The organism is Coriobacteriia bacterium (assembly GCA_018368455.1).
Classification (GTDB): domain Bacteria; phylum Actinomycetota; class Coriobacteriia; order Coriobacteriales; family UMGS124; genus JAGZEG01.
On the sequence record JAGZEG010000009.1, the window covers coordinates 57,672 to 115,342 of the forward strand.

A 57,671-nucleotide genomic window follows, 5' to 3' on the forward strand; every position below is an offset into this window, starting at 1 on the left:
ACCTCGCGTGCGGAGAAGCGGCCGCGCGGAGCTTGCGGGGATGCCATGCGGCGAGGCTTGACTTACCGTGGTGTGGCACTCGCCCCGTCATCCCTTGTCGGCTATGCTGTTCGCAAGCAGGGGAGCAAGGGGATGGCCATGCGCAGACGAACGGTGAGCCATGTGGCTCGACAGGTTGGCATTTCGAGCAGCGGCGTGCGTTTCCTCGAACGCGAGGGGCTCGTCTGCCCCGAGCACGACGACGAGACGGGGTACCGCTTCTTTGGCGATGACGACCTCTATACGCTCTACCAGTACCAGTGCTACCGGCAGCTTGGCATGGACCTGCCCCAGGTGCGCGAGATGCTGCGCGCCGAGCCGGCCGATGCCGTCAGCTTGATGGAGACTCACCTGCAGAACCTGCGCGACGAGCTCGCCCGCATCGAAAAGCTGACCGCCCGGGCCATCGGGCGCACGGCACAGGCGGTCGAGGGGCGCTTCGAGCTGGGGACCTGCCCTCGCCTGCGTGTCCTGGAGCCGTACGACGATCCCTCTGACCTGCCTAAGCGTGTCATGGATCGCTGGGTCGATACCGTGCCCCTCTCGTTTTTCGGCATCTGGTTCCGTCGGGAGGGACAGGGCTTCGTTGCCCGGCGCGTGCGCATGAGCGACCAGCCCTGCCCCAACGCCCCCGTCGAGCGCGACGCTGACATCTACGCGTACATCCATGACATCCCCGAGGGTCCGTCCTGCCTGTGCGCGACGTTCTCATATCCCAACGGGACGGACGACCTTGCCCTGCTCGATAGGCCGTTCGCCTGGCTTTCGGAGCGGGGTCTGGCGTGTGCGGGCGACGTCTACGGCCACTTTCTCTACCTGCAACGCCTGCCCGAGGGCGGCGCGCGCTACTTCGTGCGCCTGTGGCTTCCAGTGGCTCCCGCTGAAGCGTAGCCGGTACTTGCTTGCATACTGCAGGCGCCGTCAGCGGCCTTTTTTACCTGCAAGTTCACTGATCCTCCATGGCTTTGCGGCTGCGTGGCTTGACCTTGTAGCCGCTGCAAACCCCATCGTACGTCCTCGACAGATGGCCCATGCATGACTCCGCTGGAGGCGGCGCGGGCCTTGGGATGTACGGTGATAAGGGGATTTCATCATGGCATGCGAAACGACGCGTCGTCAGTTTGTCTCCCAGGCTGCAGGTGCTTGCACTGCTGCAGTCGCGCTCGCGGGGGTTGGCGCCTCTCGGGCCTTTGCTGCGGAAGCGGCCAAGGCGGAGGACGTGGCGTGGGATGAGCAGGCGGACTTCGTGGTGCTCGGCATTGGCGCTTCCGGCCTGGGCGCCATCAAGCGGGCGCTCATCGACAACGATGGTCTGACGGTCATCGCTCTGGAGAAGTGCGACGAGGCCCATGCTGGCGGTGCATTCTCCTGTGCGCACGGCCTGTTCGGTGGCGTCGACTTCTGCGACGCCTATCCCGTCCTCTCCCACGGTCAGTTCAGTGAGGAGCTGCGTGACCGCATGAAGGCCGACACGGTGACCTCGGCGCAGTGGATCATCGACAACGGCCTTGAACTCGCCGAGTCTGCCGGTACGTATCGCTGGGCGAACGGCAGCTACGACATCTGGAAGACGGCGTACGACGCGGTGAAGGATCTCGATGGTCTGACGCTGCACTTCGAGGTGACGACGACCCAGCTCGTGCAGGACGGAGCCGGCCGCGTTACGGGCGTCATCGCCGAGGTCGAAGGCGAGCGGAAGGCCATCGGTGCGACGCGCGGCGTGCTGCTTTGCACGGGTAACTACGCTGGCGATGCCGAGCTGTTCCGGGGCATTCACGAGTACGCCCTTCCGTACGCCCCGGCTTGCCCGGCGAGCGAGGTGGGTGACGGCATTTTCCTGGCTTCCCAGGCGGGCGCCGTCACGTTCGAGAACGTTTCGCGCGCTTTTGAGTGGTTCTGCTGGGCCATGGCAAAGCCGAGCGAGGAGCTGGGCGAGGGCATGGTGCTCAACGACCCCATGTCTAACGGTGACACGGCCCTGTGGTCGCGCATCTTTGTCAACGCCGCGGGCAAGCGATTCATGGACGAGTCGGTGAACTTCATGCACGACCACTCGTTCCTGCCGTTCCAACCGTGGGAGCGCACGTCGGCTCCGTCGTATCTCCACTACACGAACCTGCCGATGTGGACGGTCTACGACGCGAAGATCCCGAGTACGCATCGCCTGTGGATTCAGGACGAGGGCAATCTCAACTGGAGCTACGCCAAGACGCGCGACGTCTACCAGTGGTCGGAGGACAACGAGGCCGAGGTCGAGCGCGGCTGGGTGTACAAGGCCGACACACTCGAGGAGCTTGCCGAGCAGATGGTGGCGCACCACATCGACGACGGCGCCGAGTTCGCGGTTGACAGGGACGCGTTTATCGAGACGGTGCGCGCGTACAACGAGATGTGTGCCGCTGGCGAGGACGCGGACTTCGGCAAGGGCGGCGACTATCTCGTGCCGCTCGACACGCCTCCCTACTATGCGGTCGAGACGGTGCCTTTGGTGGGCTACACGATCTCGGGCCTGACGACGACGGAGGAAGGCGCGGTTCTCAACGGCGCCCACGAGCCGATTCCCGGCCTATACGCGGCGGGCGACATCACAGCGCACGGCTCGCAGACGAACCCGCTCGGATGCTGCCCCGCGTTCATCATGGGGATGTACCTGGTTGACGGCCTGCTCTAGGGCGGGGTCGCGCGATGGGCACCCCGCTCGTCATTGCCATCAACGGGAGTCCTCGGAGACGGGGGAACACGGCCCAGGTGTTGGATGCCGTGTTGGAGGGAGCGGCTGGTCAGGGGGCCCGTACGGAGCTGGCGCATCTCGCTGGGCTGAGGTTTACGGGGTGCGCCAGCTGCTTCGCGTGCAAGCTGCGCGATGGTCGGAGCTTGGGGCGATGCGCCTTGCGCGACGACGCCACCGGGCTGATCGAGCGCGTGCTAAACGCTGACGCCGTTGTGTTCGGCTCGCCGATCTACTTTCAGGGAATCACGGGCGCGATGCGATCGTTCTTGGAAAGGCTGCTTTTCCCGCTCTACTCGTATCGCCGCGATGTGAGGAGCATGCTCGAGCGATACCTCCCGGCAGCGTTCGTCTACACGATGAACGTCGATCGGTCGAGCATGCAGCGGCAGGACTATCGCTCCTCCCTGCAACCGATGGAGCACGTTCTTGCGGACGTGCTCGGCTCCTGTCGGGCACTGCACGTCTGCGACACACTGCAGTTCGACCACTACGAGCGCTATGAGAGCGGCATGTTCGACGGCGAGCACAAGCGCAAGGTGCGTGAGGAGCAGTTTCCCCGCGATTTGGCGCGCGCTGCCGAGCTGGGCTGCGAGCTTGTTCGCAGCGCGGCGCTTCGCGGCCAGGAACCGAGCTCGTGAACGGGTGGAGGCGCCTTCGGGGACCGCATTGCGGCTCTCGGGGGCGCCTCCGTCGTAAAAGCCGCAGGTGGTGACCGTGCGGGCGGATATCGCCGGCCTCCCCGGGGAGTGTGCGCGATACACAGGTCCGATTCCTGGCCGTGGGTGGCCTCCTCGCGTGCAGAGAATCGGCCGTGCTGCGGCTGCCGGAGCGCGGCGCTGGCAAGAATCGCGGCAAGTGTGGCATCTCGGAAGGGGCGCTGACAAGAATCGCCGCTAGTGCGGCGGGCGCGCGGCTCGGTGGTACCTGGCGTGCATCAAACCCGCAGGTACGGCTTCTTCGCAACGAGGGGCGCTCGCAAAAAGGGGGCGCGAGAGGGCGAAATGCCCCTCTTGCGCCCCCTCTCGTACCGCACCAGCGCGCATTCTTGTCAGGCGCCTCGCGGTTTTGCCGCACTGGACGGCATTCTTGCCGCAAGGCGACTCGCGGCGCTCGATGGCGCGATCTTTACGCCAGGTACATCTCTTGGAGCTGGGCGATCTCGTCCTCCGTGAGGCCGATCTGGTTCACGAGGTAGTCGTGCATCGAGCCGTACGTGGCGTCGATGTGGTCGAGCGCCTTCTCCATGTAGGCGCGGTTGACGCCGGCCAGGTCGCGGACGGCCTGAATGTCGTCGTCGGAGTAGCCCTGCGCCTGGGCGACCTGCACCATGGCGTCGATGCTCTGCTCGTTGAACGCGTTCGTGAGGTCGAAGTCCTCGAGCGCCGTCTCGCGGTCGACGCCCAGCGCCGACAGCACGAGCACGGCGCCGAGGCCGGCGCGGTCCTTGCCGGCCGTGCAGTGCCACAGCACGGCCTTGCCGTCCTTGTTGTTGAGCAGCACGTCGAAGAACTGGCGGTAGCCCTGCTGGGAGTGGGCGCTGTCCGCGATGTCGACGTACATGTCCGAGAGGTCCATCGTCTTCGCGTAGCCTACGAGCTGCTGCACCGTCGCGGCGAGGACGGCCTGCGGGTCGGCCTGCGCGGAGTCGCTCGTCGCGCTGCCCGCCGCTGCCGCGCTGCCTCCGACGACGGCCGCGCTCTTCTGGTCGCCGCTCGCGCCCTTGTCGGCCTGCGTGCTGGACTCGGTATCGCTGGCGCTGCTCGCCGCCCCGCTCGCCATGCCGCCGAGCGCGGAGTCCTCGTCGATGATGGAGCACCAGACATTCTCGATGCCGTCGATCTCGGGGTCGGGCGCCTGGGCGCGCTCTGCCGTCGTGCGGAAGTCCACGACGTAGCCCAGGTTGTACTCGCTCACGAGCTTGTCGAGGTCTGCCTGCGTGGCGTCGGCGAGCTTGGCCGTGCGCAGGAGCAGCCCGTCCTTGACGACCTTGCCGTCGGCGCCCACGTAACCGCCGAGTTGGCGGGCGTTGCCGAGCTTCTCCATGCCGAGCGTCTGGCTCTCGATGGTGGGCGCGGCGCCGGCGTCGGAGGCCTGCGACGTGGCGGCAGCCGTCTCGGTCGCGGCGGAGGCTGCGGGCTCGGCGGCCAGCGCGACGCCGCCGAGGCTGGCGGCGAAGGCGACGGAGGCGATGGCGGCAGAGATGCGGTACTTGAGCATGGGGGGCGTCCTTTCGACAGGGGGAGTGCGCAACGTTGTGGTGCGCGGCCCACCCTATCGCTCCCGTGCAAGGAAACGCCCACTTTCGCGTCGCGTCTCTGTAAGCCGTGCGTAACAAAATGGGAGACGGCCCCAACAAATGAGCGCTCTAAGCGTGGGTGCTGCCAGGACAAACAGGCTCCCGCACGCGCAAAAAGGCGGTCGCCCGGCCTTCTCCGGACGGCCGCCTGCTGGCCTGTTCTTGCTTGAGTGCCGCTAGCGAGGGTTCAAATCCCCGCGCCCTCCTTACTTCGCGGAGGCGAGCGCCGCGTCGACGGCCGCGAAGATGGCCTTGCTCGTCACGGTCGCGCCGGACACCGCGTCGACGCCGGCCGTGCCGTTGGCCTCGACGATGGCCGCGGGCAGCTGCTCGATGGCCTTCGAGCCAATGCCGGCCGTCTCGGCGTTCTCGCCGACGACGACTTCGGTGATCTTCCCGCCGGCAACGGTCACGGTCACGGGCACGTCGCCGCCGATGCCCTTACCGGCGCCCTCGTACGTGCCATCGGCCACGGCGCCTGCGTCAGCGGCGGGAGCGTCGCCCTCGGCGGAGGCCGCGGGCGCCTCGAAGGCCATGTCGCCCATCGTCACGTTCTCGATGTCGTAGCCGGCGACCTCGGCGATGTGGCGCACGGCGTGGCGGGCGAACGTCACGGTGCGGCCGCAGGCGTTGGCGACGACGAGCTCGGGGTAGTTGTTGGCGTACAGGCTGCCCGAGCAGTCGCCGGCGGCGTACAGACCGTCGATGACCTTGTCCTCCATGTCGATGACCTGCATGTCCTCGTTGATGCGCAGGCCGTCGACCGTCGTCAGGAAGCTGGCGCCGTACCACGCGCCGAAGAACGGGGCCGTGCGGATGGCGGACAGGCGATAGGCCTCCTTGCCGAAGTCCTCGTCCTCCTGGGCGTCGTAGAAGCCGTTGTAGCGCTCGACCTCGTCAAGGAAGTTGTCGCGCGCCTCGCCCTCGAAACCCAGCTTGTCGGCGAGCTCCTCGATGGTGTCGGCCATGAACATCGTGCCGTCCTCGAGCTTGTCGGCGAAGAACTCCTCGAGCGTGCCCTCGTGGCCAGCGAGCTGCTGCTGGATCTGGCGCGAGCAGCCGATCGTGTTGAAGCGGACGATGTCCTCCTTGGCGTTGGCGTCGAACACCTGGCAGAACACGCCGCCGGGCTGCTCGGCGATCGCGTTGAGGTCGAAGTCGTACGGCATGGACTCGTTGCCGTAGCGGCGGCCGTCGCGGGCGACCTTCATGAAGGGCTGCGATCCGATGTTGTACTGCTTGCCGACGCCGGCGAACGTGCCGGCCTCCTTGTCGACATAGCCGGCGTTCTCACCGGGCTTGACGAGGCCGCGGTTGAACAGCATGGGGGCGGGGTCCTCGTCCATCTGCGCGCCGACCCACATGGCCGCCTTGATGCCGTCGCCGGTGTCGTTCGTGTTGAAGTAGGCCAGAGACACGACACGGTCGATGATGGGGGAGAGCTCCTGGCACATCTGCGGGTTGGCCGGGTAGCCGCCCGTCGTCAGCAGCACGCCGGCCGACGCGTTGATGCGCACGTAGCCGTCGGCCGTCTCGAAGATGCCGCCGGTGACGCGGCCGCCCTCCTCGCGCTCGAGCTTAACGAGGGTCGTCTCATAGCTCACGCCGAAACCCAGGCTGTTGATGTAGCGCTCGAACAGCGCGTTGCGGTCGGGGCGCTTGCCATCCTCGCCCGCGTAGAAGTGCTCGGTACGCGGGATGTAGTACATCGTGCCGCCCGTCGGGTCCTGGTTGTTGACGTCGAGCTGGCACGTGACGTTGAGCGGGGCGTACAGTTCGTCGAGCCAGTCGATCATGGCGGCGGACTCGTTGATCCAGACCTTCCAGACGCGCTGGTCGCACTTGCCCGAGGCGTAGCGGGTGAGCTCGTTGAGGACCTGGCCCTTGCTGTCCTCGAGGCCCTGCTCCGTGAGGTAGTGCGAGTTCACGGCGCCGAGCCAGCCACGCGTGCCTGCCACCATGGCGCTCTTCTCGGCGATGATGAAGTCCATGCCCAGCTCTGCGGCCGTGGCGGCGGCGGGCATGCCGCCGTTGCCGGCGCCGACGATGAGCAGCTCGCACTCGCGTGTCTCGACGATGTCGGACTCGGCGATCTCGGGGGCCTCGCCCAGCCAGGACGACGTGTCCTCGACGGGGGCCTTCGCCTCGGCGACGCTGGGGGCGGCGGCGAGCGTGGCGGTGGAGGCGACGCCGGCGAGGGCGGCCGTGGCGGCGGTGCCAGCGACGAACGAGCGGCGGGTGAGTTCCATGGGTAGAGCCTTCCTTTCGTGTGATGATGTGCAGGTGAGTGAGTTCGTGTGCGAGAGGGGGCGCGGCGCCTGCCTCTCGCTGCGTGCCAGGCATCAGTGTGCCCATGTGCGGCCTCCTGCGCCTCGACCTGGCAGGACGAATCAATCTACCTGCGGTTTTGTCTGGCTGTCATCGGGGCTCACCCTGTCCTCATCCTCTCGGGTCGATTTGCGCGACCTGCGGTTTTCATCGGTCGACCCCTGGTAAACTACGACGCATCGGGATGTGCGTACGGCGAGAGGGGGCGAAGGATATGGGCGAGGGCGGGCACCGTGAGACGCGCAGGTGTGTTCGCGACGACCTGGGCGCCCCTGCTGCGACGGCTTCGTCTGCCGGCGTCGCAAGCCCACTGCCTGGCGGGGAGCGCGCGATGCTTTCCTCGACCCTGCGCGCCCCTCTATGGTGGCTCTCCGTCGTGGTGCTCGGCCTGTACCAGATGGGCATCATGCTGTTGAACACGGCCATCTACCCGCAGTTCGTCACCACCTTCTCCCTGGCGAAAGACTTCGGCTCCGTCTTTGCTGCCGCGCTCGCGCTCGCGCTATACGTGGTCGCGACACGCCGGCCGGCCCTGTTTGCCCCGCGGCGCGCCCTCGTCGTCGCGGGCGTTGCCCTCGTCGCCGGCGTCCCGCTCGTGGGCATCGCCCTGCAGTTCGACAGCCCGGGCTTGCTCGTGGGCGCCGTGTGCGTGCGCGGCATCGGCTCCACGTGGGCGGGAACGCTTGCCTGTCTGCTGCTCGTCCGTCTCGCACAGGGGCACGGGCTGCGTTCGACGCTGACGGCCCTGTGCTCCGGCTGGGCGCTGAGCTACGCGCTGGAGCTCGCGGCGTCGCTGCTGCCGCTCGGGGCCCAGTGGCTGCTGTTCTGGGCGTCGGCCCTCGTCGTGCTGGCGCTGCTCTACCGGCCGACGGCCCCGCTCGTTGAGCGCACGATCGCGGCGCCTCCCATCGTCGAGCTGCAGGTGACGAACCCCCGCTCGTTCCTCTCGCTGTCCAGTGCGCTGTTCGTGACGCTCGTGCTGCTCAAGATGTCGTTCGGCTTTGCCATGACGTTTTCGAGCGTTGACGACACGCCGCAGGGCACGATCCTGGCATGCGTGCCAGCGCTGCTCGTGGCGGTGGTGCTGGCGTGCGGGCACGTCGTGCGGCTCGACGCGTTCTACAAGGCGACGATGCTGTGCGTGCTGGCGGGGTTCCTGCTCGTCAACCCGCTCGTCGCCAGCGTCGCGGAGCTGCCGGCGCTCGCGAACGTCGTGCTGCGCGCCGGTGGCGATCTCACGCGCATGCTCGTGTTCCTGCTCGTGGCGGCCCTCGGCACGCGCAACCCCGTCGGCGCCCTGCCGGTGGCACTGTTCGTGGGCGGCGCCAACGCGCTGGGAAGCGTCGCGGGCGCGCAGCTTGGCATCGCGGCCAACGCGGTGCTGGCGAGCGATCCGGGTATGTTCGCGCTGCTGCTCGCCGTCGTCGTGTTCGCCTTCGTCGCCTACAACGTGCTCGCGCCCGCCGTGTTCGACCTCGATGAGACGGTGCGCACGGTCGAGGAGGTCGTCGTGGAGCCGCAGGCGGCCTCGTCGGTGGACGTCCTCGCGCAGGCGAGCGCGCGCGTGGCAGCCGACCGGGGGCTCACGCCGCGCGAGGCGGAGGCGCTCGAACTGCTGGCGCATGGGCGCAGCACGCAGGCCATCATGGAGCGCATGGTCGTGTCGCGCAGCACGGCGAAGACGCACGTGCGCAACGTGTACGCCAAGCTCGAAATACACTCGCAGCAGGAGCTCATCGACATCGTTGAGGCGGAGGCCGAGCGTTAGGGCCCGACGTGTCGACTCCCTGTGAATATGGCTATGCCTTGCGCGTAAAGCTTGCCTGTGCCTCGCCCGCATGGTATCGTTCATCAGGTTTCGCGCGTGTCGTCGTGACACGCAGACTCCAAGTGGGATGCACGTCATCCCCACCTTGTGGCACCGCATGCGGTAGCTGCCTGGTAGAAACATGATACTTGCGGATGAGGGTCGTAAGGTCTCACCATCCGAGCGTCATCTTCTCCCGGGCCGCCATCACGAGCGGCCCGGGAGTTTTTTTATCCTGCCGCCCCAAGCGGCATCGAATGGGAGGTGTTACGCATAGCTAAGTCTGATGAGCCCCGCATCAACGAGGCGATTCGCAGCCAGACGTGCCGCCTGATCGGCGTTGATGGCAGCCAGCTCGGCATCTTTGCCATCCGCGACGCCCAGCGCGTCGCCGACGACCAGGGCCTCGACCTCGTCGAGATCGCTCCGAACGCCGAGCCGCCCGTCTGCCGTGTCATGAACTACGGCAAATTCAAGTACGAGCAGGAGCAGAAGGCCAAGGCCGCCCGCAAGAACCAGGTTCGGGTCGACATCAAAGAGATGAAGTTCCGACCGAAGATCGACACGGGTGACTACGAGACGAAGAAGAAGCACGTCCTGCGCTTCCTCGCCTCCGGTGCCAAGGTCAAGATCACGATCATGTTCCGCGGTCGTGAGATGGCCCACCCCGAGATCGGCTTGAACATGCTTGAGAAGCTGGCCGAGGACCTCAAGGACGTCTGCACGGTCGAGGCCCAGCCCAAGCTCGAGGGTCGCAACATGCACATGCTCGTTGCCCCCCTTCGCACGACCGGCAAGCCGGGCAAGGCAGCGTCCGTCGAGGCCGATGAGGCCGCCGAGGACGACGCCGAGTAACGCTCGAGCTCGCCACGCACGACTTCGCCCAGGAGACAGGGGTCGTCGCACGTCGACGGCCTAGGACAAAGGAGTAGCAGCAATGCCCAAGATGAAGACGAACAAGACGGTTGCCAAGCGCTTCCGCAAGACGGCCACCGGCAAGCTCATGCACGCCCGCCGCAACAAGCGTCACATCCTCACGAAGAAGACGACGAAGCGTAAGCGTCAGCTGCGCAACGAGGCTGCCCTGGCCAGCGCGACGCAGCGTCACTACGTCAACCACGTCATGCAGGGCTAAGGGTCAGCCGACACCTTTCACCTGCGGTATTCCAAGCATTTCGTCTTTCAAGGAGTGATTGATCATGGCTCGTGTCAAGCGTGCAGTTATGGCCAAGAAGAAGCGTCGTCGCATTCTCAAGCTTGCGAAGGGCTACTACGGTGCTAAGTCGCGCTGCTACCGTGCGGCTAAGGAGCAGGTCCAGCACTCGCTCATGTACGCCTATCGCGATCGTCGCAACAAGAAGCGTGAGATCCGCAAGCTCTGGATCACCCGCATCAACGCCGCGTGCCGCATGAACGCGATGAACTACTCCAACTTCATGCACGGCCTCAAGCTGGCCGGCATCGAGCTGGACCGCAAGGTTCTCTCGCAGATGGCCATCGAGGACCCGCAGTCCTTCGCCGACCTGTGCGAGGCCTCCAAGAAGGCTCTCGCCGCTGCGTAAGCCTTTCGGCGCATACAGCGTGCTTGCTCACAAGGCCCTGCGTCCCTCGGGATGCGGGGCCTTGCTTGTTTTGGGGGCCGAGAACGTTGGCAGCGCGCTCTTTCCCGGTGGTTTACCGGGTCGTGATCCAACTCGCTATCCCTGCTCGTAGCGGCGGGCAAGCGTGGGCTTGAGGTCGCGGCGCGCAGCGAACACCTGGGCCTTTCCCTCGTAACGCATCTCAAGGTATCCAAGCTTCGTCAGGGCGAGCAGGTCCTGGCGCGCCGTGGAGTATGCCAGCTCGTAGGTGGCGCGATGTTCCTCGATGCGCAGCGCGGTGTCAGGCGCGAGGATGCAGCGGCGCAGCACGTCGGACTGTCGCTTGTTGAACGAGCGGTCATCGGCAAGGCGGGCGAGCAGGGCGTCATCGGCCGCCTTGAGCTCGAATACGTATGCTTCCAGCTTGTCGAGCTCCTGGACGAGCAAGTAGAGGCAGGACTCCCAGTACATGGTCCAGTCGCGGTCGAATGCCGTACAGACACCTGCTTGATGATAGGGGACGACCCTGTCCGACGTGTAGCTGCCGCTCTTCCACGCTAGCGTCGTACTCGACGAGGGAATGTAGGCGAACACGGGGTATCCCTCTCGTTTCATGTACAGGCGTGTGAGCAGGCTGCCAAGGATATAGGTGCATGTGGGAAAAGCGGGATTCTTCCAGACCTTGCATGTGAGTTTTTGCCCCATAACGATGGGGTGCTCTGCCGGGTCTTTGATGGATCCAGATGCCATGGCACAGATCTCCGCCAGGGCCTGCTCACGCGTCATGGGATCTTCGGGCCACTCCTGGCCCCAGGCAATGCCCGAGGTCAGTCCCGAAAAGTCAACACCGTCGACGAGCTGCGCGTACATCCGCTCGATGAGGTCAGGCGTAATCTCTGGGGCGTCGTGGTCAACGATGGACGTGAGCAACGCGTGCGTGTTGGCGACGAGGCGTTCGATGGGTGTCGAGGGTGCTCGGTCGCCCGTCGTGATGGCCCTTGCCGTCTCGTAGTCTGTCGTCAGGCCGTCACAGGACAGAGCGGCGACGGCCTCCTCGATGAGGGAGCGGACGATGAAGCGTCGCCCGTGCCGCTCGCTCAGAGCGACGTCGAGGCGGGATCCGACCTGGGTTCGGCTTGAGAGGTCGGCGAGCATGGACTGGATGGACGCCGTGGGCGTGAACCACTGGCAGACCTGCCGTCCCTGCCATGCGCACGTGTCGTAGTAGTGGACGCCTTGCCGCCGGCGGATGGAGGCCAGCAGAGCCCACGTGTCGTCAGGCGAGCAGCCGGCCGGCATGGGAAGTGCGGCAAACGACGCGCGCGTCATGCCGCGGCGCGAGAGCTGGTAGAGAAGGGCCCCGAAGCGCGGGTCGGCGAACACGTCAGAGAGCGTGTGAGCACATGGCGCGTAGGAGGCCTCGTCGGGGCCGAAGTCGTGCAACGCCCAGTCAACGGGAGGGGTGAATGCGGGGCGCTGTCCGGACCGTGTGGGGGTGCCTGCCCACGCATCGCGTCTGCCGAGTCCCCTGATCTGATCCACGGGTGCTCCTCCCATGCCAATGTATCGAAAATCGATAGGACGTGCGCTGGCGCTGGCCCGGTGCCGGGGCGGACTCGTCGGCCCGTGGCGCGAGCGACGCTGTGCTGAATGCCTTGCTCCGACGCAGCTATGCCCTCTACCTGCCATTATCCTCGCTTTGTTTCGCGCTGTCGACACTGTGCCAGCTGTTGACGGAGCGCTTTCAATCTTCTTGTCGATCATCTATCGAAAGCCGCGATGGACAGGTCATCGTCCTGCGGGCACCATTGGTGGGCGAAAGAGGCCCCGGGTTGCGTGGGGGATGTGTTCCGGGCCTCACTTACATCAGTGGGTTGTGAAGGGGGAACGACATGCAGCATCAGGGGACATTCGTCAGCAGGCGCGGCCTTCTCGCTGGAGCCACAGCGCTGGCGGCTGCTGCGGCGGCAGGCCATCGCGAGGTTCGCGTTGCCCACGCCGACGAGTCGGGCGCCGTGACGTATGCGGCTGTCGAGCCGAGCATGAAGGGCGACATCACGGTCTTTACGACGATCTCGAACGGTGCCATCGCCGCTGTCGACGTCCTCGATGATGTGGACACGGACGGCATTCGTCAGGCTGCCGTGGCGGGGATGGGCCCGCGCATCGTCGACCAGCAAAACGTCGGCGTCGATGCGGTGGCCGGCGCGACGATCACGAGCATGGCGATCGCCGCCGGCGTGCGTGACGCGTTGGGGGCGGCGGGACTTGAGGTCGCGTCTTTCGAGAAGGGTAGCGACGCTGTTGCCGCGGGCGATAAGGAGACTCTGCCCGACGAGGAGGTCGATGTTGTCATCGTCGGAGCCGGCATGGCTGGTCTGAGCGCGGCTATCGAGGCCGCACGCAGCGGAGCACGCGTGCTCGTGCTCGAGAAGCTCTCCTACATCGGCGGCAGCACGCGCGTGTGCGGTGGCGGCCTGTGGGCCATGGGCTCCTCGGTGAACGAGCGCATCGGGGCCGACTGCTCCGCCGAGGACTACATAGCTTTCATGCAGGACTGGAGCGCGCCGAGCGAGCTCAACGTCGACCTGATGCAGGCCATCCACGATGCAAGCGGCACGACGTTCGACTACCTGTATGACTGGGGCCTGCCGGTCACGGCGTCGGGCTGGTCGTTGGGCAATCCCGAGGCCAAGCTCACCTGCTTCTGGAGCACGGCCGGCGTCGGGAGGGCCTGGGAGACCGGCGAGAGCGGTATCGCCGACTTCATGGCGACGCGCGCCGAGCAGGATGGCGCGCAGATCCGCCTGAACAGTGCGGCCACGGGCCTGATCGTGGAGGGAGACTCTGTGGCGGGTGTCGAGGTCGAGGACCTCACGAGCACCTATGCCGTGCGTGCCAAGAGCGTCATCCTCACCTCGGGCGGCTTCACGCGCAACGCCGAGCTCATCGAGAAGTACGCGCCCGAGTATACCGATGCGTTTGCGTTCACGGGTGCCGGCAGTACGGGCGACGGCCTCGTCATGGGAGAGGCGGCTGGCGCGCAGGTTGTCGGTACCGGCATGATGGGCCTGTTTGGCCTGAACCCCAACCTGGGCTACTACGGGAGCTTCGGCAACTTCGTGTGGCAGGCGCAGGTCACCGTTAACGCCGAGGGCGAGACGTTCGGCATGGAGGGCGCGTTCTACGGCAAGACGCTCAAGATGCTGCTCGAGCAGACGGGCGCCTGCGGCTATGGCATCTGCGACTCCACGAATCCCGTGCTTGACCGCCTGGACCAGGCTGCTGAGGCCGGCTGTGTGGGCCGCTACGAGACGCTGGATGAGCTGGCCGCTGGCGAGGGTATCGACGCGCAGGCCCTGGCAGTCACGTGCAAGGAGGCAGGCATCGAGAAGGCGCCGTTCTACTGCGTCGTGAAGCGCCCGCTGTTCATCGGCTCCATCCCGGGCCTCAAGGTGAGCGGGACGTGCGAGGTGCTCGACGGGAACGACGAGCCTATCGCCGGGCTCTACGCTGCCGGCGAGCTCGTGTTTGGCAACGTGTTCAACAACGCTTACCCGTGCTCTGGTACGGGCGTCGGGACGAGCTGCTACACTGGCGTCATCGCGGCGCGCGCCGCTCTCGGCCGGTAGGGGACGGGTCGGAGGCATACGGGCGACGCCCCGCAGAAGAAGCAAGGATCCAGAAAGGGGAGTTTCATGAGTGACACCGCAATGAATCGTGCCCAGTTCCTGAGGATCGCCGGCGCAGCTGCCGGCGGTATGGCGCTGGCAGGGTTTGCCGGCACCGCGCTCGCCAGCGAGGCGCCTGTCGCGGACATCGCGTGGGACGACGAGGCCGATGTCGTGGTGTGCGGCTGTGGCACGACGGGCGCCCCGGCGGCCATCGAGGCCTGCGAGGCCGGCGCCGACGTGCTCGTCATCGAGAAAAAGGACTGGATCGGCGGCTGCATGCGTCGCTGCGGCGGCGGCTTCATGGCGGCCGGCACGACGGTTCAGGACAAGCTCGGCATCGACGACAACCCCGACATGCTCTACGACTACCTCGTGGCGCTGACGGAGGGCTACGGCAACCCCGATCTCATCCGCGTGTTTGCCGACGAGGCAGCGCCCACGTTCGACTGGATCATCGCCCCGGTCGAGGAGGGCGGCCTGGGTGGCGAGCCGCTCGACGAGTGGGAGTTCGCCTCTGAGGACGAGGGCTCCAAGATGTGGATCGGGCCTGGCCTTAACATCGGCGGCACGCCCGTCTACTACGACGAGCTGGGCCTGCCTGAGCTCTACCGCCCGCGCTGCCATTGGTTCAAGCCGAACCCCGACGACGTAGACCCTGGCGATCGCATCTACGCGTTCTACGGCGAGGGTGAGGAGCGCCGTGGCGACCCGAACGGTGGCACGGGCCTGTGGAAGCCGTTCGAGGACAAGCTCACGGAGCTCGGCGTGCGCATCGAGATGGGCACGGAGCTCTCCGGTCTCGTCAAGGACATGCAGACCGGCGAGATCATCGGCGTGACGGCCCTGGTGGACGGCGCCGAGAAGAAGATCAAGGCACGCAAGGGCGTCGTGCTTGCCACAGGCGGCTTCGCCAACGACGGCGACCTGTACAACACGTTCACCGGCAACGAGTACAAGGCCCCGGCGAAGGAGCAGAGCCAGCAGGGCAGCTACATCGAGGGTCAGGCAGACGGTGCCGCCCTTAAGGCAGCCCTGGCTGCCGGCGCCGCGCTGACCTACCCGGTTCTGGGCAACAACGGCGGCCTGCGCATGACGACGAAGGCCGAGATCGTCGGCATGGACGGCAACCCCATCCCGCGCCTGTACGGCGGCGGTCGCGTGACCGGTGGCCTCGCGGCAACCGAGTACCCGTCGTGCGGCTTCTACATCGGCACGGGAGTCGTGTTCGGCCGCATCGCCGGCCAGCAGGCCGCCGCGCTCGAGGCTTGGGCGTAAGCGAAGCGATCTTCCAGGCGATGTCGTAACGAGCAAGGGCCTTCGTCTCCCTTTGGAGGCGAGGGCCCTTTGATGTGCGGGTGTCGGGGCAGTCCAGACGGGGCGGCCTACTTCTTCTCGGAATGCTCGGCGTCGTCGGGCTCGTCGCTCTGCTCGGGATGCGTGAACACCGGGTCGTCGGCGGGGAGCACCTCGTCCTCGTGCGTGCGCGGGTCGTAGTAGTGGCGCAGCACGGGCTCGAACAGGTGCAGGCGCCGCACAAAGAGGTACGAGACGCCCAGCAGCAGGAGGAAGATCACGATGCGGGGCATGACGTGCACCTGCGTGATGACGAAGGCGCCGAGGGACAGCAGCGCCGACCAGGCGTAGATGAGCAGAGCCGCCTGCCGCTGGTCGAAGCCCTCCTGGATGAGGCGGTGCTGGATGTGGCCCTTGTCGGCCTGGTCTATGGGCACGCCGCCGCGCTTGCGTCGCACGATGGCAGCGAACGTGTCGATGATGGGCACGCCGGCGATGATGAGCGGCACGATGAGCGACGTGAGGGCCGCCGTGCGCGTGACACCGAGCAGCGAGATGATGCCGAGCACGAAGCCGAGCATGAGCGCGCCCGAGTCCCCCATGAATATCGAGGCGGGGTGGAAGTTGTAGCGCAGGAAGCCCAGGCAGGCGCCGGCCGTGGCGATGGCCAGGGCGGCGGCGTCGATGCGGCCCGACAGCAGCGTGATGCCGAACAGCGAGAGCGACACGATGCCGGAGATGCCAGCGGCCAGCCCGTCGAGCCCGTCGATCAGGTTGATGATGTTGGCGAACGCCACGAGGTAGACGACCGTGATGGGATAGGCAAGCCACCCCAGCGAGATCTCGCCCGGGCCGAACGGGTTCACGATGTTGCCGATGACAAGGCCTGAAGCGGCGGCGATGACAGCGGCGACGAGCTGACCCGCGAGCTTCTGCAACGGCTTGAGTGAGCGGGCGTCGTCGATGAGGCCTGTCACGAACACGACGAGCACGGAGACGCCGAGGCCCCAGTAGTTGACGGTGAGCGAGGGGTGCGAAATGAACGCTGACGGCCAGTCGAACGCTAGCGTGCCGCAGTACTGCACGATGAGGGCGACGATGAGCCCGAGGAACATGGCGATGCCGCCCATGCGCGGGATAGGAACTTTGTTGATGCGGCGGGCGTCGGGGTAGTCGATGGCTCCCAGCTTGATGGCGATGCGCTTCGCGATCGGCGTCGTGATGAGGGTGACGACGAGCGCCACGGCGAACAGCGACAGGAAGTGCATCCAGGGCATGGGGGGCAGAGGTGGCATAGGCAAGGCCTACCAGGTAGTCGGACGCCGGCGATGGCGCGCGGGTACGGATGGTGTGGCGCGTTCAATCAGGCCTGTAAGTGTACCACAGGCTCCGTTTTTGCACCCAACGGCTCGCCGGACTGTGGCGAAACGACAACGCCCCGGCCTGGTAGCGTGCCAAACCGGGGCGTGTATGCGTGCGAATGGAGCGCGTACGGGCCCTGCGCCCGCACGAATGTCCTTAGTTCTCGCGACGGCGGCGCATGACGAGGGCCGCGCCGGCACCCACGAGCGCCACACCGGCAACGCCAGCGATGACGACGGGGGCAATGCTCGTCGCGTCGCCGGTCTTGGGCAGTGTGTTCGTCGTGCCCGCCTCCTGCGTGCCCTTCTCGACGATCTGGAAGGCGGCCGTCACCTTACCGGTGAAGTTGCCCTTGCCGCTCAGCGTCACGCCCGCCTTGCCGACGTTCGTGTTGTTGACGTAGCCGACGATGTCGTAGTCCGTGCCCTGAACGAGCTCGTAGCCGCTCGGGGCCGTGACGGAGACAGGAGAGGGCTCCAGGGCGCTGCCGGTGGCGTACTGGTTCGGCATGACGATCTCGACCTGCGTGAGGCTGAGCGCGTTGATGACGAACGTCGTCTCGAGCGTGCCCTCGTACGAGCCGATGCCGGTGACGATGACGCGCGCCGTGCCCACGTTGACGTTGTTCTCGTACGTGACCTCGTAGTCGGTGCCGGCCGTGAGCGTCTTGCCGTTGAGCGTCACCGTGAGCGCAGGCTCGATGGCGCCGCCGGTGAAGCTCTGGGCGCTCAGGGAGGAGAGCTGGGCACCCTTGATGCTCGTGAGCTGCTGCTCGCCGGAGACGACGCGGAACGCCTTGTCGATGACGCCCGTGTAGGCACCCGTGCCGGTGACGACGACGCGCGCCATGCCAGGGGCGTCGTTGCGCTCGTAGCTCACGGTGTAGTCCGTGCCGGCGACGAGCGTTGTCGTGCCGTCGGAGACGGTGACGGTGGGCTGGGGCGCGCTTTCGCCCAGCTTCTGGTCCGGGATGTCGGCGATGCTGAAGCCGGCGGTGCGCAGGTTGATGAGCTCGGGCTTCACGATGGCGAAGCGCACTGTCAGCGTGCCCTCATACGCGCCGGTGCCCGTGATCGTGACCGTCGCCTCGCCCGCCTCGATGTTGTTGGCGTAGGCGAGCGTGTAGTCCGTTCCGGCGACGAGCGTTGTCTCTCCCAGCTTTACAACGGGGGAGGGCTCGATGGCCGCACCCGTATACTCCTGGTCGGCGATGGCGTCGACCGTAGCGGAGGAGATGTCCTGCTTGGCAGCCGGCTGCTCCTGCTCGACGATGCTGAACGTCTGCGTGAGCGTGCCGACGTAAGCGCCCGTGCCGGTGACGGTCACCGTGGCGGAGTTCTCGCCGGCCGCGATGTTGTTGGCGTAGCTCACCGTGTAGTCGGTGCCTGCGGTCAGGACGGTGCCGTCGGGCAGCTTCACGACGGGCGCGGGCTCGACGGCCTCGCCCGTGTGCGCCTGGGGCTCGATGGCGTCGATGGCGGCGCCGGCCTCGGCCAGGTCGACCTTGGCGGGCTCCACGATGTTGAACGGCTGCGTGATCGTGCCCTCGTACGCGCCCTGGCCGGTGATGATGACCGAGCCGGTCCCCAGCGCGTCGTTGGCCTCGTACGAGTACGTGTAGTCCACGCCCTCGGTGAGCGGGGTGCCGTCAGCCGTCAGCGCGACGGCTGGCTTGGGCTCGATGGGGGTGCCGGTGAACACCTGGTCCTCGATGGGGGCGACGAACACGACGTCGGCGATGTTCGCGCGGGGGGCGGGGTCGATCGTGAACTCGTAGACGAGCGTGCCCGTGTAGAGGTTGCTGTCGGGCGCGGCCGTGATCGTGAGCGTCGCGGTGCCGGGCTCCACGTTGTTCGAGAAGGCGTACGTGTAGTCCGTCTCGGGAACGGGCGAGCCGTCGGGCGTGGCGAGACTGAAGGTGGGCTCGACGGGCGTCACGCCGTCGGGGCTCGCCGTGACCTCCGTGATGCCGAGCACCTGGGCGTCGGCGAGGTCGATCTTCTCGGAGGCGGCGGGTTCGTCCGTGCCCGTGCTCTCGCCAGGCGTCTCGGGCGTCGTCGCCGTGTCGCCGCCCTCGGCGGGCTGGTCGGTCGTGGCGCTGTCCCCGCTCTCGCTCGCTGCGGGCTCGGCAGGCGCGGTGGCCTGGCCAGTGCCCACGGTGACGTTCCACGTGGCGGAGATGACTCCATCGGCGCTTGTCGCACTCACCTGCGTCATGCCGTCGGCCACGCCGGTGAGGACGCCCTTGGCGTCGACGGAGGCGATGGCGGGGTCGGCGCTCGTCCACGTGGCGCTGCCTGCGGCAAGGGCCAGCGGCTGCGTCTCGTCGAACTTGAGGGCTGCCGTCGCCTCGCTGGCGGCGGTGTCGCCGGCAAACGGGGCGCCCTGCAGTCGCACGCCGGGGGCGAGCTGGGCCGTTGCGCCGACCTCAACCTTGAGCTCCTGCGCAGCGCTGCCGGAGGGGGCGACGCAGGACGCGGGCACGGTGAGCGTGTAGGTGTGCTGACCGTCGGCGGGGTTAGCGTCCGTCGGTTGCTCGGTCGACGCGGCGTCGCCGTACACGAGCGCCCAGTGGAATGCGCCCGCGGCGTCGCGCACGAGCGCGGCGCCCATCGTGGTGTGCGTGGCAGACAGGGCGTTCGCCGCGCCGTCGGTCGTGGCCTGAGCGGCGTTGAGGGCGAGCTCGGCTGTGCCCGCCGTCTCTGCTGTGCCGGCGACGAGCGCCTCGCCCGTGACCTTGACGGCGTTGCTCAGCGTGTCGACGGCCGTGCCGTCGGGGCGCACGTCGGCGGCGAGCACGACGCTCTCGGCGGCGCGCTGGTAGGCGACGCGCTCGAGCGAGGAGTCGCGTGTCAGGGGCGCCAGGCCCTGCTCGGCGCGGGCGGCGTTGACGGCGTCGTAGAGCGCCGATGACGTCGTCACGTCGTTCGTGAGCTCGATCGTGACGGTCTGGGTTGTCGTAATGGGCGTCACCGTGGGGAAGACCTGCGCCGTCGTCTCTGCGGCGGGCGCCGCCGCACCTGTGTCGGCGGACTCAGCGGGCGCGTCGGCGGTGGCCGTGGCCTCGGCGCTCTCGTCTGCCCAGGCGGGGCTCGGGGCGAACAAACCGCCCAGCCCCAGGCCTGCCGTGGCGAGCGTGGCGGACAGGGCGAACGCCGTTATGTTCTTGCCAGTGGTTCTGCTGTGTTTGATCTCCATGTCATTGCTCCAATCTGGCAACGCGGGCAAAGCATCTCGTTTCTAAGTGTACCCCGTGCGGAGTTTCCCGCAGTTTAAGGAACGCAAGCATGTGCATATCATGATGCTCGCGTGAAACGTCCGTGAGGGGTATCCTGCCACGTTAGACCACGAGACAACGGAGGTGATCACCATGGAAGACAAGCCTGCCTACGACCGCGCGGCCGTGCGCCTGACGCAGCTGTCGAGCAAGTCGGGGTGAGCGGCGAAGTGGGGTCCGGGTGACCTCTCAGACCTGCTGCACCTTGCCTGCCTTCCCGAGATCCACGACGCCGACCTGCTCGTGGGAACGGAGACGGACGACGACGCCGCCGTGTACCGCCTGAGCGATGACCTCGCCGTTGTCATGACGACGGACTTCTTCACGCCCATCGTCGACGACCCGTACGACTTTGGACGCGTCGCTGCAGCCAATGCTCTGTCCGACGTCTATGCCATGGGGGGCAAGCCGCTACTGTGCCTGAACCTGATGGCGTTCCCGCGCCTGCTGGGCACGGCCGTCGCGGCTGACGTCCTGCGCGGCGCAAGCGACGTCATCTCGCTGGCGGGGGCGCTCGTGGCGGGCGGCCACACCATCGAGGACACCGAGCCGAAGTACGGCCTGTGCGTTCTGGGCACGCTCAACCCGGCGCACCTGCTGCGCAACGGCGGCGCCCGCCCCGGTGACGTCCTGTTCCTCACAAAGCCGCTGGGCACCGGCCTCATGACGACCGGCCTCAAGCGTGGCGAGGTGAGCGAGGAGGGCATCAGGCCGACGGTCGAGCTCATGGCGACGCTCAACGCCGCGGGCGGCGAGGTGGCGCGCACGCACGCGCTGCGGGGGACCGTCCACGCCTGCACCGACCTGACGGGCTTCGGCCTGGCGGGGCACGTGCACGAGATGGCCAAGGCGAGCGGGTGCGCGGCGCACGTCGAGCTGGCGGCCCTGCCGCTCATCGACGGGGCGCTCGACCTGGCGCAGCGGGGCGTCACACCGGGCAAGACGCGCGACGTGAAAGCCTGGGCTCAGGGCTTCACGTCGGTGGAGGACGGTGCGGCGGGCCTGACGACTGACGTGGCGTGGAACGTGCTGGCCGACCCCCAGACGTCGGGCGGCCTGCTCGTGGCCGTCGACCCGCAGGACGCCGACGCGTTCGAGGCGGACCTTCGCGCCGCAGGGACGCCGGCCGCGGCGCGCATCGGGCACTTTGCCGAGGGCGAGCCGCACGTGTACGTGGCGTAGGCTGGCCGGCAGCCCGGGAACGGGCCTGCAGGGCTCATATTTGGAAATGACGTGCGGCGGCAGTTGTAACGCGGCCGCCGCTTCAAGGAGGCTGATCCACATGAACAAGGTCTATTGGATTCTGAACGACACGTTGGGCGGCGGCGACCCCGAGCTGGGCAAGCTGCTCATGGAGAAGTACCTCTATGCATTGGCCCGCGCTGACGAGAAGCCCGCGAAGCTCATCTTCATGAACGCTGGCGTGCACCTGACGTGCGAGGGGTCGCCCGTGCTCGACGACCTGAAGCTGCTTGTCGAAAAGGGTGTCGCCATCTCGACGTGCGGCACGTGCCTCGACTTCTACAAGCTGCGCGAGCAGCTGGCCGTGGGCGTTGCTGGCAACATGGACGGCGCCGTGGGCTCGATGCTTGCGGCTGACGACGTCGTGGTGCTGCGCTAGGCGGGCAATCCACGCTATCATAGGGAGTTGCGAATCAGGCCGCTCGCGGGGGATTCCTCGCGGGCGGCCTGCGAATGACCGGCCCCGAGGACGACTCTCATGGAGAACCACATGCCAAACCCCTCAGCTGAAGCTAAGGCCGCCCTCAGGGGCCTGCCCCGCGTCGACGACCTGCTCGCTGCCGACGAGGTCGTGGCCGCGCTGGCAGACGCTCCGCGCTCGCTGGCGACCGGCGCCCTGCGTGCGACGCTCGACGAAGAGCGCGCCCACATCCTGGCTGGCGAGACGCCGCGCACCCGCGACGAGCTTGTCGACGCCTGCGCGGCCGCCGTGGGGCGCGCCGTGCTACCGCACCTGCGCTGTGCCGTGAACGCCACGGGCGTCGTCATCCACACGAACCTGGGCCGCGCGCCCGTCTCACAGCACGTCGCGGCCCACATCGCCGACGTGGCCTCGCACTACGACACGCTCGAGTTCGACGTCGCCACGTGCAAGCGCGGGTCGCGCCACGACCACGTGCGCGAGCTGCTGTGCGAGCTCACGGGCGCCGAGGACGCCGCCGTCGTCAACAACAACGCCGCCGCCGTCATGCTCGTCCTGTCCGAGCTGGCGCGGGGTCGCGAGGTCATCGTGAGCCGCGGCGAGCTCATCGAGATCGGCGGGTCGTTCCGCATCCCCGACATCATGGCGCTGTCCGGTGCGACGATGGTCGAGGTGGGCACGACGAACAAGACGCACCTGGCCGACTTTGAGCGCGCCATCACGCCGAACACGGCGCTCGTGCTCAAGGTCCACCCGTCGAACTACCGCGTCGTGGGCTTCCACGAGGAGGTCGACGCCGTCGAGCTCGCCGGCCTCGCCCACGAGCGCGGCGTCCGCGTGTACGAGGACCAGGGCTCGGGCGTGCTTGTGAACCTGGCTCAGGCTGCCATCCCCAACGACGAGCACACGCCGGGCTGGTCGTTGGCGCAGGGCGTCGACGTCGTGACGTGCTCGGGCGACAAGCTGCTCGGCGCGTCGCAGGCCGGCATCATCCTCGGCTCCTCCGAGCTCGTGGGGCGCATCAAGAAGCACCCGCTCATGCGCGCGCTGCGCCCCGACAAGCTGACGCTGGCGGGCCTCGAGGCGACGCTGCGCGACTACCTCGACGACGGGGCGCCGTGGGGGCGCGTGCCCGTGCTGCGCATGCTGCGCGCCACGCCCGCCGAGCTGCGGGAGCGGGCGTGCGACCTGCTGGCGAGGCTCGCGGACATGCTGGGGGCGCCGCTCGCTCCCGATGCCGGCGAGGATCCCGCCGTGTCCGTGGGGCCCGTCTGCGTGCGCGTGGCGCCCGACGTGTCGTTCGTGGGCGGCGGCGCGCTGCCGACGACGGAGCTCCCGAGCTGGACGCTGCAGCTGAGCGCCCCGGGCGCCGACCTCGAGGCCCTGCGCACGCGGCTCATCCAGCTCCCGGCGCGCCCCGTCGTGACGCGCGTGAGCCACGACGCCCTCGTGTGCGACGTGCGCACGCTCGTGGACGCGCGTGACGAGGACGACCTGCTCGCCGCTCTGGCTGGCGAGGCGCGGGTGCTGGCGGCCGCGGGTCGGTAGGGCCGACGGGCCCGGTTGGGCATGTGATCGAGGACAACGCGCGGCCTGTGCACGGGGCCGGCCGCGGAAGGGGAGGGGTCCCATGAGTGAGAGCACGGCTGCGGGCGTCGAGACGCCGGTCATCATCGGCACGGCCGGTCACGTCGACCACGGCAAGAGCGCGCTCGTCTTGCGCCTGACGGGGACGGACCCCGATCGCCTGCCGCAGGAGAAGGCGCGCGGCATCACGATCGACCTGGGCTTCGCCGAGCTGCGCCTGCCGAGCCAGCGCATCGTCGGCCTCGTTGACGTGCCCGGCCACGGCCACTACGTTCGCGCCATGGTCGCCGGCGCCACGGGCGTCGACGTCGCGCTGCTCGTCGTGGCCGCCGACGACGGCGTCATGCCCCAGACACGCGAGCACCTGCGCATCCTCGAGCTCGTGGGCGTGCGCCGCATGGTCGTCGCGCTCACGAAGTGCGACCTCGTCGACGATGACGACTGGCTCGAGCTCGTGCGCTCCGACGTTGAGGAGTACCTGGGCACGACTGCCTTTGCTGGTGCGCCCGTCATCGCGGTGTCGAGCCGGACGGGGCGCGGCATCGACGAGCTGGCCGCCGCCCTCGACGCGGCCGTCGACGCCGTGCTAGCCTCGGGCGAGGTCGAGCGCCGTCTCGCGCTGCCGGCTCGCCTGCCCATCGACCGCTCGTTCAACGTCGCCGGCGTCGGCGCCGTCGTGACGGGCACACTGCGCTCGGGCAGCTTTGCACCTGGCGATGCCGTCGAGATCTACCCGCAGGGCGTCAAGGCCCGCGTTCGTGGCGTTCAGGTGCACGGCCACGACATCGAGCGGGCCGTCGCAGGCCAGCGCACGGCGCTCAACCTCTCGGGCGTCTCCGTGGACGAGGCGACGCGCGGCAGCACGGTCGCCGCGCCGGGTAGCCTGCGGGGCACGGACCGCTTCGACGCCCGCCTGCGCTGGCTCGGTCGCGACGGCCGGCCGGCGCCGCTCGTGTCGGGCGAGCGCGTCCACGTGTGTTCCGGCACGACGGAGGCCCTGGGTCGCATACTTCTCATGGACGGGGCCGGGCAGCTCGCCTGCGGCGACGAGGCGCTCGTGCAGATCCGCCTCGAGGAGCCTCTCGCTTTGCGCTCGCGCGACCGCTTCGTCGTCATGGCGTACTCGCCCGTCGAGCTCGTGGGCGGCGGTGAGGTGCTCTGGGCCCGTCCGGCTCGCCGCACGACGCTGGCTGACGAGGAGCGCACGCTGCTTGCGGCGCTCGGCTCGGGTGATGACCGGGCGGCTGTCGCGTCGTTCGTGCGCCTTGCTCCCGTGCCGCTGCCCGCTGCTGACGTCGCCGCGAGCCTCGACCTTCCGGAGGGGGAGGCCTCTGACCTGCTCGGCGCCCTCGCGGGCGACGGCGAGCTCCGCGCGCTGCCGTGCGGCCAGGGGCCTGCCGTCTACGTGGCCCCGGCGACGCTCGAGGCGCTGTGCGCGCGCATGGGCGAGGCCCTGCGCGAGGCTGGCCCGTCCGGCATGCCGCTGCTCGGCCTGCGCGACGCCGCGTGCCCGCGCGCATCGGACGCCACGTTTGCCGCGCTGGCCGACGAGGCCGTGGCGCGGGGCGTTGCCGGCCGCTTCGAGGCGAACCTCATCGCGGCCGAGCTGCTGGGCCAGGCGCAGCGCGAGACGGACGAGCTGCTCGCCAACGTGGGCGGCAAGCTGCGCGAGCTCGGCCTGGGTGCCCCGTTCGACGAGGAACTGGCGCCGCTCGTGGGGCTCGACGTCGCCACGACGCGCCGCGCCCTGCGCCTGCTGGCCGACCGCGGCCTGGCAGAGGCCATCGACCGCTCGTTCTACCTGTCGAGCGAGGCGGCGGCCGAGGCGCGGGAGCGCGTGCGGGCCGCTATCGAGGCGGCAGGCGGCTCGGCGAGCGCGAGCGAGCTGCGCGAGGCTCTGGGGTTGTCGCGCAAGTACGCGCTGCCGGTGCTCGAGCACTTCGACCAGGTTGGCTTCACAAAGCGCGACCGCGACAACCAGAGTGCCCGCCAGCTCGCCAAGCCGTAGGGCGAGGACGGGCTCTCGGGGCTTTCGCGTGAATGTGGGCTGCCCGCGTGCATTGCGGGTGTGTTTCAGGTATGATGTCCCCTCGGATGGAGATGGATGTGTCCTGGTGGGCACCGCGGTCTTCAAAACCGTTGCGAGGCGTGAAGAACGTCTTGGATGTGTTCGATTCACATACGTCTCCGCCATCCTGAGACGATGAGGAAGCGCCGGTGCCTGCAGGGGTTGCCGGCGTTTCTTGTAATGGTAGGTCGGGCGTGTGGCCCGGCTCGGACTGTGGGGAGGGTGCCGCCGTGGCCCTGACGATGCGGACGTTTGTGATGCGCGGCTTCTCATGCACGACTGACGCGATGATCTCGGCCCGGGTGTGCGAGGCCGCAGGCGCCCAGGTGCGGCTCGTGCCCCGGCCGGCCGCCATGGGCAACGCCGAGTGCGGCACGGCTATGCGCAGCCTTCCCGAGCAGGAAGACGTCGTGAAGCAGGCGCTCGAGGATGTCGGCGTCATACCGGCTGACATGATGACGCTCGAGGACTACCAGTAGGGGGTCGCTTTCGGGGACATAGCGCCAACTCCGACTTGGCGCTATGTCCTTGACCGCGCAAACAAAGAAGGCCGAGAGCCTCGCTTGGAAGCTCCCGGCCTTGCCGAGTCAAATGGTGGAGTTGAGGGGATTCGAACCCCCGGCCTCTGCCTTGCGAAGGCAGCGCTCTCCCAGCTGAGCTACAACCCCAAATCACGCTCTGGCAGCTCGTGCCAGCGCTGGTACATTGTGCCAGGGCGGACCCCGCCTGTCAACGGGGATTTTTGCTTCGCAGCTCGTTCACAAGAAAGGGCGCGCCGCCTTGAAGCGACGCGCCCTCGACGCACGAAGAATGCCCAACCCCCGCCAGTGCAAGAATGGCCCACCTCTACAAGGTGGGTGCCCGCATTGCGTCGTCCGGCTTCCTCAACAAAGGAGGGTATCCGTATGCCGCAATATGTAGAGCTCCCTGCGTAAATCTGTCGGCCCACCGCAGCTAAGATGCGAGGGCTGGGACAGCTATGACTATAGCAGATGCGTAGGCTCATGCAACACCCGAACGCCGATATGGGATAAGCTCACGCCCACGGTTCTCCCGCGCGGGAGATGCGGCGCGGGGCAGATGACGAGGGAAAGGCGGGCTCATGGGCGGGTGCAGGTGCGACGAGGGCGGCGAGACGCCGACGGCGGAGCTGTCACGGGCTTTGGCGGGCGACGAGCTGTTGGCCGAGGCGCGCGAGAAGTTCGGCAACGACCGCTTCGCGACGCGCTGTTGCGGGGTGTTCATCGAGGAGGCGCGTCCCGGCCATGCCGTGTGCAGCTTCGAGATAGAGGACCATCACCGCAACGCCCTGGGCGCCGTCATGGGCGGGGCCGTCTTCACGCTGGCGGACTTCGCGTGCGCCGTCGCCTCGAACCTGGGCCAGCAGCCTGCCGTCACGGCAACGAGCGACATCCAGTACCTCACGGGCGCGCGGGGCACGCGCCTCATCGCGACGTGTGACGAGGAGCGCTCGGGCCGTCGCCTCGCGTTCTACACGACGCGCGTCACCGACGACGCCGGCACGCTCGTCGCCCTCGTGCACGCGACGTGCGCCCGCATCGGCGAGAGGGCGTAGGCGGCCCTGCGCCTTCGGTGCGCAGGCCCGACGCGTTCTCGCGAGGGATCGGTGAGGCGTACAATGGGGCTCAAGAGCGAGCATGTGGCTCGGTTTGCGTGGCTATGCAATCAATCTGCATAAGTTGACGTGATTATTCGAACAAGATGCATGCAGATCGGGCGGGCAACCTGTGTTGCCTGCGATGTGCGTGCCGTTGACGGGAAGGGGCACATCCATGATTCGTGCAGGTGTCGTCGGGGCAACGGGATATGCGGGCGCAGAGCTCGTCCGTCTCATCATGGGCCATCCGCACATGGAGCTCGCACGCGTCACGTCGGGCAAGGAGGCCGGCCGTCGCCTGGACGACGTCTACCCCGGCTTCATCGGCACGTGCGACGCCACGCTTGTTGAGCCCGACGTCGCGGATCTCGCCTCGGCGTGCGACGTCGTGTTCCTTGCCGTGCCCCACACGGCCTCGCTTGCCATGACGCCGCAGCTCGTGGCCGCGGGCGTCTCGGTCGTCGACCTTTCGGCCGACTATCGCCTCGCCGACGCCGCCGTGTTCGAGAGCTGGTACGGCACGCCGCACACGTCCCCCGAGCTGCTTGCGCGCGCCGTCTACGGCATCCCGGAGCTCAACCGCGACGAGGTGGCCGCCCTGCACGAGCTGCCTGCCGGCGAGCCGCGCATCGTCGCCAACCCCGGCTGCTACCCCACGGCTGCCACGCTTGCCGCCGCGCCGCTTCTGCGCGCTGACCTGCTGGCCTGCGGCGCGCCTGTCATCGTCGACGCCATCTCCGGCGTCACGGGGGCGGGCAAGAGCTGCACGGCGCGCACGCACTTCTGCACGGTCGACGAGTCCGTGCAGGCCTATGGCGTCGGGCACCACCGGCACCTGCCCGAGATCGCCCAGAACCTCACGCGCCTGGCGGGCTTCGACGTCAACGTTGTGTTCACGCCGCACCTCGCGCCCTACAAGCGCGGCATTCTCGCGACGGTCTACCTGCCGCTGTCGCGCGAGGTCAGCGCTGCCGAGTTGCAGGACCTCTACGAACGCGTCTACGCCGACGAGCGGTTCGTGAGCGTGCTTCCTGCGGGCGCCCAGCCGGCCACGGCAAGCGTCGCCGGCTCCGAGCGCGCGCAGGTCGCCGTCGTGCTCGACGAGCGGGCCCACATGGCCATCGCGACGTGTGCGATCGACAACCTCGTGCGCGGTGCGGCCGGCCAGGCGGTGCAGAATGCGAACCTTCTGTGCGGCCTGCCCGAGGAGAGCGGTCTTACGGCCCCTGTTCCCCTCATCTAGTCGTATATTTTCCGCGTTGTATTCAGGAAACGCAGTGAGGAAGGCTCATGTCATACAATTCGCTCGAAGCGTCTGAGGAGACGTTCTGCCCGGGGCAGCCTGTCGAGGGGGGCGTCTGCGCGGCCGCTGGCTTCAAGGCTGCCGGCATCCACGCGGGGTTCCGTCGCAACCCGGAGCGCGGTGATCTGGCGCTCGTGTGCGCCGAGGCCCCCGTTGCTGCGGCGGGCGTGTTCACGCGCAACCGCTTCTGCGCCGCCCCCGTGCAGGTGGACCGCGCGTTCCTCGAGGCTTCGGGCGGGTCGGCGCGCGCCGTCATCCTGAACTCGGCCGTCGCTAACGCCGCGACGGGCGAGCCGGGTGTCGCCAACGCCCGCGCCACGGCCGAGCAGGTCGCCGCGCTGCTGGGCTGCGAGCCGCAGGAGGTACTCGTCGCCTCGACGGGTGTCATCGGCGTGCAGCTGCCCATGGAGACGATGCAGGCGGGCATCCCGCAGGTCGCCGCCGACCTCGCCTCCGATGAGGCCCACGACCTCGCTGCTGCCAAGGCCATCATGACGACGGACACGAAGCACAAGCGCGCCGCCCTGCGCTACGAGGACGCTTCGGGCGCCACGTACACGGTTGGCGGCATGTGCAAGGGCTCGGGCATGATCTCGCCCAACATGGCCACGATGCTCGCCGTCGTCACGACGGACGCCCCCGTGGCGCCGGCGGCTCTGAACGCCGCCCTGCACGCCGCGGCCGACGCCACGTTCAACCGCGTGACGGTCGACGGCGACACGTCCACGAACGACTCGTGCTTCCTGCTGGCCTCCGGCGCCGCTGGTGGCGACCCCATCGCCGAGCCCTGCGGCGAGCGCTACGAGGCGTTCGCCGCGGCGCTAACGTGGGTGTGCGACAGCCTTGCCCGCCAGATCGCGGCCGACGGCGAGGGCGCCACACGGCTCGTGCGCGTCGTCGTGCGCGGGGCCGCAAGCGACGCTGACGCCGAGCTCGCCGCCCGTACCGTGGCGACGTCGCCGCTCGTCAAGACCGCCATCGCCGGTCATGACGCCAACTGGGGGCGTATCGCCGCTGCCCTGGGCCGAAGCGGGGCGACGTTTGACCAGGAGGGTGTCGACATCGACATCCTCGGCCTGCCGGTGCTGCGCGCGGGCCTACCCGTGCCGTTTGACGAGGACGAGGCCCTGCGACGCTTTGAGGGCGCCCAGGTCGACATCGTCTGCGAGCTGGGCGCCGGCACGGGTGCGGCGGCTCTGTGGACGTGCGACCTCACGCACGGCTACATCTCGATCAACGCGGACTACCGGAGCTAGGGGAGCGGCGCAGCATGGAAGCGGTAACGAGAAGCGAGCTCGCCGGAGAGGGCGAGGCCCAGGAGGCCCTGTTCACGCGAGCCGAGACGCTGACGCAGGCCCTGCCGTGGATCAAGGCCATGGCGGGCACGACGGTCGTCATCAAGTACGGCGGTGCCGCCATGGTCGACCCGACGCTGCGCGCGCAGGTGATGGAGGACATCATGCTGCTGCGCCTCGTCGGCGTGAACCCCATCATCGTGCACGGTGGTGGCAAGGACATCTCGGCGCTCGTGGAGCAGCTCGGCCTGCCCGTGGAGTTCAAAGACGGTGTGCGCGTCACATCGCCCGAGGTCATGCGCATCGTGAGCATGGTGCTCACCGGCAAGGTCAACGAGGAGCTCGTGCTGGCGCTCAACGCGCACGGCCCGCTCGCCGTGGGCTTTGCGGGCGTGGCCGGCTCCATGACGCACTGCGAGCTCGTTGACCCAGCGCTCGGGCGCGTCGGCAACCCCACGATGATCGACACGGACCTCATCAAGACGCTGCAGGACCAGGGCTACATTCCCGTCATCGCCAGTATCGGCGTGGGGCCGGACGGCCAGGCAGTCAACGTCAACGCCGACACGTTCGCCAGCGCCATTGCACAGACGTGCAAGGCGTCCAAGATCATCTTCCTGACGGACGTCGACGGCCTGTACGAGGACTTCTCCGACAAGTCGTCGCTCATCGGGCGCATGACGGCCGACGACGCGCGAGAGCTCATCGCGGGCGGCACGCTGTCGAAGGGCATGATCCCCAAGGTGAAGGCTGCCGTGGACGCGCTGGACAACGGCGTGCAGCGCGCGCACATCCTCAATGGGACGGCCGCACACAGCCTCATCCTCGAGCTGTTCACGAACTCCGGCGTCGGCACGATGATCACGAGCTCGGCCGACGACCTGTTCAAGCACGACGTCGCGACGCGCGTCCGACGCGAGGCCGTGCGCTAGGGGAGCGTTGCGAACCGGCACGCTCGACGTGCCTGGGGACTGCCGACATATCTCGAAAGGAGGCCCGTCATGGGCCAGAAGCTCGATCACGCGCGGGAGCTCGACGCCCGCTATGTCATGCACACGTACGGCGACCGTTCGCCCGCGCTGTTCACGCGCGGCGAGGGCGCCCACCTCTATGACGACGAGGGCGCCGAGTACCTCGACTTTCTCGCGGGCATCGCCGTGTGCCCGCTCGGCCACGCCGACCCTGTGGTGACGAAGGCTGTCCAGGAGCAGGCGGGCAAGGTTCTGCAGCTCTCGAACTACTTCCACGAGGAGCACCGCGGCGAGGTGGCGGCCGAGCTGTCGCGCATCGCGGGTGGCGACGCCTACGGGTGGAAGATGTTCTTCGGCAACTCGGGCGCCGAGGCCAACGAGTGCGCCATGAAGGTCGCGCGCCGCTGGGGCCAGCTGCACAAGGGTCCGGAGTGCCAGACGATCGTGACGCTGCTCGGCAGCTTCCACGGCCGCACGATGGAGACGCTTGCGGCGACGGCCCAGGGCTGGCTGCAGGACCCGTTTGCCCCGCTGCCCGGCGGCTTCAAGGCCGTGTCGCGCGGGGACATCGCAGCGCTCGAGGCAGCGGTGACGCCCGACGTGTGCGCCATCATGATGGAGCCCATCCAGGGCGAGAGCGGCGTGTGGGTGCTGTCCGACGAGTACCTGATGGCCGTGCGCCGCATCGCCGACGAGTGTGGCTGCCTTGTCATCTTCGACGAGGTACAGACGGGCCTGTACCGCACGGGCAAGCCGTTCTGCTTCCAGACCGTCACGGCCGCGGGCGACAACGGCGTCGTGCCCGACATCGTGACGGTGGCCAAGGGCATCGCAAGCGGCATTCCTTGCGGCGCCTGCCTGGCGCGCGGCGAGGTGGCCGACACGCTGAAGCCGGGCCAGCAGGGCTCGACGTTCGGCGGCGGCCCCGTCGCGATGGCGGCGGCGGAGGCGACGCTGGGCGAGCTGACGCGTCGCGGGCTCGACGCGAAGGCCGCCGAGCTGGGCGCCTACTTGATGGAGCGCCTGGCGGAGGTGCCCTACGTCACGGAGGTGCGCGGCAAGGGCCTCATGGTGGGCGCGACCATCGAGGGGCACGACGCGCACGACATCGTGAACGAGATGCTGGCGAAGCACATTGTCATCAACGCCTGCAACGACACCGTGCTGCGTTTCCTGCCGCCGCTCGTCATCGAGAAGAGTGACATCGACACGCTGATCGACGCGCTCAAGTCGCTGGCATAACTATCGCGAGCTTGAGGGGCGCCAGGCGTGACGCGCGGTGATGCTGCGTCGCGCCGAGCGCCCCTTTTTTGTTCGCTTGCGACCCTTCGTAGCCCGTCTTCCGCATGGTCCGCCCCCACGTGATCGGCCTTGCTCGCGATCGGCTGTCTGGCGGCCAGAAGTCTCGGTCGTGTATGCCGCATCTGGCGGGCGGCCGCGCATTTCGGGCGCTCATCTGCAGTTTTCTGTGCGGATCCACGCTCGCGTCGATGATGGTCCATACACGAGCGGCGTTCCTGTCCACGGAAAGATCTCCCGCGTACAAGTGGCACGCTCTCCCGGGCCTCTCGGTCGTTTCTGGGCGGGATCTGGCGCTAGGCTTCTCGTCGTCGATTGGCTCTGGTCGGCGGATGCCCTCTCACCTGCCTCGTCAGATGCGCGTCACTTTCCTGTCAGGTCATCCGAAGATGGCTGTCAGTTTTCCGTATTGAGAGCCGCGCTACGCTCCACCTATCCATCTAGGAGGGGAGCTGCCGTGACCCTGTTTCTCACCGGCACATCCGCTGTCGAATACCTCGCGCTACATCCCGTCTCGTCCTGCAGGCCGCGGGCTTTTGCCCAAGCATTTAAGTCGTCCGTGCCATCGCGAGCTGGCGTTGACGCGGCAACTCACGGCGAGCTCGACGGCCTCAGCCAGCCGCTCCACCTACTTGTGCCATGTCCCTCGTCGAGACGCATTCTTGCGGGAGCGCAGTGCCACGTGTGGGGAGCGCCGTTGCCACGCCGGGCGTTTTACCAGCTCGGTACCGGCAGTGACATCTACGTGGGGACAGCGGAGTTCAGCTTTGTGCAAGCAGCCGGCTCGCTCGATCTCGTTTCTCTGATACGCCTAGGCTGTGAGCTGTGCGGCTCATATGGCCTGAGCCCTCGCGACCCGCGGGGCTTTGTCGACCGGGAGCCGCTGTGCGACGCCGCTCGACTGCGCCGGATGGCGGCGGGCATCTCCGGATATTGCGGGCGGACCCGGGCCATGCGCGCTGCGCGTTACGTGATCGATGGCTCCGCGTCGCCCATGGAGACGGTGCTTGTTCTGCTGCTCTGCTTGCCGCTCCGGCTGGGAGGCTACGGACTGCCCCGGCCGGCGATGAACCGACGCGTCGACGTCCCAGGCCACCTTGCCTGGCAAGTGAGCTCGTCCTACTTCTGTTGCGATCTGTACTGGGAGAGCGCCCGCCTCGCTGTGGAGTACGACAGCGATAGCTATCACACAGGTCCGGAGCGCATCTTTCGCGATGCTCGGCGGAGGGGAGAGCTGTCGCTTCTGGGCGTGGACGTCATGACGGTGACGCGAGCACAAGTGCGAAACGCTATCGAGTTCGACAAGGTTGCGCATGCAATTGCGGCGCGGTTGAGGCATCGCCTTCGGCTCGATCGCATGGTGGACTGGCACGCACGCAACCGAGACCTACGCGCGCGCCTCCTTCTGTCGAGCCGCGAGGAATTCGCGGCCAGAAATGCCGATCGTGAATATGCTGTCGGGGAGAGCTGGCGAGGTTAAGCTGCCTCAACGAACAAAATCGCAGGTGCACGTCGAGGTGATGAACCTGCTGAGAGAAGGGCCCTATACACGAGCCAGGTTCCTGGCCAAAAAGAGACGCGGGCGCAGCAGGGGAGTGGGGCGCGCAAAAAAGAGAGTGCGGAAGTGGGCCGATAAGCCGGGTTCTGTCGTGGAACGGCCATTTATCTTGTACCTGCGTTGCCACAGGCCTCTTCTCGGGCAACCCGAGCGCGGGCCGGGCCGACCCATCGCGCTCCTATTTGCCCTTTCTCCAGATGGGGCTTGCCAAGCCGCGCCGTTGCCGACGCGCTGGTGCGCTCTTACCGCACCGTTTCAGCTTTTCTCGCCTGGGCCCGAAGGCCGTAGGCGGGAGTCTTCTTTTCTGTGGCGCTATCCGTCGGGTCGCCCCGCCCGGCCGTTAGCCGGCATCTTGCCCTGTGGAGCCCGGACTTTCCTCACCGGCAGGTTGCACAAGGCCCCTGCCCAGCGCGGCCGTCTGGCCCACTTCCGCAAGGAAGCATCCTAGCATGCGTTGCGTCTGACGCCTACAATCCGAACGAATACACCACGATGCCAGCAATGATAAGCACGAGCGCGCCCACCTTGCCACGTGTCATGCGCTCCTTGAAGATGAGGACGCCGAACAGCGTGACATAGATGTACGCCGTCGACTCGAGCACCGGTCCGAGCGACAGCGGAATGCCCTTATAGGCGATGACGGACAGCAGCGTCGTCCCCACGAACAGCACGTAGGCAAAGATCACGAGCGGGTTGAGGTACTCCTGAACAGGTGTGTCGTACGTCTTGAGCGCGCTCTTCTTGAGCATGACCTGCGAGATGGCGCTGATGAGCACCGACAGCAGCAAGATACCCGCATACACCAACATCGTCGGCGTCATTGCACGTCACCTCGCTTTCCCCCCTCAAGCGTGAGGTCACGAGGCCGGTCCGCCCCGTCGACCTCGAGCCCAGCTGCGGAAGGATGCGCACAGGAGGGGAAGGCACTGTCCCCAGGCGCAGTTCTGCAGGCGCCACTTTGTGGCGCCGAAGCTGTTTGAGCACTGGGGACAGTGCCTTCCCCGACTCGGGAGAGATCCGCCCGCATCTGGGCCTCGAGCTCGGCCTGGCAGCGGCCGTCCTCGATGCCGAACCATACTACGCCTGCGATGATGAGCGCCGCCCCGATGACCTTCGGCACCGTGATGCCCTCGCCGAACAGCACGGCGCCGAACACGATGCCCCACACGACGGTGACGGCCTTGTTGGCGTAGGCTGTCGTGAGCGGCATGCGCTTGATGGCCTGCTGCCAGCCGATGGCGTACACGCCCAGGATGAGCAGCACCATGCCGTAGTACACGACGAATTGCCAGCTCAGAAAGCTCTGCTCGCTGGCGAGCTTCGAGAAGATGTTCGTGACGGAATACAGCGCCAGCAGCAGGTGCAGCCCCAGCAGTGAGCGCGCGTGCGTCCTCATCGCGCGGCCTCGGCGCTACCCGAGGGTACCTGCCCCGAGGCGAGCGGGCGGATGAGCGTGCAGGTGCCCTGCTCGTCGCGCGCGTAGACGGCGGGCGCGTGCTCGATGAAGAAGCCGGGCGTGAAGCTCATGGAGTACGCACCGGCAAAGTCGATGAGCAGCACGTCGCCCACGGCGAGCTCGGGCTTGTCCTCAAGCACGCAGAGGCGGTCGCTCTCCATGCATGTGAAGCCACACAGCACCTGGCGTGCCAGCACGCGGCGCTCGGCTGTGCCGGGATTGACGGCGCCGGGCCTCTCAGCGGAGACCGTCTCGCGCGCGGACGAGCCCGCGCCCTCCGCAGAAGCGTCCACGCCCACGAGCTCGCATTCTCCGTGCTCGTCGAGCAAGTGGATCGGGTGCTTCGTCTTCTTCATCTCGTGGTCGATGTTGAGCCGCGACAGCTCGCACGTCACGAAGCGGTCGTGCGACGTGTCCTTGGCGTCGATGACGCGACCGACGTAGCGTCCCGGCGTGCACACGACGGCACCGCCCGGCTCGACGTAGAGCGCACAGCTCGTGGGATCAGCCACGTCGCGCAGCACGTTGGCCATCGTGACAGCGTAGGCGTCATACGCGCCGGCGTTGCGCTTGCCGCCGCCGTAGTAGCCGCCGCCCATGTCGATGAAGCGCGGCGTCAGACCACATTCCCGCACAACGGCAGCCGCGTGCTGGGCCAGCACCTCGTAGACGCGCTGGCTGCGGCTGAGCGTCGTCACGTGCATGTGCAGGCCACACACGTCGACGCCGGCCTCCTGCAGCTCGCGGATGACGCGCACCGCCTCGCCGTTCTCGTAGCAGAAGCCGAAGCGCCCGCCGTTGTCGCCCGTGATCGTCTCGCCGGGGCAGAACTTCTCGACGTCGACGCCAACGCGCGCGCCTACGTGGGCTTGGCCGGGGTGCTTGGCTGCCCAGTCCTTCGTCCACGCGACGTCGCGCACGCTGTCGAGGTTGACGACCGTGCCGTGCGCCAGCGCGTACTCGAGCCAGGCGCGCGGCTTGACAGGCCCGTTGAATATGACGTCCTGCGGGTCGAAGCCGCACTCGAGTGCCAGCGCGAACTCGTCGCCCGACACGACCTCGGCCATGCAGCCCTGCTCGCGGGCCACGCTCAGGATCCACGGCAGCGGATTCGTCTTGACGGAGTAGGCGACGCGCCCCAGGGGCGACCAGGCCGCGTGCAGCGCCGCCGTGAAGTCGTCGAAGTTCGCGCGCAGCTCAGGCTCATCGAGCACGAAGCACGGCGTCTCAAGCTCGCCCCAGGCGGTCGCCGACTGTGGGATGGGGTCGATCATCGCTGCTCCTCTCGGGAGTTCGCCTTGGCTTCATGTCCCGCACCTGCCGTGGGCGTGGGCCTCACGAAGCGCGCGTCCTGGTCGACGCCATCGGGGCAGTTGAGCGCCGAGCGCACCTCGTACTGGGGTGCTCGCCCCACGGTGAGCGACAGACGGCCCAGGTACTCACCGAGCAGGCCGAGGAACACGAGCACGGCGCCGAAGCAGATGAGCTGCGAGGCCATGAGCGAGCTCCAGCCGTCCTGCGTCACGACGCCGCGTAGCCGCTCAATGACGATGACGAGCGCCCAGATGACGCCGACGACTGCGAGCACGCCGCCGGCGGCAAGCGCGATGCGCAGCGGCACGATGGACAGACCCAGGATGGACGACCACAGCCGCACGAGCGCCTTGAGCGTGTAGCCAGACGTGCCGACCTCGCGCTCGAAGTGCTGCACGGGCGTCGACGTCACGCGCTTCGTCGCGCGAAACACGAGCCCCTCGATGTAAGGGTAGGGCCCGGTGTACTCGATCATGTGGTCGCGCACATAGTCGCGCATGACGAAGAAGCTCGACGCGTAGACGTCCTTGGGCTGGCCTGTGAGCACGCGCGACGTCCACTCGGCGAAGCGCGAGCCCAGGCGGCGGAACCAGCTCTCCCGCAGCCCAGCGTCGCCGTAGTCGGCGAACACGACGTCCCAGCCCTCATATATCTTGTCGAGCAGGCGCAGCACCTGTGAGGGGTGCGTCTGCATGTCGTCGTCCATGAGCAGGATGAGCTGCCCCGTCGTCTCGTGCAAGCCGGCCATGATGGCACCGTGCTGGCCGAAGTTGCGGATGAGGTCAATGCCCTTGACGCAGGGATCCCCCTCGCACAGGGAGCGGATCTGCGCGAACGTGCCGTCGGGCGAGCAGTCGTTCACGAGCACGAACTCGTAGGCGTAGCCCGCGCGCACGAGCTCGTCGCGCGTCAGGCGCACGACTTTGGCGATCGTCTGCTCGCTGCGATAGCACGGGATGACGACGGACACCGTGAGCGGGGCCCCCGGCGTTGCGGACACTGGTCGGACGTCGCTCATGCGCCCCACTCCTCCATGAACGGCAAGCTCTCGCGGCAGGTGAGCTCCTCGCCGGACGCACCGCGCACGGAGAAGCCCCGGAACAGGCGGGCCGTCAGCTCGTCGGCCTCCTCGCGCGTCTGCGTGTGGCAGAACACGCGGGCGACGTAGGGCTTGGCGCCCTTGCCGTGACCGACGGTCTCTCCCACGCGATAGTGCAGCATGGAGGGAGCGAGTGCCTCGGGCCAGCCCAGCATGTCCCGGGCGGTCGATACGTCCGTGACGACGCCGCTGCAGCCCGGGCGCGCGTGGAAGTTCACGACGAAGCTGACGCCCGAGAAGTCCCCGAGGCGGTGGGCCTGCACGGCCGCGCGCATGGCGGGCCGGTCGTAGGTGAGGTCGAGCAGCAGCTGCTCGATGGACAGGCCGCTGCCGATCTCGACGTTTTCGTGCTCGTAGCCCAGGACGCGCCCGGCGACCTCGCACACGGCAAGCGAGCCGTCCTCAGGGTGCCAGAAGAACTGCATGGACAGCGGGCCATCCTGCATGCCGACGTAGTCGGCCACGCGCTGCAGGATGTCGACGGCGGCAGGCGCGGCGTCGAGGGCGTAGCGGCTCGGGTAGACGATGCGCACAACGTCGGGCACGCCGCCCTCGACGAGCGGACACTTCTCGCGGTCTGCCAGCGAGATGGCGTGCACGCGACCGGCGGCCACCCAGGCGATCATGTTGATCTCAGCGCCCTCGTCGTACTCCTCGACAAGCACGCTGTCGGGGTCCTTGCCGACGGAGGCCGTCTCGTCGAAGTGCGCCGCGACCTCTGCCGCTGAGCGCACGACGAAGATGCCGTAGCTGCCGTAGCCGTTGACGGGCTTCATGACGCAGGGGAAGCGCAGGTCAGAGCAGTCGGCCTCCACCGAGCCGCGGTGCACGGTACGGCCCTGCGGCCGGGGGATGCCCAGCTCGTCGAACATCGCGAACATGAGGCGCTTGTCGCGCAGCTTTGCCATGCCGTCGAGTGGGCAGTACGAGTAGAGCCCCGCCTCGTGCGTCAGGCGGCACAGGCTCTCGAACAGCACGTCGGAGAAGGACGCGATGGCTCCGTCGGCCCGCACGTCGCGTGCCAGCCGCACCAGGGCGTCCACGTCGCGCACGTCCACGTTATAGGCGGCGTCAGCGTGGGGCTTGGCCGGGCCGTCGGGGTAGCCGTCGGCCACGATCGTCTCGTAGCCGCGGGAGCGCGCCATGTCCACGAGACCGACGAACTCGTCCATGGAGCCGAGCACGAGCAGGCGATGCTGCTCGGAGCTCGGCTCGCTCGCGGTGGCCTGTGCCTGCGTGTCGTTGCTCATCGGCTATCGGCCCTCGAAGTAAGACCGCACCGTCTCGATGACGTGGGCACGGTCCTCGGCGCTCAGGCCGTAGTACATCGGCAGGCGCACGAGGCGCTCGCTCTCGCGCGTCGTGTAGACGTCGTCGCCGTCAAAGCGCCCGAAGCGCAGACCGGCCGGGGCCGAGTGCAGCGGCACGTAGTGGAACACCGACCACACGCCGTGCTCCTTGAGGTAGGAGATGAACTCCGTGCGCTGCTCGATGTCGGCGAGCTTCAGCCAGTACATGTGCGCGTTGTGCACGCAGCCCTCTGGCACGTGCGGCAGCTCGCACAGGCCGCGCTCGGCCAGCGGGCGGAAGGCCTCGTCGTAGGCGTACCATGTGGCGCGGCGGTCGTCGTTGATGTCGTCGGCGCGCTCGAGCTGGGCCCACAGGTGGGCGGCGAGCAGGTCGCTCGGTAGGTAGCTCGAGCCGTAGTCGACCCACGTGTACTTGTCGACCTGGCCTCGCATGAACTTGGAGCGGTCCGTGCCCTTCTCGCGCATGATCTCGGCCTTCTCTACGGCCGCGATGCCCTCGTCGCCCGTTTCGTTAATGAGCAGCGCGCCGCCCTCGCCCATGGAGTAGTTCTTCGTCTCGTGAAACGACAGGCAGCCAAAGTCGCCGATAGAGCCAAGCGGGCGGCCCTTGTATGTGGCGAGCGGGGCGTGGGCGGCGTCCTCGACGACCTTGAGGCCGTGGGCGCGCGCGATTGCCATGATGGTGTCCAGCTCGCAGGAGATGCCCGCGTTGTGCATGACGACGATGGCGCGCGTCTTGTCGGTGATGGCGTGCTCGATCTTTGTCTCGTCGATGTTCATCGTGTCGGGGCGGATGTCCACAAACACGAGGCGGGCGCCGACCTGTACGAAGGCCGTCGCCGTTGAGGAGAACGTGTACGAGGGCATGATGACCTCGTCGCCAGGCTCGATGCCGCACAGCCGGGCGGCCATCTCCAGAGCCGTCGTGCCGCTCGTCGTGAGCAGACAGCGAGGTGTTCCGAAACGCTGCTCGATCCAGGCGGAGCACTTCTTCGTGAACGGCCCGTCACCGCAGATCTTGCGGTTGTCGAGGGCCTGCTGGATATAGGAGAGCTCGGTCCCCACGTGCGGCGGGACGTTGAAGTCAACCATCACGCGACCTTCCTGTCGGTCGAATCTGTAGAGGCGCCCTCGTGCCATTGGCGCTCGTATGGCAAACCATCATACTGGGTTTGAGTGCCCTATAGGATAGTTTTCACTGTATTGGCACGCCTGGCTTGTGCCTTGCGAAGGCGAGGGAGCCGCTCAAAAAACGAGTGCACTGCCGGGCCGACGAAGGCGGGTCGTACGTCCTATGCGCAGCGTACCCACAGAGCACGACGCGGTTGCAAACGATCTCACAGACTCCCAGGGGGTGCGTGCGGGTCGGCTTGAGCGCGCGCTCGACGCCGTTCTCGCGTGGGCGCGCCGCTGCCTGCAGACGCGGCGCGGCTACGCCCTGCTGTTCCTCCTGCTGTTCGCGCTCGCGTGGCTTCCGGTGCTGTTCACGGTGCTTGCGTCGGGCAAGTCGCTCATCTGGCAGGTCGACGGCCTCTCGCAGCAGTACGTCTGGTTCGTCTACACGGGCCAGTGGGTGCGCGAACTGCTCTCGAACATCTTTATCACCCACACGTTTGCCCTGCCGATGTGGACGATGGACGCCGGCTATGGCACGGACATCATCCAGGCATACTCAGGCACATTCGTCAACCCGTTCTACTTGGTGTCGGCCCTCGTTCCCGAGCGCTTCGCCGAGTTCGCGTTCGAGGCTGTCATGCTGCTCATGCTGTACTGCGCCGGCCTGGCGTTCTCGCTGTGGGCGCGCGGCCGGGGCGCCTCCCCTGCGGGCACGCTGCTCGGTGCTGTCGCCTACGTGTTCGCCGGCAACGCTGTCGTCGTGTTCTCCCAGCCGAGTTTCATCGTCTCGATGGTGACGTTCCCGCTCGTCCTGCGCGGCGCGGATCTCGTGTTCGAGCGCCGCAGCCCCGCACTATTCCTCGCGGTGCTTGCCTGGGAGTTCGCTGCCTCGTTCTACGACGCCTACATGATCTGCATCCTGCTTGTGTTGTACTGCCTCGTGCGCTTCTTCTTCGGCGTCGAGCGGGGCGTGCCGCGCCATGGGCGCGCCCTGCGGCTGCTGAAGTGGGTTGGCATATTCGTGGGGTATGTCATGCTGGCGCTGCTCGCCGGCTGCGTGCTGCTGCTCCCGCAGGTCATGTCGCTCATGGGGGCCGATCGCCTCGGCGTGACCCGCTCGGATGACCTGCTGTATGCACTGTCGGTCTACGAACGGTTCTTCGTGCGCTTCATCGGCGCCGCCGACCTGGGCAGCGACGCCTACAGCGGCTTCAACGCCTTGAGCGCGCTCGCGTTTGTGCTGCTGCTCGCGCGTTGGCGCAAGCACAAGGGTCTCGCGCTGTCGTTCGTCGTGCTGACGATCATGATGCTCGTACCGGCGTTCGGCCGCCTTATGAACGGCCTCGAGTACGCGACGGACCGTTGGTCGTGGGCGTATGGGCTTCTGGGCGCCTACGCCATCGCGAAGCTGCTGCCCGAGCTGCTTTCCACGTCGCGTCACGAGCGTCGCGTGCTCGCTCTCGTTGTCGCCCTGTATGGCGTCGCATGCTTTGCCCTGCCACTACCCAGCGCCGACCTGTCGTTTGCCGCGACGTTCGTCGTGCTCGTCTGCTCCGTTGCCGTCGTGCTCTCTGCCAGCTCCTGGCCGCGACCGCGCGCTCTTGCGGCGCTGACGTGCTGCGTTGTGCTCTCGGGCGTCGTCACGTTTGTCACGCTTCTGTCGCCGTACTACGGAGGGCGCGCCTGGACGCTCATGGGTTTCAACCGCCTGTGGGAGTTCCACTCAACGAACGCGGTGGCGCGCTTTGTCGGCGACGCGCAGGCTGCGGGCGCGACGTACGACGAGACGTATCGCTACGACCGCACGACGCCCGTTGCCTCGGGCGTGCACAACTCGGGGCTCATCACGGGCCTCATGACGCCCGACTACTACAACAGCATATATAGCCAGGGGATCGACGACCTCAACACGAGCCTCGGCCTCGTGGACACGGAGGGTACGAACTTCCGCTATGGCGGGCTCAACAGCCGCGCCATGCTCGAGGGCCTGCTTGGCGTGCGCTACTACTACGTGGACGACGAGCACGCCGCTATGGTACCCGAGACGTTTGCCGATGCCACGACTATCGCTGAGGGTCCCGGGCGAGAGGACCACTACCGGTTGCTCGAGGCAGACGTTGTGGCGCCGCTGGCGTTCGTTGCCGACAGCTACCTGACGCGTGCGCAGTACGAGGCGCTGCCGATGGCCGATCGCCAGCGCGCCCTGCTGGCGGGCGTTGTGCTTGAGGGCGACGACGAGGCCACGGGCCTGGAGAACGTTGGTGACGAGGTCGCGTCCGGGCGGGATGGCATCGGCGCTGCGCAGGAGATCCCGTACGAGATCGCGAGCGCGTCGGGCTGCGACGTCGACGAGGCGGGCACATCCGTCACCGTGCGCAGGGCCGGCGCTTGCCTGACGCTGACGTTTAATGCGCCGGGCGACGCCGAGACGTATCTCTACACCAGCGGTCTCACGTACGAGGACATCTCGTATCGCGAGCGAGCCACCGACGCCGAGTGGGCGGCCAAGGGCTTTATCGGTCGCCTCAAGACGCTGCTGGCGGAGCCGTTCAGGGCTGAGGTGACCAACGGCACCATTGTCGCGAGCGCTCCGGGGGCGGCCAGCACGATCTATCAGATGAACGCAAACGACCACATGTATGGCGGCAAACACGAGTGGCTGGCCAACGTCGGCTACGACGACGAGGGCCGCGCGCAGCTCACGCTCACGTTCACGCAGCCTGGCATCTACTCGTTTGACGAGATGTCTGTCGTGTCACAGCCCATGGCGGGTGTGGACGAGCGCATCGGCGAGCTCGCGGCCGCCGGCGCCAGGGACATCACCCTGGGGACGAACGAGATCAGCTGCACGGCGAGCTCCGACACCGACGCCCAGCTCTTCTTGAGCGTGGCGTACTCCGACGGTTGGAGCGCCACGGTCGATGGGCAGCCGGCGGCGATCCACAAGGCGGACCTTGGTTTCATGAGCGTGGAGCTTCCGGCCGGCACGCATGAGGTACGTCTGACGTACGTGACGCCGTATCTGCGCGAGGGGGCTGTGCTGAGCGCGCTGGGCATCGTCGGCTGCGTCGTGACGTGCGTGCTCGTGGGCCGCCACCATCGCCGGACGGCAGGGGAGCGGGCCGCATAGCTCACGCCCCTGCGCTGGGGCGCATCCCACGCCATGGATCGTTGATCCCACATGGGATGCGCGGCGGGCATCACTGCGGGGCTGTGAGGGGCTCGCCATCCCCACCTGCATGCCACCCCATCCCACTATGGGCTTGCACGCTCGATTTTTGGTGTACCGACAGGCGCGTGTGGCCCATGCCACCCCATCCCACTGCGTTCTCCAGGGCTATCGCCCCACTCCGTCCCACCCAGACACCCCTGGGGTGCCCGTGGGCCCACAGTGCCACCCCATCCCACTGCGATGGCAGATTCCTGCCATCCCACCTCATCCCCCACGTCATCCCACCGTGGCGGTGCCTCTGTGGTCCGAGTGGCCTCAACTCTGGATTGATAAACAGCATATGTGCAGGTAAATGGCCATTTTGCACCTGTGGTACCACAGGGATGTCCCAGGCGTCACCACCTCGGGGCACACATTCTTCACTGCCATGACACGCCGTCCCCCGCACAGCCGAGGCCCCGTGCTAGGGGTCGGGACATCGTAGACCCCCATATTTTGTGGTCGGAGGCGTGGCGGCTGGGCTGCAAAAGGCCATGCGTGCCCATGCTGGGGGATGAATTGCCCATCAAGTGGGATATCTCGGCATGAAGTGGGATGGGATGCGGTAGTATATGAGCACGCTCTGATGGAGTCGGATTCGGTCTCACGCTCGAGGGGAGGAGGAGATGGAGCAGGACGGCACGCGCGACGCGTTCTTCACGGGCAATTACGATCATACGCTCGATGTGAAGGGCCGCGTTTCCCTGCCTGCCAAGTTCCGTCGAAATCTTCCCGTTGAGCTCAAGATCGTTCCGAAGGGCAACACGGTCATGATCTTCACCACGGAGGGCTTTCGCGCCTACGTCGATGACGTGCGCACGAAGCTCGCCGATCTGGCGGAGGGGCGCGAGGCGGCCATCGCTGCCGCGCGCTTTGCGCTCACCTCGAGTGCTGAGGACACCGAGATCGACTCGGCCGGTCGAATCAGCATCAGCTCGAAGGTGCGCCAGAACGTGGGCCTGGAGAAGGACGTCTCCATCGTCGGCGCGGTTGACCACATCGAGCTCATGAACCGCGATGTGTACGCCGCACGCCTGGCCGCCGCCCAGCAGTTCCTTACGTTCTAGCCATGGCGGACCAGGAGGGCGCCTTGACACTCGAATACCGGCACATCCCTGTGATGCTCGGGGAGGTTCTGGAGACGTTGTCTCCAAGTGATGGCGACGTGGTGTGCGACTGCACGCTCGGCGGCGCCGGTCACTCCCTTGAGCTGGGCAGACGCTGCAGCCCGTCCGGACTGCTCATCGGCATCGACCAGGACGACCTCGCCCTGGCAACGGCGTCGGAGCGCATCCGGGCAACCATACCCGAAGTCGCGTCTCTCCAGCTCAAGGGGAACTTCTCACAGCTCGACTCCCTGCTCCAGCAGGCCGAGGTGCCCGGCGTCGACTGCTTCCTGTTCGACCTGGGCGTGAGCTCCCCGCAGCTTGACATCCCATCCAGGGGGTTCTCGTACCATGAGGACTCCGCACTCGACATGCGCATGGACCCGGGGACACAAACCCTAACCGCAGCTGAGGTCATCAACACCTACAACGAAGCCGACCTCACCCGGATCTTACGCACCTACGGGGAAGAGAAGTGGGCCGCTCGCATCGCCAAGTTCGTGGTCGAGCGGCGCCGTCGCGCCCCCATCGAGACGACGCTGGAGCTCGTGGACGTCATCAAGGCGGCAATCCCCGCGTCCCAGCGGCGCACGGGAGGCCATCACCCGGCTCGCAAGACGTTTCAGGCCTTGCGCATTGAGGTGAACCACGAGATGGATGTGCTGAGGGAGGGGTTGGACGCTGCGGTTCGCTGGCTGAATCCTGGCGGGCGCATCTGCGTCATCAGCTACCACTCCCTTGAAGACCGCATCGTCAAGACGCTGTTCAGGCAGCGCTCTCAGACGTGCACGTGCCCGCCGGACATCCCGGTATGCACGTGCGGGTGTGTGCCGGTACTGGAACTCGACGAGCGCAAGCCGCGCGTCCCGAGTGCCGAGGAGCTTGAGACAAATCCACGCTCGCGCAGCGCAAAGCTGCGATGGGCGCGCAAATGCGCCGGTGATTCGCTCGCCTGATGCCCATGGGGCGTCGGGTGGCGAAACACGGCGCTCTCTATCGGGAAGGGGAGGTGAGCGATATGGCGTATGTGCACGGAAACCTTGCTGAGAAGCAGCTTGAGCACGCCGAGGTTGAGCAGAGCTCGCGGCGAGAGTCCAACGTGCGCCCTCGTCTGCGCGTCGTTGAGGGCTCGCGCCAGGCTACGCGCTCTCAGGCTGAGCCGAGCCTGTCACCGCTTGCCGCCCATGCCCTCAAGGCTGCCGTTGTTGTTGCGGTGTGCTTCGTTGCCATCTGCGTCGCACGCGTTGCCATCATTTCTAACACGTACACCGTGCTCGTGCAGAACCGCGACCTCACGTCTCAGCTCGAGGAGGCACGCGCCCTGGGTAGCGAGCTTGAGGTCCAGCAGTCCGTGTACGGCAACGCCGCGCGCGTGAAGTCTATCGCTACGAACGTCTACGGCATGGTCCCGGCGGGCCAGGTTGCCTCCATGGACGTTCAGGCCGCGCAGGCGGATAACTCCGGCACCGTGTCCCAGGACGCAACGGAGTAGCTCATGTCCGAGCGGAGGGGCTCGACGCGCTCGGGCGAAGAGGGAAAGCGCTCTGACAGCGCGCGATCGGGCGCGCAGGGCTCTCGACCGCGGCGCTCCCGTTCGGGCGGTTCTGCCCCTGTTGACATGCCGAGGGCATCCCAGAGGGGCTCCAATGCAAAACGGAGCCCCTCATCTGCGGAAACAGCTAAAAAAACCTCTAAAGACTCACCATCAAGCTTACGCTCAACAAAAGGGCAAGATTCACCGTTAGACTTTGTGAAGAAACGCCAGGAAAAAGCCGATAAAGAGCAATCTTCGGCAAAAGCGGCATCTGCGGAGAGCAGCAAGAGCGGTGCGCGGGTTTCCACGCGTCCTGAGATCCCCGACAACGTCAAATCATCTCTGGCGAAGGCGAAAGAGTTCACCCGGCGCCACCTTCTCGAGCTCGGCCTAGGAGGTGCGTTTGCTGTCGTCGCCATACGACTGGGGTGGCTGCAGACCGTCAAGACGGGCGCGTACGCCTCGGCCGCCAAGACGGAGCGCACGGCGAACATTACGCTGCCCTACCGGCGCGGCGCCATCTATGACCGCAACGGCATCCTGCTTGCGCAGAGCGTGGACGCTACGACGGTCTACGCGAATCCCAAGCAGATAAAGACGGCCGACATCAACGCGACGGCCAACACACTCTCTGAGATACTCGGTGGCTCGGCCACGGCATACGCGGCTCTGATCAGCGATAACACGCTGTCGTTCGTCTACGTCGAGAAGCGCGTCGACCCCGCCGTCGCCGAGAAGCTGAAGACCCGCCTCTCGGAGCTCAAGCTCGGCGGCATCTCCTATCTGGAAGACTCTCGCCGCGTCTACCCGCTCGGAGAGGTGGCAGGCAACCTCATTGGCTGCGTTGGCGAGGAGGGCAAGGGGCTCACGGGCCTCGAGCTCTACTACGACGATCTCCTCACGGGTACGGACGGCTCGCTCATCGAGGAGCGCAGTCGCGACGGCGCGCCCGTCGTCGGCGGTCAAAGCGAGCGCGTCGACCCGATCGACGGCACGAACATCGTCATCTCCATCGACGTCGACATTCAGCGCACGGCGCAGGAGACGCTGGCGAGCACCATCGACGAGTGGAACTGCGGCGACGGCGTGGCCATCGTCATGCACCCCGAGACGGGCGAGATCCTGGCGTGCGCTTCGACGCCCTTCCTCGACCCATCGCGGCTTGACCTTGCCACGTCAGACGCGCTCAAGCTGCGCGGCATCACGGACTCGTACGAGCCGGGATCAACGACGAAGCCGTTGACGGCGTCCATGGCCATCGACCTGGGCATCGCGACGCCCGACACCGTCTACCCGGCGCCGGCCAAGATCCAGGTCGGCGACAGCTGGGTCGGTGACGCGGACGCGCGCGCCGACTTCATCGAGATGACGCTCACGCAGGTGCTCGAGCGCTCCTCCAACGTCGGCGCCGTGCTGTGCGCGGAGAGTGTCGGGGCAGAGCACTTCTCGCAGTACCTGGCCAAGTACGGCGTGGGCACCGCGACGGGCATCGACTACCCCGGAGAGGCGACGGGCATCGTCCCGGAGCTGAAGGATTACAGCGGGGCGTGGCAGTTCATGGCGTTCGGCCAGAGCTTTGCCGTGCCGCCCATCCAGATGGCTCGCGCTGTCGGCGCCATCGCCAACGAGGGTGTGCCGGTGCAGCCCCACTTCCTCATCTCGAAGGGCGGCGAGGAGGTCACGTACGAGCGCGGCGAGCGCGTCATCGCCACGGCGACGGCCGAGCAGGTCGGCTGGATGATGAACAGCGTCGTCGTCAACGGCTACGGCAGGACGGGCGCCATCGACGGGTATAACCTGTCGGCAAAAACGGGTACGTCCGAGCGCCTCGACCCGAACACGGGCGCCTACGCCAAGGACTCGTTCACGGTGTCGTTCATGGGCTTCGGCCCGACGGAGGATCCAAAAGCCCTGGTCTATATTCTCTTTGACGAGGTGGATATGGCCCATCAGGGCACCAGCGCCGGCGCTCCATGGGCTGCTATCATGCAGGAGACGCTGACGAAGCTCGACATAGCGCCCTCCTGGTAAACGCCAGGTTGACGCTGTTTTGCACGCTGTGCGGGGCGCTTGCGTCCCGAGAACTGCGGGTCCCGGAGGTTGAATGGGCGAACGGTCGCCCGCAACGCCCCCGGCAGGCCTGGGACTATCGGAGCATCGCCCGCCCTTCCGGTCGCCTCGTCGCGTCGGAGGGTGGCGATCGGGAGGATGGACGTCGCCATGGTTCGAGTCACGGTCCGTCAGATCGTCGAGGCAACGGAGGCTCGCCTTGTGTGCGGCCCCGAGACGCGCGAGGTGCTCGGCGTCGCCATCGACTCGCGCGAGGTAGGGGAGGGCGGCCTGTTCGTCGCGCTGCCCGGCGAGCGCGTCGACGGCAACGACTACGTGTGCGCGGCTATTGAGGCGGGCGTCGGCGCCGTTGCCATGACGCGCGACCCCGACACGGCAATGGTCGCGCAGGCGAGCGGGGCGGGCGTCGCCCTGCTGCGCATCGAGGACGGCGAGCGCTTCCTGCAGGACCTCGCTGCCTGGTGGCGCGATCAGCTCGACGCCCTTGTCGTGGGCGTCACGGGCAGCAGCGGCAAGACGACGACGCGCACGATGGTCGCGGCCGTGCTCGCCACACGCTACAAGACGCACCAGAACGAGGCGAACTACAACAACCTCATCGGCGTCCCGCTGACGATCCTGTCGTGCCCGGCCGACGCCGAGGCGCTCGTCGTCGAGATGGGCATGGACCATCCCGGGGAGATTGCGACGCTGGCTGCTGTGGCACGCCCGCGCATCGGCCTCATCACGAACGTCGGCGTCGCCCACATCGGCATTCTCGGAAGCCGCCAGGCCATCGCCGCCGCGAAGGCTGAGCTTGTCGAGGCACTGCCGCCCACCGACCGTGAAGCCGCCGTGCCCTCCCGCGTGTTGCTGTGGGGCGAGGATGACTTCACGGGCTGGATCGCCGACGAGGTAGCTGGCCCGCGCGGTGTCGACGTCGTTCGCTACGGAACGTCTCAGGGCGACGATGCGCGCGCGACAAACATCTCCATGGACGAGGCCGGCTGTGCCTCCGCCGATTTCGCGCTGCCGTCGGGCGCCACGTGCCACGTGCACCTGGCGATTCCCGGCTCGCACAACGTGCGCAACGCGCTCGTGGCGGCGGCGCTGGGCGACGGCCTGGGCATCCCGGCCGACGCCATCGCCGCGGCGCTTGAGGGCGTGGCCCCGCTCAAGATGCACCAGCAGGTGCTACAGGCCCCGGCGGGCTATACCGTCATTGACGACTCGTACAACGCGAACCCCGACTCCATGCGCCTCGCGCTCGACGTGCTGTGCACGCTGCCGGGCAATCGCCGCGTTGCCTGCGTCGGTGACATGGGCGAGCTCGGGGAGCGCGAGGGGCTGCTGCACGCTGTCATCGGCGCCTATGCGGCGGCCAAGCCCATCGACGACCTCGTGTGCGTCGGTGCTCTCTCGCACGAGACGGCCGAGGCCGCGCGACTTATGGGCATGGACCCAGCGCACGTGTTCGAGGTCGCCGACGCCGCGGCTGCCGTCCCCGTGCTGGCCGGTCTGCTTGCGCCCGGCGACGTCGCGCTCGTCAAGGCGTCGCGCTCCACGGGCCTTGACGCCGTTGTCGCAGGGGTGATGCGGTAATGCTCGCTGGCATCACCAAATACCCCACGTTCGTCGTCTTCATCGCCATATTCGTGGCGGCGGCGATCACGCTCATCTTGATGCCGTGGTGGATCAAGCTGCTCAGGTACCGCAAGATCGGCCAGCAGATCCGCGCCGACGGTCCGCAGCGCCACCTCAAGAAGCAGGGCACGCCTACGATGGGCGGCGTCATCATGCTCATCGCCATCCTGCTGACGTGCCTTCTGTGGGCGCCGTGGGGCGTCTCGCTCGCGCTCGTGCTGTTCGCGACCGTCGCCACGGCGGCCCTGGGCTTTCTCGACGACTTCGAGTCGGTGGCGCACAAGCGCTCGCTCGGCCTGACGCCGCGTGCCAAGCTCATAGGCCAGGGCATCATCAGCGTGGCGTTCTGCCTGCTCGCGGTCAACATGCTCGACATCTCGCCCGTCGTGACGCTGCCGGGCGGCTTCGGCATCGACCTGGGCGTGCTTGCGTTCACGATCCCCGTGGCCGGCGGCATCTATGTGCCGTGGCTCTACGTCATCTTCGTTTTCCTGCTCATGGCGGGCATGTCTAACGCCGTGAACCTCAACGACGGCCTTGACGGGCTGTGCGGCGGCTGCTCTGCCGTCACGCTGGGCGTCATGGGCATGGTGGCCTTCAGCTCCGACGACCTTGCGCTGTCCGTGTTCGCGTTCGCTTGCGTGGGCGCGTGCATCGGCTTTCTGTGGTTCAACTGCTACCCGGCTAAGATCTTCATGGGCGACACGGGTTCGCTGGCGCTGGGCACGGGCTTCGCGGCCCTTGCTGTGCTGACGAAGACCGAGGTGTACTCGCTCATCATCGGCGGCATCTTCCTCATGGAGGTGCTGTCCGTCATGATCCAGGTCATCAGCTTCCACTTCTTTGGGCGCCGCGTGTTTCTCATGGCGCCGCTGCACCACCACTTCGAGAAGAAGGGGTGGGCGGAGACGACGGTCGTCACGCGCTTCTGGATCATCGCGGCGGCGTTTGCGGCCATCGGCTTCGGCCTGTACTTCCAGCTGCTTTAGGGGGCACCTTTCGCATGACGTGCACGACGCATGACGAGGACGACGCGACGACACCGACCGGCCGACCTGAGCTGGGAGACGTTGCACTCATAGGCCTGGGCGTCTCGACGCGCGCCGCCGCCGACTACCTGATGGGACCGGCGGCTTCTCGCGTCTCGTCGCTGACGGTGTACGTGGGCGACAACCCCACGCGCCACACGCTCGATCAGGCGGCCAAGCTCGCGGCGCGCGGCGTTAACGTCGTGCGCGGCTCCGAGCTCGAGCGCGGCTTTGACCTGGGCGTCGTGAGCCCGGGCGTCCCGCAGACGGGTGCGTTCTATGCGAGCGCCCGCGCCGCGTGTCGCGAGCTCGTGAGCGAGCCCGAGCTCGCCTGGCGAGAGAGCCCGGCAAACTGGGTGGGCATCACGGGCACGAACGGCAAGACAACGACGACGTCGCTGGCCTGCGCCTTGCTGGAGGGCTGCGGCATCGCGTCCCAGGCCGTGGGCAACATCGGCCTGCCGCCCATCGCCTGCGTCGCGCAGCGCCTCGCAGACGAGGTATTCGTCGCCGAACTGTCGAGCTTCCAGCTCGAGACGACGTCGCGCCTGCACCCGCGTGTGGGCGTGCTGCTCAACGTGACGCCCGACCACGTGGAGTGGCACGGCACACTCGAGGCATATGCCACCGCCAAGGAAAAGCTGTTCGCGAACATGGGTGCCGACGACCTGGCCGTGCTCGGCCCCGACGAGACGTGCGCCGGGGTGGGGGAGCGTTTGCACGCACGCGGGGTGCGCACGCTTGTGCTGGGGCGCGCTCCGCAGGCCGACGATCTCGACGCGGCGTGGGTGCGCGACGGGCGCCTCGTCGTTCGCCTGCGCGGCGCCGAGCACGAGCTTGCCCGCGTGGACGAGCTTCAGATCCCTGGCGCGCATAACGTGTTGAACGCGCTTGCCGCCTGCGCCTGTGCCCTCGAGTTGGGCGCCGCCGACGAGCCGCTTGTCGACGCTCTGCGCGCCTTCGCGCCGCTGGCGCACCGCATCGAGCCGTGCGGCGAGGTTGACGGCGTGCGCTACTTCGATGACTCCAAGGGCACGAACGTCGACGCGACGGAGAAGGCTGTCGGCTCGTTCGAGCCCGGCTCGCTCGTGCTGCTGCTCGGCGGTCATGACAAGGGGACGGAGCTCACGGCCTTCGCCGACATGTGCGTGCGCTCTGCGCGCGTCGTCGTCACGTACGGCGAGGCGGGCGAGCGCTTCCGCGACGCCCTCGAGGCGGCGCGCGCCCGCATGCGCGCGACGGGGGAGGCGGGTACGTGCGCCATTGCGTGCGTACCCAAGATGTGCGACGCGTTTGGCGAGGCCGTGCGCGCGGCGCGCCCGGGCGACGTCGTGCTGCTCTCACCGGCCTGCTCGTCGTTTGACGAGTTCAGCGGCTATGTCGAGCGTGGCGCCACGTTCCAGGCGTGGGTCGCCGAGCTCGCGGCGACCCACTCATCCGACGCCGCGGTACCGGGGTCTGCGTCATGACGCTGCGCGGCGCGGGGCGAGACGACGCTCGCGAGGGCGCGTCGGAGGCCGTCCGTACAGCGGAGTCCCAGCCGCGTGACAAACGAATCCTGCTTTCTGACCTGACATCGCCGCGCACGCTCTTCATGGTCGCGGTGGCCGTTCTGACGCTGTTCGGTCTCGTCATGGTGTTCTCCGCGTCGTCCATTGAGCTCATCGACGACGGCAGAAACCCGTTCCAGGAGCTGATGGCACAGGCGCGCTTCATTGCGATCGGGCTCGTCGCGGCCGCGATCCTCGTACGCGTTCCCTACCAGTTCTGGCTTGGCAAGATGCTCATCGTCCTGTGGTTGGCCACGCTTGTCATGCTTGGCGCGACGCTCGTCGTCGGCACGGAGGGCCTCGGCGCCACGCGCTGGCTCTACATCGGCTCGTTTGGCCTCCAGCCGTCGGAGTTCGCGAAGATCCTCGTCATTCTCGTGGCGGCGCGCATCGTGACGGCGCTCATCTCGGGAGAGATCACCCTCCAGCGCTTTTTCCTGCTGGTCGCGCTCGGCGTCGTCGTCCCGTTTGCGCTCATCCTGCTCGAGAAGGACCTCGGCACGCTCATCATCCTTGCCACGGCGCTTATCTGCATGATGCTGCTGACAGACTGGCCGCGCTGGTGGGCCGTCGTTGCGTTTCTCCTGCTCGCCGTGCTCGCGGCCATCATGATCGCGACGGCCGGCTATCGCTCGAGCCGCTTCTCGTCGTGGCTGACTGACCCGTTTGACTACACGAACACGGAGAACTACTACGGCCAGGGCTGGCAGGTGCGCCACAGCCTGTTCGCGTTCTCGTCGGGCGGCTTCTTCGGCGTCGGCCTGGGCAACTCGCGCCAGAAGTACTCCTACCTGCCCGAGGCGGAGAACGACTTCGTGTTCGCCGTCATCGGCGAGGAGCTCGGGCTGCTCGGCACGCTGTTCGTCGTCGGAATGTTCTGCCTGCTCGGCTGGGCGGGCCTGCGCATTGCGCGGCAGGCGACGGATGAGGCAGGCAAGCTGCTTGCCGGCGGCCTGACGTGCTGTCTGCTCATCCAGGCGCTCGTGAACATGTGCGGCGTGCTGCGCATCCTTCCCCTGACGGGCCGTCCCCTGCCGTTCATCTCGGCTGGCGGCTCATCCATGCTCGCAACGTACATTATGGTGGGGCTCATACTGTCCGTGGCAAACGTCACGAGGCGCGAGCAGCGCGAGGCTCCGGCGCGGCGCTCCCGTACGCACGCGAACCTGCGCGTCGTGGAGGGCGGCGGATCGGCGCCTCTGGAGGACACCCCCTCGCGCCCGCAGCGCCCGCGTCGACGCGGCACGGACGACACGCATCCAGACCCCCAGACAAGGGAGGCTCGCAATGAGCATCGTGGCGATAGCGGCCGGCGGGACGGCCGGACACATCAACCCGGCGCTGGCGCTGGCAGAGGAGCTGCGCGACCGCGGCCATGACGTGCGCTTTCTCGGCACGCCGGGCCGCCTGGAGTCGCGCCTCGTGCCCGAGCAGGGCTTTGCGTTCGAGGGGCTCGACGTCGCCGGCTTTGACCGGTCGCGCCCCTGGACACTCTTCACGGCGGCACTGAAAGTCTCGCGCGCGACGAAGCGCCTGACGAGCGAGTTTTCGGGCGAGAGTCGTCCGGCGGTCGCCGTGGGCTTTGGCGCCTACGTCGAGGTGCCGCTCGGCCGCGCCGCCGCGAAGCTCGGCATTCCGCTTGTGCTGCACGAGCAGAACTCCGTGCCCGGTCTGGCCAACAAGATGCTGGCGCGCACGGCTGACACGCTCGCGCTGACGTATCCCGCCGCACGCCCCGCGTTTGAGGGCAAGACGGGGCCGCAGACGCGCGTCATCGAGACGGGCAACCCCGTGCGCCGGCTCGTGCTTGCGCCGACGCGCGCGGACGCACGCGCCCGCATGGGTCTGCCCGACGACGCCACCGTGCTGCTCGTGTTCGGTGGCAGCCTCGGTGCGCTGCACATAAACGAGGCCATCGCCAGCCTCAAAGACGAGCTTCTCTCGCGCGAGAACCTGTACGTGCTGCACGGCACGGGCAAGCGCGACTACGCCATGGAGGTCGAGAAGCTGGCGCTGACGCCCGAGCAGGCGAAGCGCTGGCGCGTCATGGAGTACATCGACGACATGGGCTCCATGCTGGCGGCGTCCGATGTCGTCCTCTCGCGCGCCGGGGCGAGCTCCATCGCCGAGATCGCGGCGCGCCACGTGCCCGCCCTGCTCGTGCCCTACCCGTTTGCGACGGGCAACCACCAGGCCGTCAACGCGCGCCTGCTCGTCGACGCCGGAGGAGCGGAGCTGCTCGACGACGCCCAGCTCGACGACGCCGTGTTCCCCCAGACGCTGCTGGGGCTCGTCGACGATGCCGCGCGGCGCGCGGCCATGCGTGCGGGGCTGGAAGGCCTGGGGGCTCACGAGGCGGCGGGACGGCTGGCAGATGCTGTGGAGGCGGCCATGGGCAGGGGCGCCGGCGCGTCGCGCTGAGGCAGGTCGGCCTAAGATGACGGCATAGGGCAAAAGTACGCGACGGCTGTGCTGGGCGGACGGGCAGGGGCTCGCCGCGGAGCGGCCGTCGAACGGAAGGGAGCGGCATCCATGCTGCAGACGACGCAGGGCGCGACGCCCTCGGCTTCCACGCGCGACTTCGAGCGCGTGCACTTCATCGGGATAGGCGGCGCCGGCATGAGCGGCATCGCCCTGGTGCTGCACCAGCGCGGCTACACGGTGAGCGGCTCGGATCTCAAGCAGTCGCGCTACACCCGTCCGCTTGTGCGCGACGGCCTCGACGTGACGATTGGGCACCGGGCCGAGACCATCGATCGTGTGAAGCCCGACGTCGTCGTCATCTCAAGCGCTATCCCCGAGACGAACCCCGAGCTCATGCGTGCTCGCGAGCTGGGCATCGACGTGTGGCCGCGTGCCAAGATGCTGTCGTACCTGTCGCGTGGCGCTGTCACGATCGCCGTGGCGGGCACGCACGGCAAGACGACGACGTCCTCGCTGACGGCCACGATGCTCGATAAGCTCGGCAAGTCGCCGACGTTTCTCATCGGCGGTATCATCGACGGCTACGAGGTCAACGGCAACAACGGCGACGGCCCGTACTTCGTGGCTGAGGCTGACGAGAGCGACGGGTCATTCCTGTTCCTCGACCCCAACTACGTCATCGTCACGAACATCGAGGCAGACCACCTGGACCACTACGGCACGCTCGAGGCCATCGGGGAGACGTTCTGCAAGCTCATGGCGTCCATCCCCGAGGACGGCGCCCTCATCGTCTGCGGCGAGAACCCGCGCGTGCCTGAGTTGGCGCGCTCGTGTGACCGCCGCGTCATCACGTACGGCTTCGGTCCGGAGAACGACGTCGTGTGCGCACTCAAGGACGACGCGCCGGGCGAGAACCGCTTCTCGGTCACGCTGCCGAGCGGTCTGACGTGCGAGCTGCACCTCGACCACAACCCGGGCGCGCACAACGCGCTGAACGCGACGGCGGTCATGGCGCTTGGCGACGCGCTGGGGCTCGACGCCCAAGCGTGCGCCGAGGCCCTATCGAGCTTTGCCGGCGTGCACCGCCGCTTCGAGACCGTCGGTGAACAGGACGGCATCCGCGTCATCGACGACTACGGCCATCACCCCACTGAGATCGCCGCGACGCTCAAGGCGGCGCGTCAGTTGGGGCGTGCCAAGGTGCATGTCGTGTTCCAGCCGCACCGCTACTCGCGCACGCAGATGCTGGCGGGCCAGTTCGGCCCGGCGTTCGCCGATGCGGACGACGTCGTTGTCATGGACGTGTTCTCCGCTGGCGAGATGCCCATCCCCGGCGTGTCCGGCCGCACGGTTGCCGCCGAGATCGAGCAGGCAAACCCCGGCAAGCCCGTCACGTGCATTACGAACCGCCGCGAGCTCATCGAGCACCTGCTTTCCCACGTCTCCTCCGGCGAGCTTGTCATGACGATGGGCGCGGGCGACGTCACGCTCATCGGCCCGTCCTACCTGGATGCGCTGCGCCAGCGCTCCGGAAGCGCCCGCTAGGGCACCTCGGGGCGAGGAGCGGCCGCGATGAGCGTCTCGGATGCATACGCCCGCCTGTCGGGCGCCATAGCCGGCGGCGTCGTCGCGCAGGAGCGCATGGCGCGCCACACGTCGCTGCGCACGGGCGGGCCGGCGTCGCTGTTCGTGACGTGCGACTCGTACGGCTCGCTGCGCCTGGCGACGGATGTCCTGCGCGAGGAGGGCGTGCCGTGGGTCATCATGGGCCGCGGGTGCAGCGTCATCGCCTCGGACGAGGGCTACGACGGCGCCGTCATCACGCTCGGCCGCGAGTTCCGTCGCTTCCTGTTCGACGACGAGGAGCGCATGCACGTCGGCGCGGCGACCATGTTGCAGCGCGTCGTGCAGGAGGCGTTCACGCGCGGCCTCGCGGGGCTCGAGTTTGCGGTGGGCATTCCCGGCACCGTCGGGGGCGCCGTGTCGATGAACGCGACGGACGGCGAGCGATATCTGGGCCAGCTCGTCGACGAGGTCGTGACGTTTCGCCCGGGCGAAGGCCTCGTGCGCTACGAGGGCTCCGAGATCGGGTGGTACCGCAGCTGCTCGGACATCCCGCCCCGTGAGATCGTCCTCGAGGTGGGCCTTCAGCTGACGGGGGGCGAGGCGGACCGTGCGAAACGCGCCATGGAGGGCGCGCTGGCCCGGCGTCGCGAGCGCTCTCCGCTGGGGAAGGTGACGGCGGGCGCCATATTCGCCGACCCGGCCGACCCCTGCCCCGACGGCGTCGTGCGCACGGCGGCCGAGCTCATCGAGGGCTGCGGCTGCGCGGGCCTCACGCGGGGGCGGGCCCAGGTGTCGCCCGGCGGCGCCAACCATGTCGTGAACCTCGGTGGCGCGACGGCCGCCGACGTTTCTCGGCTCATCGTGACCGTACTCTCTAAGGTGAGGCAGCGCTATGGCATCGAACTCAGGCCGGAGATCAAGTTCCTCGGCTTCCCGTCCTAGGGAGGCGTCCGCGCACACGGACGCGCTCCGCTCGGGCGCGGGCGATGCCGGCGCGCGTCCACGCTCCTCGTCGGGGCGTCCTTCGTCGTCTCGACGCCGGTCGCAGGCGGGCTCGTCCGCCTGGTCGGGCGTCACGACCGTGCGTCCGGAGGCGTTCGAGTCGAGCCCGTACGACGCCCGCCCCTCCGCGCGCGGCGGTCGTGCCGGTCGGGGGCGCCGGGAGGTCAACCCGCGCACGGCCGTCTACAACCGAACGGTGCGCGGCCTCGTGCTGAGCGTCGTGCTCATCGCGACGGTGCTCGTTCTCTATCTCGTCGTCATGTACTCCCCGCTGTTCATGATCCGCACGATAGAGGCGACGCCGACGGAGCACGTCACGAGCCAAGCCATCTCCGAGCTCGCCGCCGTCCCCGAGGGCTCGACGCTGTTCAACGTCAGCGAGCACGACATCATTGAGCGCATCGAGAAGAACCCCTGGGTCGCGTCGGTCAGCGTCACGCGGCAGTTCCCCAGTCAGCTCACCATTACGGTCACGGAGCGCACGCGCGCCGCCCTCGTCATGATGAGCAGCGG

44 protein-coding genes, 2 tRNA genes and 1 other RNA gene (1 of these 47 only partly in view) are annotated in these 57,671 nt (G+C 67.6%); 34 read left to right on the top strand and 13 right to left on the bottom strand.

Annotated features, from left to right (window positions below; all coding sequences use genetic code 11):
• Positions 1-138: 138 nt before the first annotated feature.
• From KHZ24_07040 to KHZ24_07050, 3 genes are all read left to right on the top strand, one after another.
• Positions 139-930, top strand: coding sequence for a MerR family transcriptional regulator (locus KHZ24_07040; protein ID MBS5450952.1), 792 nt, complete (start codon positions 139-141; stop codon positions 928-930).
• Positions 931-1,132: 202 nt separating this feature from the next.
• Complete coding sequence (locus KHZ24_07045; protein MBS5450953.1) at positions 1,133-2,710, top strand: FAD-binding protein; 1,578 nt, start codon at positions 1,133-1,135, stop codon at positions 2,708-2,710.
• Between the two features lie 14 nt (positions 2,711-2,724).
• On the top strand, positions 2,725-3,408 hold the full coding sequence (locus KHZ24_07050; protein MBS5450954.1) for a flavodoxin family protein: 684 nt from the start codon (positions 2,725-2,727) through the stop codon (positions 3,406-3,408).
• A gap of 487 nt (positions 3,409-3,895) precedes the next feature.
• On the opposite strand, the gene KHZ24_07055 is transcribed toward KHZ24_07050, so the two are convergent.
• Entirely contained in the window at positions 3,896-4,987 is a 1,092-nt protein-coding gene (locus KHZ24_07055; GenBank protein MBS5450955.1) for a tyrosine-protein phosphatase, read from the bottom strand.
• 285 nt (positions 4,988-5,272) lie between these two features.
• Positions 5,273-7,315: an FAD-binding protein gene (locus tag KHZ24_07060; protein ID MBS5450956.1), complete on the bottom strand. Its 2,043-nt coding sequence runs from the start codon at positions 7,313-7,315 to the stop codon at positions 5,273-5,275.
• Positions 7,316-7,608: 293 nt separating this feature from the next.
• On the opposite strand from KHZ24_07060, the gene KHZ24_07065 reads away from it, so the two are divergent.
• The 4 genes from KHZ24_07065 (at position 7,609) to rplT (ending at position 10,763) form a co-directional block, all read left to right on the top strand.
• Positions 7,609-9,162, top strand: a complete 1,554-nt coding sequence (locus KHZ24_07065) for a helix-turn-helix transcriptional regulator (protein MBS5450957.1) — start codon at positions 7,609-7,611, stop codon at positions 9,160-9,162.
• Positions 9,163-9,453: 291 nt separating this feature from the next.
• Positions 9,454-10,056, top strand: coding sequence for a translation initiation factor IF-3 (gene infC / locus KHZ24_07070; GenBank protein ID MBS5450958.1), 603 nt, complete (start codon positions 9,454-9,456; stop codon positions 10,054-10,056).
• 82 nt (positions 10,057-10,138) lie between these two features.
• The gene (gene rpmI / locus KHZ24_07075; GenBank protein MBS5450959.1) at positions 10,139-10,336 is read left to right on the top strand and encodes a 50S ribosomal protein L35; all 198 of its coding nucleotides are present in this window, start codon (positions 10,139-10,141) and stop codon (positions 10,334-10,336) included.
• 64 nt (positions 10,337-10,400) lie between these two features.
• Complete coding sequence (gene rplT / locus KHZ24_07080) at positions 10,401-10,763, top strand: 50S ribosomal protein L20 (protein MBS5450960.1); 363 nt, start codon at positions 10,401-10,403, stop codon at positions 10,761-10,763.
• 135 nt (positions 10,764-10,898) lie between these two features.
• Here rplT and KHZ24_07085 read toward each other — a convergent pair whose 3' ends face one another.
• On the bottom strand, positions 10,899-12,323 hold the full coding sequence (locus KHZ24_07085; GenBank protein ID MBS5450961.1) for a hypothetical protein: 1,425 nt from the start codon (positions 12,321-12,323) through the stop codon (positions 10,899-10,901).
• 350 nt (positions 12,324-12,673) lie between these two features.
• Here KHZ24_07085 and KHZ24_07090 point away from each other — a divergent pair, with 350 nt between their 5' ends.
• Entirely contained in the window at positions 12,674-14,413 is a 1,740-nt protein-coding gene (locus KHZ24_07090; GenBank protein MBS5450962.1) for an FAD-dependent oxidoreductase, read from the top strand.
• Positions 14,414-14,479: 66 nt separating this feature from the next.
• Entirely contained in the window at positions 14,480-15,730 is a 1,251-nt protein-coding gene (locus KHZ24_07095) for an FAD-dependent oxidoreductase (GenBank protein MBS5450963.1), read from the top strand.
• A 107-nt stretch (positions 15,731-15,837) separates the two neighbouring features.
• Here KHZ24_07095 and KHZ24_07100 read toward each other — a convergent pair whose 3' ends face one another.
• Positions 15,838-17,025, bottom strand: coding sequence for an undecaprenyl/decaprenyl-phosphate alpha-N-acetylglucosaminyl 1-phosphate transferase (locus tag KHZ24_07100; GenBank protein ID MBS5450964.1), 1,188 nt, complete (start codon positions 17,023-17,025; stop codon positions 15,838-15,840).
• A 241-nt stretch (positions 17,026-17,266) separates the two neighbouring features.
• Complete coding sequence (locus tag KHZ24_07105; protein ID MBS5450965.1) at positions 17,267-20,308, bottom strand: Ig-like domain-containing protein; 3,042 nt, start codon at positions 20,306-20,308, stop codon at positions 17,267-17,269.
• Between the two features lie 172 nt (positions 20,309-20,480).
• Between KHZ24_07105 and selD the strand changes: the two genes are divergently transcribed.
• From selD to KHZ24_07135, 6 genes are all read left to right on the top strand, one after another.
• Positions 20,481-21,569 (top strand): selenide, water dikinase SelD, encoded by a 1,089-nt coding sequence (gene selD, locus KHZ24_07110; protein MBS5450966.1) that lies wholly within the window; start codon positions 20,481-20,483, stop codon positions 21,567-21,569.
• Between the two features lie 40 nt (positions 21,570-21,609).
• Positions 21,610-22,008, top strand: coding sequence for a sulfurtransferase-like selenium metabolism protein YedF (gene yedF, locus KHZ24_07115; protein MBS5450967.1), 399 nt, complete (start codon positions 21,610-21,612; stop codon positions 22,006-22,008).
• Positions 22,009-22,119: 111 nt separating this feature from the next.
• Entirely contained in the window at positions 22,120-23,598 is a 1,479-nt protein-coding gene (gene selA, locus KHZ24_07120) for an L-seryl-tRNA(Sec) selenium transferase (GenBank protein MBS5450968.1), read from the top strand.
• Between the two features lie 82 nt (positions 23,599-23,680).
• Positions 23,681-25,645 (top strand): selenocysteine-specific translation elongation factor, encoded by a 1,965-nt coding sequence (selB, locus tag KHZ24_07125; protein MBS5450969.1) that lies wholly within the window; start codon positions 23,681-23,683, stop codon positions 25,643-25,645.
• Positions 25,646-25,733: 88 nt separating this feature from the next.
• Positions 25,734-25,830 (top strand) — tRNA-Sec (locus tag KHZ24_07130).
• Positions 25,831-25,935: 105 nt separating this feature from the next.
• On the top strand, positions 25,936-26,184 hold the full coding sequence (locus tag KHZ24_07135; GenBank protein ID MBS5450970.1) for a DUF3343 domain-containing protein: 249 nt from the start codon (positions 25,936-25,938) through the stop codon (positions 26,182-26,184).
• Positions 26,185-26,297: 113 nt separating this feature from the next.
• Here the strand turns inward: KHZ24_07135 and KHZ24_07140 are convergent.
• A tRNA-Ala gene (locus tag KHZ24_07140) sits at positions 26,298-26,373 on the bottom strand.
• A gap of 434 nt (positions 26,374-26,807) precedes the next feature.
• Between KHZ24_07140 and KHZ24_07145 the strand changes: the two genes are divergently transcribed.
• The 6 genes from KHZ24_07145 (at position 26,808) to KHZ24_07170 (ending at position 33,671) form a co-directional block, all read left to right on the top strand.
• Complete coding sequence (locus KHZ24_07145) at positions 26,808-27,281, top strand: PaaI family thioesterase (GenBank protein ID MBS5450971.1); 474 nt, start codon at positions 26,808-26,810, stop codon at positions 27,279-27,281.
• Between the two features lie 217 nt (positions 27,282-27,498).
• Positions 27,499-28,566 (top strand): N-acetyl-gamma-glutamyl-phosphate reductase, encoded by a 1,068-nt coding sequence (argC, locus tag KHZ24_07150; GenBank protein ID MBS5450972.1) that lies wholly within the window; start codon positions 27,499-27,501, stop codon positions 28,564-28,566.
• 47 nt (positions 28,567-28,613) lie between these two features.
• The gene (argJ, locus tag KHZ24_07155) at positions 28,614-29,882 is read left to right on the top strand and encodes a bifunctional glutamate N-acetyltransferase/amino-acid acetyltransferase ArgJ (protein ID MBS5450973.1); all 1,269 of its coding nucleotides are present in this window, start codon (positions 28,614-28,616) and stop codon (positions 29,880-29,882) included.
• A 14-nt stretch (positions 29,883-29,896) separates the two neighbouring features.
• Positions 29,897-30,853, top strand: coding sequence for an acetylglutamate kinase (gene argB / locus KHZ24_07160; protein MBS5450974.1), 957 nt, complete (start codon positions 29,897-29,899; stop codon positions 30,851-30,853).
• Between the two features lie 69 nt (positions 30,854-30,922).
• Positions 30,923-32,134 carry an aminotransferase class III-fold pyridoxal phosphate-dependent enzyme gene (locus KHZ24_07165; protein MBS5450975.1) on the top strand — a complete coding sequence of 404 codons (1,212 nt, stop codon included), beginning with the start codon at positions 30,923-30,925 and terminating at the stop codon, positions 32,132-32,134.
• 739 nt (positions 32,135-32,873) lie between these two features.
• Positions 32,874-33,671, top strand: a complete 798-nt coding sequence (locus KHZ24_07170) for a hypothetical protein (protein MBS5450976.1) — start codon at positions 32,874-32,876, stop codon at positions 33,669-33,671.
• A gap of 137 nt (positions 33,672-33,808) precedes the next feature.
• On the opposite strand, the gene rnpB is transcribed toward KHZ24_07170, so the two are convergent.
• The 7 genes from rnpB to rffA all read right to left on the bottom strand — a co-directional run bounded on the left by rnpB (position 33,809) and on the right by rffA (position 40,020).
• An RNA gene (gene rnpB / locus KHZ24_07175) (RNase P RNA component class A) lies at positions 33,809-34,179 on the bottom strand.
• A gap of 37 nt (positions 34,180-34,216) precedes the next feature.
• Positions 34,217-34,570, bottom strand: coding sequence for an EamA family transporter (locus tag KHZ24_07180; protein MBS5450977.1), 354 nt, complete (start codon positions 34,568-34,570; stop codon positions 34,217-34,219).
• The gene (locus KHZ24_07185) at positions 34,567-35,145 is read right to left on the bottom strand and encodes an EamA family transporter (protein ID MBS5450978.1); all 579 of its coding nucleotides are present in this window, start codon (positions 35,143-35,145) and stop codon (positions 34,567-34,569) included. Before KHZ24_07185 ends, KHZ24_07180 begins: the two co-directional genes overlap by 4 nt.
• On the bottom strand, positions 35,142-36,479 hold the full coding sequence (locus KHZ24_07190; protein MBS5450979.1) for a hypothetical protein: 1,338 nt from the start codon (positions 36,477-36,479) through the stop codon (positions 35,142-35,144). Before KHZ24_07190 ends, KHZ24_07185 begins: the two co-directional genes overlap by 4 nt.
• Complete coding sequence (locus tag KHZ24_07195) at positions 36,476-37,537, bottom strand: glycosyltransferase family 2 protein (GenBank protein MBS5450980.1); 1,062 nt, start codon at positions 37,535-37,537, stop codon at positions 36,476-36,478. Before KHZ24_07195 ends, KHZ24_07190 begins: the two co-directional genes overlap by 4 nt.
• Positions 37,534-38,868, bottom strand: a complete 1,335-nt coding sequence (locus KHZ24_07200; protein ID MBS5450981.1) for an ATP-grasp domain-containing protein — start codon at positions 38,866-38,868, stop codon at positions 37,534-37,536. Before KHZ24_07200 ends, KHZ24_07195 begins: the two co-directional genes overlap by 4 nt.
• A 3-nt stretch (positions 38,869-38,871) precedes the next feature.
• On the bottom strand, positions 38,872-40,020 hold the full coding sequence (rffA, locus tag KHZ24_07205) for a dTDP-4-amino-4,6-dideoxygalactose transaminase (GenBank protein MBS5450982.1): 1,149 nt from the start codon (positions 40,018-40,020) through the stop codon (positions 38,872-38,874).
• Between the two features lie 202 nt (positions 40,021-40,222).
• Between rffA and KHZ24_07210 the strand changes: the two genes are divergently transcribed.
• The 13 genes from KHZ24_07210 to KHZ24_07270 form a co-directional block, all read left to right on the top strand.
• Positions 40,223-43,174, top strand: coding sequence for a YfhO family protein (locus KHZ24_07210; GenBank protein MBS5450983.1), 2,952 nt, complete (start codon positions 40,223-40,225; stop codon positions 43,172-43,174).
• Between the two features lie 707 nt (positions 43,175-43,881).
• Positions 43,882-44,322, top strand: coding sequence for a hypothetical protein (locus tag KHZ24_07215; protein ID MBS5450984.1), 441 nt, complete (start codon positions 43,882-43,884; stop codon positions 44,320-44,322).
• 2 nt (positions 44,323-44,324) lie between these two features.
• Positions 44,325-45,317, top strand: coding sequence for a 16S rRNA (cytosine(1402)-N(4))-methyltransferase RsmH (rsmH, locus tag KHZ24_07220; protein ID MBS5450985.1), 993 nt, complete (start codon positions 44,325-44,327; stop codon positions 45,315-45,317).
• A gap of 62 nt (positions 45,318-45,379) precedes the next feature.
• Positions 45,380-45,853 carry a hypothetical protein gene (locus KHZ24_07225; protein ID MBS5450986.1) on the top strand — a complete coding sequence of 158 codons (474 nt, stop codon included), beginning with the start codon at positions 45,380-45,382 and terminating at the stop codon, positions 45,851-45,853.
• A 258-nt stretch (positions 45,854-46,111) separates the two neighbouring features.
• Positions 46,112-47,926: a penicillin-binding protein 2 gene (locus KHZ24_07230; protein ID MBS5450987.1), complete on the top strand. Its 1,815-nt coding sequence runs from the start codon at positions 46,112-46,114 to the stop codon at positions 47,924-47,926.
• Between the two features lie 189 nt (positions 47,927-48,115).
• The gene (locus tag KHZ24_07235; protein ID MBS5450988.1) at positions 48,116-49,546 is read left to right on the top strand and encodes a UDP-N-acetylmuramoyl-tripeptide--D-alanyl-D-alanine ligase; all 1,431 of its coding nucleotides are present in this window, start codon (positions 48,116-48,118) and stop codon (positions 49,544-49,546) included.
• A complete protein-coding gene (gene mraY / locus KHZ24_07240) occupies positions 49,546-50,577 on the top strand; it encodes a phospho-N-acetylmuramoyl-pentapeptide-transferase (protein MBS5450989.1) in 1,032 nt (343 codons plus the stop codon). The genes KHZ24_07235 and mraY overlap by 1 nt, the downstream gene beginning before the upstream one ends.
• A 14-nt stretch (positions 50,578-50,591) precedes the next feature.
• Positions 50,592-52,085: a UDP-N-acetylmuramoyl-L-alanine--D-glutamate ligase gene (gene murD, locus KHZ24_07245; protein ID MBS5450990.1), complete on the top strand. Its 1,494-nt coding sequence runs from the start codon at positions 50,592-50,594 to the stop codon at positions 52,083-52,085.
• A gap of 125 nt (positions 52,086-52,210) precedes the next feature.
• Positions 52,211-53,545, top strand: a complete 1,335-nt coding sequence (locus KHZ24_07250) for a cell division protein FtsW (protein MBS5450991.1) — start codon at positions 52,211-52,213, stop codon at positions 53,543-53,545.
• Positions 53,454-54,587 (top strand): undecaprenyldiphospho-muramoylpentapeptide beta-N-acetylglucosaminyltransferase, encoded by a 1,134-nt coding sequence (gene murG, locus KHZ24_07255; GenBank protein MBS5450992.1) that lies wholly within the window; start codon positions 53,454-53,456, stop codon positions 54,585-54,587. Before KHZ24_07250 ends, murG begins: the two co-directional genes overlap by 92 nt.
• Before the next feature lie 111 nt (positions 54,588-54,698).
• Positions 54,699-56,135 (top strand): UDP-N-acetylmuramate--L-alanine ligase, encoded by a 1,437-nt coding sequence (locus tag KHZ24_07260; protein MBS5450993.1) that lies wholly within the window; start codon positions 54,699-54,701, stop codon positions 56,133-56,135.
• Positions 56,136-56,162: 27 nt separating this feature from the next.
• The gene (gene murB / locus KHZ24_07265) at positions 56,163-57,098 is read left to right on the top strand and encodes a UDP-N-acetylmuramate dehydrogenase (GenBank protein MBS5450994.1); all 936 of its coding nucleotides are present in this window, start codon (positions 56,163-56,165) and stop codon (positions 57,096-57,098) included.
• A protein-coding gene (locus KHZ24_07270) for an FtsQ-type POTRA domain-containing protein (protein MBS5450995.1) crosses the window boundary here: on the top strand, positions 57,049-57,671 show its 5' portion. The gene runs 451 nt beyond the window's last position; only the first 623 of its 1,074 coding nucleotides appear in the window; it begins with the start codon at positions 57,049-57,051; its stop codon lies beyond the right edge, outside the window. Before murB ends, KHZ24_07270 begins: the two co-directional genes overlap by 50 nt.

Bases quoted from the DNA above. Each gene is read 5' to 3' on its own strand.
- KHZ24_07100 (MBS5450964.1), bottom strand. From the start codon at position 17,025: ATGCCCTGGATGCACTTCCTGTCGCTGTTCGCCGTGGCGCTCGTCGTC.
- KHZ24_07260 (MBS5450993.1), top strand. From the start codon at position 54,699: ATGCTGCAGACGACGCAGGGCGCGACGCCCTCGGCTTCCACGCGCGAC.
- KHZ24_07180 (MBS5450977.1), bottom strand. From the start codon at position 34,570: ATGACGCCGACGATGTTGGTGTATGCGGGTATCTTGCTGCTGTCGGTG.
- KHZ24_07045 (MBS5450953.1), top strand. From the start codon at position 1,133: ATGGCATGCGAAACGACGCGTCGTCAGTTTGTCTCCCAGGCTGCAGGT.
- KHZ24_07195 (MBS5450980.1), bottom strand. From the start codon at position 37,537: ATGAGCGACGTCCGACCAGTGTCCGCAACGCCGGGGGCCCCGCTCACG.
- KHZ24_07250 (MBS5450991.1), top strand. From the start codon at position 52,211: ATGGTCGCGGTGGCCGTTCTGACGCTGTTCGGTCTCGTCATGGTGTTC.
- KHZ24_07225 (MBS5450986.1), top strand. From the start codon at position 45,380: ATGGCGTATGTGCACGGAAACCTTGCTGAGAAGCAGCTTGAGCACGCC.
- KHZ24_07200 (MBS5450981.1), bottom strand. From the start codon at position 38,868: ATGAGCAACGACACGCAGGCACAGGCCACCGCGAGCGAGCCGAGCTCC.
- KHZ24_07095 (MBS5450963.1), top strand. From the start codon at position 14,480: ATGAGTGACACCGCAATGAATCGTGCCCAGTTCCTGAGGATCGCCGGC.
- KHZ24_07055 (MBS5450955.1), bottom strand. From the start codon at position 4,987: ATGCTCAAGTACCGCATCTCTGCCGCCATCGCCTCCGTCGCCTTCGCC.
- rpmI (MBS5450959.1), top strand. From the start codon at position 10,139: ATGCCCAAGATGAAGACGAACAAGACGGTTGCCAAGCGCTTCCGCAAG.
- KHZ24_07235 (MBS5450988.1), top strand. From the start codon at position 48,116: ATGGTTCGAGTCACGGTCCGTCAGATCGTCGAGGCAACGGAGGCTCGC.
- mraY (MBS5450989.1), top strand. From the start codon at position 49,546: ATGCTCGCTGGCATCACCAAATACCCCACGTTCGTCGTCTTCATCGCC.
- KHZ24_07185 (MBS5450978.1), bottom strand. From the start codon at position 35,145: ATGAGGACGCACGCGCGCTCACTGCTGGGGCTGCACCTGCTGCTGGCG.
- selA (MBS5450968.1), top strand. From the start codon at position 22,120: ATGCCAAACCCCTCAGCTGAAGCTAAGGCCGCCCTCAGGGGCCTGCCC.
- KHZ24_07105 (MBS5450965.1), bottom strand. From the start codon at position 20,308: ATGGAGATCAAACACAGCAGAACCACTGGCAAGAACATAACGGCGTTC.
- KHZ24_07050 (MBS5450954.1), top strand. From the start codon at position 2,725: ATGGGCACCCCGCTCGTCATTGCCATCAACGGGAGTCCTCGGAGACGG.
- KHZ24_07060 (MBS5450956.1), bottom strand. From the start codon at position 7,315: ATGGAACTCACCCGCCGCTCGTTCGTCGCTGGCACCGCCGCCACGGCC.
- KHZ24_07065 (MBS5450957.1), top strand. From the start codon at position 7,609: ATGGGCGAGGGCGGGCACCGTGAGACGCGCAGGTGTGTTCGCGACGAC.
- KHZ24_07090 (MBS5450962.1), top strand. From the start codon at position 12,674: ATGCAGCATCAGGGGACATTCGTCAGCAGGCGCGGCCTTCTCGCTGGA.
- murB (MBS5450994.1), top strand. From the start codon at position 56,163: ATGAGCGTCTCGGATGCATACGCCCGCCTGTCGGGCGCCATAGCCGGC.
- KHZ24_07190 (MBS5450979.1), bottom strand. From the start codon at position 36,479: ATGATCGACCCCATCCCACAGTCGGCGACCGCCTGGGGCGAGCTTGAG.
- KHZ24_07040 (MBS5450952.1), top strand. From the start codon at position 139: ATGCGCAGACGAACGGTGAGCCATGTGGCTCGACAGGTTGGCATTTCG.
- KHZ24_07145 (MBS5450971.1), top strand. From the start codon at position 26,808: ATGGGCGGGTGCAGGTGCGACGAGGGCGGCGAGACGCCGACGGCGGAG.
- KHZ24_07165 (MBS5450975.1), top strand. From the start codon at position 30,923: ATGGGCCAGAAGCTCGATCACGCGCGGGAGCTCGACGCCCGCTATGTC.
- argJ (MBS5450973.1), top strand. From the start codon at position 28,614: ATGTCATACAATTCGCTCGAAGCGTCTGAGGAGACGTTCTGCCCGGGG.
- argB (MBS5450974.1), top strand. From the start codon at position 29,897: ATGGAAGCGGTAACGAGAAGCGAGCTCGCCGGAGAGGGCGAGGCCCAG.
- rsmH (MBS5450985.1), top strand. From the start codon at position 44,325: ATGGCGGACCAGGAGGGCGCCTTGACACTCGAATACCGGCACATCCCT.
- argC (MBS5450972.1), top strand. From the start codon at position 27,499: ATGATTCGTGCAGGTGTCGTCGGGGCAACGGGATATGCGGGCGCAGAG.
- selB (MBS5450969.1), top strand. From the start codon at position 23,681: ATGAGTGAGAGCACGGCTGCGGGCGTCGAGACGCCGGTCATCATCGGC.
- murD (MBS5450990.1), top strand. From the start codon at position 50,592: ATGACGTGCACGACGCATGACGAGGACGACGCGACGACACCGACCGGC.
- rffA (MBS5450982.1), bottom strand. From the start codon at position 40,020: ATGGTTGACTTCAACGTCCCGCCGCACGTGGGGACCGAGCTCTCCTAT.
- rplT (MBS5450960.1), top strand. From the start codon at position 10,401: ATGGCTCGTGTCAAGCGTGCAGTTATGGCCAAGAAGAAGCGTCGTCGC.
- KHZ24_07215 (MBS5450984.1), top strand. From the start codon at position 43,882: ATGGAGCAGGACGGCACGCGCGACGCGTTCTTCACGGGCAATTACGAT.
- KHZ24_07210 (MBS5450983.1), top strand. From the start codon at position 40,223: ATGCGCAGCGTACCCACAGAGCACGACGCGGTTGCAAACGATCTCACA.
- murG (MBS5450992.1), top strand. From the start codon at position 53,454: ATGAGCATCGTGGCGATAGCGGCCGGCGGGACGGCCGGACACATCAAC.